This is a genomic window from Hamadaea sp. NPDC050747, from assembly GCF_040654195.1.
Lineage (GTDB): Bacteria > Actinomycetota > Actinomycetes > Mycobacteriales > Micromonosporaceae > Hamadaea.
Map to the genome: position 1 here is coordinate 383,668 of NZ_JBFAHM010000008.1, position 56,577 is coordinate 440,244.

At 70.2% G+C, this 56,577-nt stretch carries 57 protein-coding genes and 1 pseudogene (1 of these 58 only partly in view); 46 read left to right on the forward strand and 12 right to left on the reverse strand.

Annotated elements, in window-relative coordinates; all coding sequences use genetic code 11:
- The 5 genes in view from AB0H43_RS21525 to mltG are tightly spaced (at most 2 nt apart) and all read left to right on the forward strand, a layout consistent with a single transcriptional unit that may run on beyond the window.
- On the forward strand, window positions 1-43 hold the final stretch of the coding sequence (locus tag AB0H43_RS21525; RefSeq protein WP_253762196.1) for a DUF948 domain-containing protein. Its footprint begins 413 nt before the window's first position; 43 of the gene's 456 nt are visible here — the last part of the coding sequence; its start codon lies off the left edge, out of view; its stop codon occupies window positions 41-43.
- Between the two features lie 2 nt (window positions 44-45).
- Window positions 46-372, forward strand: coding sequence for a hypothetical protein (locus AB0H43_RS21530; protein WP_360001700.1), 327 nt, complete (start codon window positions 46-48; stop codon window positions 370-372).
- Window positions 369-3,053: an alanine--tRNA ligase gene (gene alaS / locus AB0H43_RS21535; protein WP_360001557.1), complete on the forward strand. Its 2,685-nt coding sequence runs from the start codon at window positions 369-371 to the stop codon at window positions 3,051-3,053. Before AB0H43_RS21530 ends, alaS begins: the two co-directional genes overlap by 4 nt.
- Complete coding sequence (gene ruvX, locus AB0H43_RS21540; protein ID WP_360001559.1) at window positions 3,050-3,547, forward strand: Holliday junction resolvase RuvX; 498 nt, start codon at window positions 3,050-3,052, stop codon at window positions 3,545-3,547. Before alaS ends, ruvX begins: the two co-directional genes overlap by 4 nt.
- Window positions 3,544-5,322: an endolytic transglycosylase MltG gene (mltG, locus tag AB0H43_RS21545; RefSeq protein ID WP_360001561.1), complete on the forward strand. Its 1,779-nt coding sequence runs from the start codon at window positions 3,544-3,546 to the stop codon at window positions 5,320-5,322. The genes ruvX and mltG overlap by 4 nt, the downstream gene beginning before the upstream one ends.
- A 56-nt stretch (window positions 5,323-5,378) precedes the next feature.
- Here mltG and AB0H43_RS21550 read toward each other — a convergent pair whose 3' ends face one another.
- Window positions 5,379-5,939, reverse strand: a complete 561-nt coding sequence (locus AB0H43_RS21550; protein ID WP_360001563.1) for a peptidoglycan-binding protein — start codon at window positions 5,937-5,939, stop codon at window positions 5,379-5,381.
- Window positions 5,940-6,027: 88 nt separating this feature from the next.
- On the opposite strand from AB0H43_RS21550, the gene AB0H43_RS21555 reads away from it, so the two are divergent.
- Window positions 6,028-6,843, forward strand: coding sequence for a shikimate dehydrogenase (locus AB0H43_RS21555; RefSeq protein ID WP_360001565.1), 816 nt, complete (start codon window positions 6,028-6,030; stop codon window positions 6,841-6,843).
- A 155-nt stretch (window positions 6,844-6,998) separates the two neighbouring features.
- Here AB0H43_RS21555 and AB0H43_RS21560 read toward each other — a convergent pair whose 3' ends face one another.
- From AB0H43_RS21560 to AB0H43_RS21580, 5 genes are all read right to left on the reverse strand, one after another.
- Window positions 6,999-9,347, reverse strand: a complete 2,349-nt coding sequence (locus AB0H43_RS21560; RefSeq protein WP_360001567.1) for an excinuclease ABC subunit UvrA — start codon at window positions 9,345-9,347, stop codon at window positions 6,999-7,001.
- A gap of 101 nt (window positions 9,348-9,448) precedes the next feature.
- Entirely contained in the window at window positions 9,449-9,805 is a 357-nt protein-coding gene (locus AB0H43_RS21565) for a VOC family protein (RefSeq protein ID WP_360001568.1), read from the reverse strand.
- A 169-nt stretch (window positions 9,806-9,974) separates the two neighbouring features.
- The gene (locus AB0H43_RS21570; RefSeq protein ID WP_360001570.1) at window positions 9,975-11,165 is read right to left on the reverse strand and encodes a Bcr/CflA family multidrug efflux MFS transporter; all 1,191 of its coding nucleotides are present in this window, start codon (window positions 11,163-11,165) and stop codon (window positions 9,975-9,977) included.
- 66 nt (window positions 11,166-11,231) lie between these two features.
- Window positions 11,232-12,470 carry an MFS transporter gene (locus AB0H43_RS21575; RefSeq protein WP_360001572.1) on the reverse strand — a complete coding sequence of 413 codons (1,239 nt, stop codon included), beginning with the start codon at window positions 12,468-12,470 and terminating at the stop codon, window positions 11,232-11,234.
- 31 nt (window positions 12,471-12,501) lie between these two features.
- Window positions 12,502-13,104 (reverse strand): class I SAM-dependent methyltransferase, encoded by a 603-nt coding sequence (locus tag AB0H43_RS21580; RefSeq protein WP_360001573.1) that lies wholly within the window; start codon window positions 13,102-13,104, stop codon window positions 12,502-12,504.
- A gap of 80 nt (window positions 13,105-13,184) precedes the next feature.
- Here AB0H43_RS21580 and AB0H43_RS21585 point away from each other — a divergent pair, with 80 nt between their 5' ends.
- From AB0H43_RS21585 to nusB, 7 genes are all read left to right on the forward strand, one after another.
- A complete protein-coding gene (locus tag AB0H43_RS21585; RefSeq protein ID WP_360001575.1) occupies window positions 13,185-13,448 on the forward strand; it encodes a hypothetical protein in 264 nt (87 codons plus the stop codon).
- 100 nt (window positions 13,449-13,548) lie between these two features.
- A complete protein-coding gene (aroC, locus tag AB0H43_RS21590) occupies window positions 13,549-14,727 on the forward strand; it encodes a chorismate synthase (protein WP_360001577.1) in 1,179 nt (392 codons plus the stop codon).
- The gene (locus AB0H43_RS21595; protein ID WP_360001578.1) at window positions 14,724-15,227 is read left to right on the forward strand and encodes a shikimate kinase; all 504 of its coding nucleotides are present in this window, start codon (window positions 14,724-14,726) and stop codon (window positions 15,225-15,227) included. Before aroC ends, AB0H43_RS21595 begins: the two co-directional genes overlap by 4 nt.
- A gap of 79 nt (window positions 15,228-15,306) precedes the next feature.
- Window positions 15,307-16,371: a 3-dehydroquinate synthase gene (gene aroB, locus AB0H43_RS21600; RefSeq protein ID WP_360001580.1), complete on the forward strand. Its 1,065-nt coding sequence runs from the start codon at window positions 15,307-15,309 to the stop codon at window positions 16,369-16,371.
- Complete coding sequence (gene aroQ, locus AB0H43_RS21605) at window positions 16,368-16,823, forward strand: type II 3-dehydroquinate dehydratase (RefSeq protein WP_360001582.1); 456 nt, start codon at window positions 16,368-16,370, stop codon at window positions 16,821-16,823. The genes aroB and aroQ overlap by 4 nt, the downstream gene beginning before the upstream one ends.
- Before the next feature lie 64 nt (window positions 16,824-16,887).
- Window positions 16,888-17,445, forward strand: a complete 558-nt coding sequence (efp, locus tag AB0H43_RS21610) for an elongation factor P (protein WP_360001584.1) — start codon at window positions 16,888-16,890, stop codon at window positions 17,443-17,445.
- Window positions 17,446-17,496: 51 nt separating this feature from the next.
- Window positions 17,497-17,904, forward strand: coding sequence for a transcription antitermination factor NusB (nusB, locus tag AB0H43_RS21615; protein ID WP_360001702.1), 408 nt, complete (start codon window positions 17,497-17,499; stop codon window positions 17,902-17,904).
- Window positions 17,905-17,959: 55 nt separating this feature from the next.
- On the opposite strand, the gene AB0H43_RS21620 is transcribed toward nusB, so the two are convergent.
- Entirely contained in the window at window positions 17,960-18,457 is a 498-nt protein-coding gene (locus AB0H43_RS21620; RefSeq protein WP_253762227.1) for a transcriptional regulator, read from the reverse strand.
- Between the two features lie 259 nt (window positions 18,458-18,716).
- On the opposite strand from AB0H43_RS21620, the gene pyrR reads away from it, so the two are divergent.
- The 14 genes from pyrR (at window position 18,717) to AB0H43_RS21690 (ending at window position 35,596) form a co-directional block, all read left to right on the forward strand.
- Window positions 18,717-19,319, forward strand: a complete 603-nt coding sequence (gene pyrR, locus AB0H43_RS21625; protein ID WP_360001586.1) for a bifunctional pyr operon transcriptional regulator/uracil phosphoribosyltransferase PyrR — start codon at window positions 18,717-18,719, stop codon at window positions 19,317-19,319.
- The gene (locus tag AB0H43_RS21630; protein ID WP_360001588.1) at window positions 19,316-20,236 is read left to right on the forward strand and encodes an aspartate carbamoyltransferase catalytic subunit; all 921 of its coding nucleotides are present in this window, start codon (window positions 19,316-19,318) and stop codon (window positions 20,234-20,236) included. Before pyrR ends, AB0H43_RS21630 begins: the two co-directional genes overlap by 4 nt.
- 58 nt (window positions 20,237-20,294) lie before the next feature.
- Complete coding sequence (locus AB0H43_RS21635) at window positions 20,295-21,584, forward strand: dihydroorotase (protein ID WP_360001590.1); 1,290 nt, start codon at window positions 20,295-20,297, stop codon at window positions 21,582-21,584.
- Entirely contained in the window at window positions 21,581-22,720 is a 1,140-nt protein-coding gene (gene carA, locus AB0H43_RS21640; RefSeq protein ID WP_360001592.1) for a glutamine-hydrolyzing carbamoyl-phosphate synthase small subunit, read from the forward strand. Before AB0H43_RS21635 ends, carA begins: the two co-directional genes overlap by 4 nt.
- Entirely contained in the window at window positions 22,720-26,070 is a 3,351-nt protein-coding gene (carB, locus tag AB0H43_RS21645; RefSeq protein WP_360001594.1) for a carbamoyl-phosphate synthase large subunit, read from the forward strand. The genes carA and carB overlap by 1 nt, the downstream gene beginning before the upstream one ends.
- The gene (locus AB0H43_RS21650; RefSeq protein WP_360001596.1) at window positions 26,067-27,188 is read left to right on the forward strand and encodes a quinone-dependent dihydroorotate dehydrogenase; all 1,122 of its coding nucleotides are present in this window, start codon (window positions 26,067-26,069) and stop codon (window positions 27,186-27,188) included. The genes carB and AB0H43_RS21650 overlap by 4 nt, the downstream gene beginning before the upstream one ends.
- Window positions 27,178-28,530 (forward strand): adenosylmethionine--8-amino-7-oxononanoate transaminase, encoded by a 1,353-nt coding sequence (locus AB0H43_RS21655; protein ID WP_360001598.1) that lies wholly within the window; start codon window positions 27,178-27,180, stop codon window positions 28,528-28,530. The genes AB0H43_RS21650 and AB0H43_RS21655 overlap by 11 nt, the downstream gene beginning before the upstream one ends.
- Window positions 28,531-28,566: 36 nt before the next feature.
- Window positions 28,567-29,400 (forward strand): orotidine-5'-phosphate decarboxylase, encoded by an 834-nt coding sequence (pyrF, locus tag AB0H43_RS21660; RefSeq protein WP_360001600.1) that lies wholly within the window; start codon window positions 28,567-28,569, stop codon window positions 29,398-29,400.
- A gap of 232 nt (window positions 29,401-29,632) precedes the next feature.
- Entirely contained in the window at window positions 29,633-29,950 is a 318-nt protein-coding gene (gene mihF, locus AB0H43_RS21665; RefSeq protein WP_253762238.1) for an integration host factor, actinobacterial type, read from the forward strand.
- 176 nt (window positions 29,951-30,126) lie between these two features.
- On the forward strand, window positions 30,127-30,723 hold the full coding sequence (gmk, locus tag AB0H43_RS21670; protein ID WP_253762239.1) for a guanylate kinase: 597 nt from the start codon (window positions 30,127-30,129) through the stop codon (window positions 30,721-30,723).
- Between the two features lie 34 nt (window positions 30,724-30,757).
- A complete protein-coding gene (gene rpoZ / locus AB0H43_RS21675; protein ID WP_360001602.1) occupies window positions 30,758-31,027 on the forward strand; it encodes a DNA-directed RNA polymerase subunit omega in 270 nt (89 codons plus the stop codon).
- Between the two features lie 39 nt (window positions 31,028-31,066).
- Entirely contained in the window at window positions 31,067-32,269 is a 1,203-nt protein-coding gene (gene coaBC, locus AB0H43_RS21680) for a bifunctional phosphopantothenoylcysteine decarboxylase/phosphopantothenate--cysteine ligase CoaBC (protein ID WP_360001604.1), read from the forward strand.
- A 126-nt stretch (window positions 32,270-32,395) separates the two neighbouring features.
- Complete coding sequence (gene metK / locus AB0H43_RS21685; RefSeq protein WP_360001606.1) at window positions 32,396-33,586, forward strand: methionine adenosyltransferase; 1,191 nt, start codon at window positions 32,396-32,398, stop codon at window positions 33,584-33,586.
- 81 nt (window positions 33,587-33,667) lie between these two features.
- Complete coding sequence (locus AB0H43_RS21690) at window positions 33,668-35,596, forward strand: primosomal protein N' (protein ID WP_360001704.1); 1,929 nt, start codon at window positions 33,668-33,670, stop codon at window positions 35,594-35,596.
- Between the two features lie 166 nt (window positions 35,597-35,762).
- Here the strand turns inward: AB0H43_RS21690 and AB0H43_RS21695 are convergent, their stop codons facing one another.
- Genes AB0H43_RS21695 through def form a run of 3 tightly spaced genes read right to left on the reverse strand, consistent with a single transcriptional unit; the run spans window position 35,763 to window position 38,672 of the window.
- Window positions 35,763-37,160, reverse strand: coding sequence for a transcription antitermination factor NusB (locus AB0H43_RS21695; protein ID WP_360001608.1), 1,398 nt, complete (start codon window positions 37,158-37,160; stop codon window positions 35,763-35,765).
- Window positions 37,160-38,086: a methionyl-tRNA formyltransferase gene (fmt, locus tag AB0H43_RS21700; RefSeq protein WP_360001610.1), complete on the reverse strand. Its 927-nt coding sequence runs from the start codon at window positions 38,084-38,086 to the stop codon at window positions 37,160-37,162. The genes AB0H43_RS21695 and fmt overlap by 1 nt, the downstream gene beginning before the upstream one ends.
- 13 nt (window positions 38,087-38,099) lie before the next feature.
- Window positions 38,100-38,672 (reverse strand): peptide deformylase, encoded by a 573-nt coding sequence (def, locus tag AB0H43_RS21705; RefSeq protein WP_360001612.1) that lies wholly within the window; start codon window positions 38,670-38,672, stop codon window positions 38,100-38,102.
- Between the two features lie 142 nt (window positions 38,673-38,814).
- Between def and AB0H43_RS21710 the strand changes: the two genes are divergently transcribed.
- The 8 genes and pseudogenes from AB0H43_RS21710 (at window position 38,815) to AB0H43_RS21745 (ending at window position 45,428) form a co-directional block, all read left to right on the forward strand.
- Window positions 38,815-39,114, forward strand: coding sequence for a hypothetical protein (locus AB0H43_RS21710; protein ID WP_360001614.1), 300 nt, complete (start codon window positions 38,815-38,817; stop codon window positions 39,112-39,114).
- Between the two features lie 43 nt (window positions 39,115-39,157).
- Window positions 39,158-39,811 (forward strand): ribulose-phosphate 3-epimerase, encoded by a 654-nt coding sequence (gene rpe / locus AB0H43_RS21715; RefSeq protein WP_360001616.1) that lies wholly within the window; start codon window positions 39,158-39,160, stop codon window positions 39,809-39,811.
- Window positions 39,812-40,020: 209 nt separating this feature from the next.
- Window positions 40,021-40,986, forward strand: a pseudogene (locus tag AB0H43_RS21720) (response regulator); the annotation flags it as partial.
- 163 nt (window positions 40,987-41,149) lie between these two features.
- Window positions 41,150-42,214, forward strand: coding sequence for a bifunctional diaminohydroxyphosphoribosylaminopyrimidine deaminase/5-amino-6-(5-phosphoribosylamino)uracil reductase RibD (ribD, locus tag AB0H43_RS21725; RefSeq protein WP_360001618.1), 1,065 nt, complete (start codon window positions 41,150-41,152; stop codon window positions 42,212-42,214).
- Between the two features lie 2 nt (window positions 42,215-42,216).
- Window positions 42,217-42,828 carry a riboflavin synthase gene (locus AB0H43_RS21730; protein ID WP_360001620.1) on the forward strand — a complete coding sequence of 204 codons (612 nt, stop codon included), beginning with the start codon at window positions 42,217-42,219 and terminating at the stop codon, window positions 42,826-42,828.
- Window positions 42,825-44,051: a bifunctional 3,4-dihydroxy-2-butanone-4-phosphate synthase/GTP cyclohydrolase II gene (locus AB0H43_RS21735; protein WP_360001622.1), complete on the forward strand. Its 1,227-nt coding sequence runs from the start codon at window positions 42,825-42,827 to the stop codon at window positions 44,049-44,051. Before AB0H43_RS21730 ends, AB0H43_RS21735 begins: the two co-directional genes overlap by 4 nt.
- A complete protein-coding gene (gene ribH / locus AB0H43_RS21740) occupies window positions 44,051-44,521 on the forward strand; it encodes a 6,7-dimethyl-8-ribityllumazine synthase (protein WP_360001624.1) in 471 nt (156 codons plus the stop codon). Before AB0H43_RS21735 ends, ribH begins: the two co-directional genes overlap by 1 nt.
- Before the next feature lie 76 nt (window positions 44,522-44,597).
- Window positions 44,598-45,428 (forward strand): GerMN domain-containing protein, encoded by an 831-nt coding sequence (locus AB0H43_RS21745; protein WP_360001626.1) that lies wholly within the window; start codon window positions 44,598-44,600, stop codon window positions 45,426-45,428.
- On the opposite strand, the gene AB0H43_RS21750 is transcribed toward AB0H43_RS21745, so the two are convergent.
- The gene (locus tag AB0H43_RS21750) at window positions 45,425-46,054 is read right to left on the reverse strand and encodes an MBL fold metallo-hydrolase (RefSeq protein WP_360001628.1); all 630 of its coding nucleotides are present in this window, start codon (window positions 46,052-46,054) and stop codon (window positions 45,425-45,427) included. The genes AB0H43_RS21745 and AB0H43_RS21750 overlap by 4 nt on opposite strands.
- A gap of 84 nt (window positions 46,055-46,138) precedes the next feature.
- Here AB0H43_RS21750 and AB0H43_RS21755 point away from each other — a divergent pair, with 84 nt between their 5' ends.
- The 11 genes from AB0H43_RS21755 to smpB all read left to right on the forward strand — a co-directional run bounded on the left by AB0H43_RS21755 (window position 46,139) and on the right by smpB (window position 55,012).
- Entirely contained in the window at window positions 46,139-46,402 is a 264-nt protein-coding gene (locus AB0H43_RS21755) for a phosphoribosyl-ATP diphosphatase (RefSeq protein WP_360001630.1), read from the forward strand.
- A 50-nt stretch (window positions 46,403-46,452) separates the two neighbouring features.
- Window positions 46,453-47,301, forward strand: a complete 849-nt coding sequence (gene hisG, locus AB0H43_RS21760) for an ATP phosphoribosyltransferase (RefSeq protein WP_360001632.1) — start codon at window positions 46,453-46,455, stop codon at window positions 47,299-47,301.
- A gap of 156 nt (window positions 47,302-47,457) precedes the next feature.
- Window positions 47,458-47,919, forward strand: coding sequence for a PH domain-containing protein (locus AB0H43_RS21765; RefSeq protein ID WP_360001706.1), 462 nt, complete (start codon window positions 47,458-47,460; stop codon window positions 47,917-47,919).
- Window positions 47,920-48,281: 362 nt separating this feature from the next.
- The gene (gene infC / locus AB0H43_RS21770) at window positions 48,282-48,878 is read left to right on the forward strand and encodes a translation initiation factor IF-3 (protein WP_360001708.1); all 597 of its coding nucleotides are present in this window, start codon (window positions 48,282-48,284) and stop codon (window positions 48,876-48,878) included.
- A 61-nt stretch (window positions 48,879-48,939) separates the two neighbouring features.
- On the forward strand, window positions 48,940-49,134 hold the full coding sequence (gene rpmI / locus AB0H43_RS21775; RefSeq protein ID WP_360001634.1) for a 50S ribosomal protein L35: 195 nt from the start codon (window positions 48,940-48,942) through the stop codon (window positions 49,132-49,134).
- 34 nt (window positions 49,135-49,168) lie between these two features.
- Window positions 49,169-49,540 carry a 50S ribosomal protein L20 gene (gene rplT / locus AB0H43_RS21780; protein WP_360001636.1) on the forward strand — a complete coding sequence of 124 codons (372 nt, stop codon included), beginning with the start codon at window positions 49,169-49,171 and terminating at the stop codon, window positions 49,538-49,540.
- On the forward strand, window positions 49,537-50,328 hold the full coding sequence (locus tag AB0H43_RS21785) for an RNA methyltransferase (protein ID WP_360001710.1): 792 nt from the start codon (window positions 49,537-49,539) through the stop codon (window positions 50,326-50,328). Before rplT ends, AB0H43_RS21785 begins: the two co-directional genes overlap by 4 nt.
- Before the next feature lie 7 nt (window positions 50,329-50,335).
- Complete coding sequence (locus AB0H43_RS21790) at window positions 50,336-50,584, forward strand: hypothetical protein (RefSeq protein ID WP_360001637.1); 249 nt, start codon at window positions 50,336-50,338, stop codon at window positions 50,582-50,584.
- Between the two features lie 238 nt (window positions 50,585-50,822).
- Window positions 50,823-51,905 (forward strand): phenylalanine--tRNA ligase subunit alpha, encoded by a 1,083-nt coding sequence (gene pheS / locus AB0H43_RS21795; protein ID WP_360001639.1) that lies wholly within the window; start codon window positions 50,823-50,825, stop codon window positions 51,903-51,905.
- Window position 51,906: 1 nt separating this feature from the next.
- Window positions 51,907-54,411 carry a phenylalanine--tRNA ligase subunit beta gene (pheT, locus tag AB0H43_RS21800; protein ID WP_360001641.1) on the forward strand — a complete coding sequence of 835 codons (2,505 nt, stop codon included), beginning with the start codon at window positions 51,907-51,909 and terminating at the stop codon, window positions 54,409-54,411.
- 109 nt (window positions 54,412-54,520) lie between these two features.
- On the forward strand, window positions 54,521-55,012 hold the full coding sequence (smpB, locus tag AB0H43_RS21805) for an SsrA-binding protein SmpB (RefSeq protein WP_360001643.1): 492 nt from the start codon (window positions 54,521-54,523) through the stop codon (window positions 55,010-55,012).
- A gap of 125 nt (window positions 55,013-55,137) precedes the next feature.
- Here the strand turns inward: smpB and AB0H43_RS21810 are convergent, their stop codons facing one another.
- On the reverse strand, window positions 55,138-56,526 hold the full coding sequence (locus AB0H43_RS21810) for a cellulose binding domain-containing protein (protein WP_360001645.1): 1,389 nt from the start codon (window positions 56,524-56,526) through the stop codon (window positions 55,138-55,140).
- Between the last annotated feature and the right edge of the window lie 51 nt (window positions 56,527-56,577).

Consider the following 56,577-nt stretch of genomic DNA (forward strand, 5'->3'; position numbering starts at 1 on the left):
CGCGACGCTCAAGGCGCAGCGCAAGGCCGCGAGGGGGCGGTAGTGGTGAAGCGGCTGCTCTGGCTGGGCGCGGGGCTGGCCATCGGGGCCTTGGTCGTACGCGCGGTGAGCAAGCGCATGCAGCGGCTGACGCCCGGTGGCATCGCCGAGAGCGTGTCCTCCTCGATCGGCGGGATCGGGGAGACCGTGCGCGAGTTCGTGGAGGACGTCCGCGACGGCATGGCCGAGCGGGAAGATGAGATACACCGGGCGTTCGCCGACGGCGTGGCGCTCGACGACGCCACGGCCCTGCCCTGGGCTCGCGGGGTCGGGGAGAAGTTCTATTCGAGCCAGTACTTCAGAGAACAGCAGGAAGGTGACACAAGCCGATGAGAACCGCCGAGGTCAAGCGCCGGTTCCTGGCCCACTTCGAGGCGAACGGTCACACGGTGGTGCCCAGCGCCCCGTTGCCCGCCATCGACGATCCGAACCTGTTGTTCATCAACGCCGGCATGGTGCAGTTCGTGCCGTACTTCCTCGGCCAGCAGCCCGCGCCGTTCAAGCGCGCCGTCAGCGTCCAGAAGTGCATCCGGACGCCGGACATCGACGAGGTCGGCAAGACCAGCCGGCACGGCACGTTCTTCCAGATGAACGGCAACTTCTCCTTCGGCGACTACTTCAAGGCCGAGGCGATCAAGCTGTCCTGGGAGCTGATCACCAACCCGATCGAGGCCGGCGGGTTCGGCCTCGACCCGGAGAAGATCTGGGCGACCGTCTACCTCGACGACGACGAGTCCATCGACTACTGGCGCGGCGTCGGGCTGCCGGCCGAGCGGATCGTCCGCCGGGGCAAGGCCGACAACTTCTGGTCGATGGGCATCCCTGGCCCGTGCGGCCCCTGCTCGGAGATCTACGTCGACCGCGGTCCGGCATACGGGCGGGAGGGCGGTCCGGCCGTCGACGAGGACCGCTACATGGAGATCTGGAACAACGTCTTCATGCAGTTCGAGCGCGGCCCGGGCACCGACAAGGAGAACTACCCGATCCTGGGCGAGCTGCCGGCGAAGAACATCGACACCGGCATGGGCCTGGAGCGGATGGCCTCGATCATGCAGGGTGTCGACAACCTCTACGAGATCGACGAGGTCCGCCCGCTGATCGACAAGGCGTGCGAGATGACCGGCAAGCGGTACAACGTCACGCACACCCACACCGCCAGCGAGTCGCACCCCGACGACGTCCGGCTGCGCGTCATCGCCGACCACGTACGCACGGCGCTGATGCTGATCGGCGACGGGGTCACCCCGTCCAACGAGGGCCGGGGCTACGTGCTGCGCCGCATCATGCGGCGATCCATCCGGGCCATGCGTCTGCTGGGCTGGCAGGAGCCGGCCCTGCCGCAGCTGCTGCCGGTGGCGCGCGACTGCATGTCCCCGTCCTACCCCGAGCTGGCCACCGACTTCGAGCGCATCTCGCAGTACGCGTACGCGGAGGAGGACGCGTTCCTGTCGACCCTGCGGGCCGGCACGACGATCCTCGACACCGCGATCGCGGAGACGAAGCAGGCCAGCGGCGGCACGCTGTCCGGCGACAAGGCGTTCCAGCTGCACGACACGTACGGCTTCCCGATCGACTTGACCCTGGAGATCGCGGCCGAGCAGGGCCTGTCGGTGGACACCGACGGCTTCCGGTCGCTGATGGCCGAGCAGCGTAAGCGGGCCAAGGCCGACGCCCAGGCGCGCAAGACGGGGCATGCCGACCTGTCGGCGTACCGGGGTTCGCTGGAGTCGGGCGGCGAGGTTCAGTTCACCGGGTACGCCGAGATCGCCCGCGAGTCGCGCGTACGCAGTCTGCTGACGCCGGCCGGTGAGGCGCTGACGGTGGCCGGCGAGGGCGACCTGATCGAGCTGGTGCTCGACACCACCCCGTTCTACGCCGAGGGCGGCGGTCAGCAGGCCGACACCGGATACATCACCGTCGGCTCGGGGCGGGTGCAGGTCCTCGACGTGCAGAAGCCGATCCCGGGTCTGATCGTGCACAAGGTCAAGGTGCTGTCCGGCGAGGTCCGGGCGGGCGAGGCCGGCTTCGCCGAGATCGACATCACCCGCCGCAAGGCGATCTCGCGGGCGCACACGGCGACCCACCTGGTGCACCAGACGATGCGGAACTTCCTCGGCGAGGCGGCGACCCAGGCCGGTTCGCTCAACGCCCCCGGCCGGCTGCGGTTCGACTTCAACACTCCGGGCGCGGTGCCCGGCAGCGTTCTGGTGGACGTCGAGCAGAAGATCAACGAGGTCCTGCTGGAGGACCTGGAGGTCCGGGCGTTCCTGACCTCGCAGGCCGAGGCGCGGGCGATGGGCGCGATGGCCCTGTTCGGCGAGAAGTACGGCGACGTCGTGCGAGTCGTCGAGGTCGGCGACTACGCCCGCGAGCTGTGCGGCGGTACGCACACCGAGCGCTCCGGCCAGCTGGGTCTGGTGAAGATCCTCTCCGAGTCGTCCATCGGCTCCGGCGTACGCCGGGTGGAGGCGCTCGTCGGCCTGGACGCGTTCAGCTATCTCGCCAAGGAGCACCTGCTGGTGTCGCGGCTGGCCGAGCTGTACCGGGTGCCGAACGACCAGGTCGCCGACCGGGTCGAGCAGACGGTGGCGCAGCTGCGCGACGCCGAGCGGGAACTCGAGAAGATGCGGGCGCAGATGGTGCTGGCCGGGGCGGCGTCGCTGGCCGGTTCGGCGACCGACCTCGGCGGCGTGGCCTTCGTCGGCACCGAGGCCCCCGAGGGCGCAGCTGCCAACGACGTACGCACGCTGGCCCAGGAGGTCCGCGGGAAGATCGCGGCCGACCGGCCGGGCGTGGTCGCCGTGGCGGCCCGCGCCAACGGCAAGGCGTCGCTGATCGTCGCGGTCAACGGGGCCGCCCGCGCCCGTGGCTTCGACGCCTCGGCGCTCGTCAAGGGCGCGCTGTCGGGACGGGGTGGTGGCAACGCCGACCTCGCCCAGGGCGGTGGCCTGCCGGCCGAGGAGGCGCCGAAGCTGCTCGCCGCCGTCGAGGACGCGGTCCGGCAGGCCGCGTGACGTCTCCGTGGGTCCGGGGCGTACGCCTCGGCATCGACGTGGGTTCGGTACGCGTCGGGGTCGCCAAGTGCGACCCCGACGGCATCCTCGCCACCCCTCTCCTCACCCTCGCCCGGGACAACTCGGTCGACGTCTCGGTCCTCGACACCGCCGGGATCCGGTCCGCCACTGTGGGCGTACCGGCTGATATCGCTGAGATCGCGCGCCTCGTGACTGAACATGACAGCGTAGAGGTGGTCGTGGGTTTACCAGTGAACCTTGCGGGAATGGAAGGTCCGGCCGCGAAAAAGGTTCGCGATTATGTCCGGGTTTTGGCCGAAGTCATCGCTCCCGTGCCAATTGTCATGGCGGACGAGAGGATGTCAACCGTTACGGCAGCCCGTAGGCTCTCCGATCGAGGCGTGAAGGGAAAACGCCAGCGAGCCGTCGTGGATCAGGCGGCCGCCGTAGAGATCCTGCAGCACTACCTGGAGAGTCGACGGAGGCAAGGATGATCGACGACCTGAACCTCGACTTCGAGGATCATGATCGCGGTCGTGGCCGGCGCCGACGGACCGAGCGCTGGGACAGTGGCGCCGAATCCCGCCGGCCGGACGCGCGTCAAGACCAGTGGCAGCAGCAGGGTGGTTGGGCTGGTTCCGGCGCGCAGTCGCGTGGTGGCTATGAGCCCCGGTACGACACTGACCCCCGCCACGACAGCGATCCTCGGTACGACACGGGCGCACAGCGTGGCTACGACCCCCGCTACGACCAGGACCCGCGCTACGCGCCGGATCCCCGGTACGCCCCGGATCCCCGCTACGACACCGGCGGGCAACGCGGCTACGACCCCCGTTACGGGCAAGAGCCCCGGTACGACGCCGACCCCCGGTACGACACCGGTTCGCAAGGTGGCTACGACCCGCGCTACGACGGTGAGCCCCGCTACGAGCCCGATCCCCGATACGACACCGGGTCGCGGGCGTACCGCAAGCTCGACGACCGCTACGACACCGGTTCCCGGCGCGGCGGCTTCCTCGAAGAGGGCTACGACGCCGACGGCCCCGGTCTCCTGCCCGGCGGCGGCGACTATCGCGACGACGACGACGGCGGCAAACGCCGCCCGCGCAAGACGAAGAAGAAGCGCCGGGGCCGCAGCTTCCTCGCCCTCTTCATGACGCTGCTCCTGCTCGGCGCGCTCGGCGGCGGCGCCTACCTGGCGTACGACAAGGTCGCGGGCTACTTCCTGACGCCCGACTACGACGGCGACGGCACCGCCGAGACGGTGATGATCGAGGTCAAGGACGGTCAGCTGCTCGGCGACATCGCCAACACGCTCGTGGCAGCGGATGTCGTGAAGAGCTACAAGGCGTTCGTCTCGGCCGCCGAAGCCGAACCGAAGGCCAAGAACATCCAGGCCGGGTTCTACAACATGCACAAGCAGATGAGCGGCAAGGCCGCCGTCGCCGCGATGCTCGACCCCAAGAACCGCAACGTCCATCAGGTGACCATCGCCGAGGGCATGATCAGCATCGACATCTACGCGTTGCTGTCCAAGGAACTGAAGATCCCGGTCGAGGACTTCAAGAAGGCGGCCGCGAACCCGAAGGCACTGGGCATCCCGGACTGGTGGTTCGTCCGCAAGGACGGCAAGAAGGCCGCCACCGGCGTCGGCGCGATCGAGGGCTTCCTGTTCCCGGAGACGTACGCGTTCCCGCCGAACGCGACAGCCGAGTCGGCGCTGAAGTTGATGGTGAGCCACTTCCTCACTGTCACCGGGGAGATGGGCTTCGCCGAGAACGTCCAGAAGAACCTCGCCATCTCGCCCTACGAGGCGCTCATCGCCGCCTCGATCGGACAGAAGGAGATCATGTTCGACAAGGATCTCCCGAAGGTGGCCCGGGTGCTCTACAACCGGGCGTACAAGGACTTCCCGTGCAACTGCCTGCAGGTCGACAGCGCGGTCAACTACTGGCTGCGGATCTCGGGCAAGAAGGCGAAGGACTCGAACGACATCACCACCGCCGAACAGATGGACACCAAGAGCCCCTATCGGACGCACGTCAACGGCAGCACGCCGCCGGCGAAGGGCATGCCGGCCGGGCCTATCTCCAACCCGGGCAAGGCCGCTCTGCAAGGGGCGATGGCGCCGGCCGCCGGAAACTGGACCTACTTCATGTCGATCGACAAGAAGGGCACCATGGGCTACGCGCACTCTCAGACGGAGTTCGACGCCCTCATCAGGACAGCCTGCAAGAACGGCGTGCTGTACGGCGACCTCTGTACGTGACGTGATACGCGAATGAGCCCGGACGCGACGCGTCCGGGCTCATTCGATTTCCGGGCTCAGCAGTAATCGGGCGCGGAGTTGTAGTAGGCCCGCCAGGAGCCTTGGCCCCCCGTCTGGTTCAGGATGACGTAGCCGTTCATGTACGACGGCGTGCTGAAGTCCCGCATCAGATACAGCACGTGGACCTTGCCGTGATACTGAGCGTTGCCCACCGAGTCGCCGAGCGGGGCTTCGAGCTGGTCGTCCGCGCGGCCGAAGGTCTCGGTCCCGACGACTCCGTCGACGCCGACGCCGTGGTCGCGTTGCCAGTTCCTGGTGGTGGCCGTCGTGTTGGGGCCGAAGTCGCAGTCGACGTCGGCCACGTCGAACGTGGTCCCGTCGCTCTCCTTGGTGCCGTCGGCCCAGAGGATCCACTGCCACAGCAACGTCGCTCCGCTGAAGCGATGCGAGCTGGACGACAGCACCCCTTCGTCACCGAAGTCGTTCCTGATGGCGCCGGCCCCGGCGATGAAGCCTTCCGAGGTGTTGGCCTGCGCGGGTGCTGCGATCGTCAGGCTGGCGGCGATGGCGGCGGCCGAGGTGAAGGCCAGCAGGACGCGTTTTGTACGATTCCCCATGTCGTTCCTCCCGTGAGTCACCGGCCCCGGAATCGGAACCAGTGATCCATGAGAATACGGAAATACACGGGTTCGTAGGGGGTGCCGAATGTCAGCCCAGCACAGGGCGGCCGTCCTCGGTCAGCCGATCGAGCACTCGCTGTCCCCGGTGATCCACAACGCCGGGTACGCCGCGGCAGGGCTCGGCGGGTGGGCGTACGAGCGGATCGAATGCTCGATCGACCGCTTGCCGGGGCTGATCGCGGAGCTGGGGCCGGAGTGGGCCGGTCTTTCCCTGACGATGCCGCTCAAGGAGGCTGGGCTGACCGTCGCCGACGAGGTAGCCCCGACCGCCGCCGCCCTCGGCGCCTGCAACACCCTCGTACGCCTGCCGTCCGGCGGCTGGCGTGCGGAGAACACCGACGCGCCTGGCATGGTGGACGCGTTGGGGTGGGCCGGAGTCACGAGCGCGCAGCGGGTGGCGATCCTCGGGGCTGGTGGCACCGCCCGTGCGGCGTTGGCAGCGGCCGGGGAGTTGAAGGCGGCTACCGTCGAGGTGCACGCGCGGCGGGCAGCGGCGGTGGACGAGCTGCGGCCGGTCGCGGAGCTGCTCGGCCTGCCGGAGCTGGTCCACGTGCCGTGGCCGTCGCCCGAGCAGGTCGCCGGAGCCGACGTCGTGGTGTCGACCTTGCCGTTCGGAGTCGCCGACGACCTCGTGGTGCCGTGGCGTGCCGAAACCGTTGTGTTCGACGCGGTCTACAAGCCTTGGCCGACCCCGTTGGCGGGATCGGCCGCGGCTGAGGGCTGCCGGATCGTGTCGGGCCTCGACCTGCTGCTGGCCCAGGCGGTGCACCAGTTCGAGATGTTCACGGGGGTCAGCGCGCCGGTCGAGGCCATGCGGACGGCCCTCTTCACCGCCGCCTGACAAACCGCTGCACGGGCCCGGCCCGCTTTCGCGCCGACTCGCTTTCGCGCCGGCTTTCGGCTGGATCAGGGATCCGGGTCGAATCTTGGCCCAAGATTCGACCGAGAACCCTGATCCAGCGCGGCCCGCGGCGGAGAGGGCGCCATCAGGGGACGTTAGGCGCCGATGTAGCGGGACAGGTGCTCGCCGGTCAGGGTCGAGCGCTTCTTCACGAGGTCGGCGGGGGTCCCTTCGTAGACGATCCGGCCACCGTCGTGACCCGCGCCCGGCCCGAGGTCGATGATCCAGTCGGCGTGGGCCATGACGGCCTGGTGGTGCTCGATGACGATCACCGACTTGCCGGCGTCGACCAGCCGGTCGAGCAACCCGAGTAGGTGCTCGACGTCGGCGAGGTGCAGGCCGTTGGTCGGCTCGTCGAGCACGTAGACGCCGCCCTTCTCGGCCATGTGCACGGCCAGCTTGAGGCGCTGCCGTTCGCCGCCGGACAGGGTGGTCAACGGCTGGCCGAGGCTCAGGTAGCCGAGGCCGACGTCGGCCAGCCGGTCGAGGATCGCGTGCGCGGCCGGCGTACGCGCTTCGCCGGAGCCGAAGAACTCCTCGGCCTCCGTCACCGGCATCGCCAGCACTTCGGCGATGTTCCGGCCGCCGAGGCGGTAATCGAGGACGGACGCCTGGAAGCGCTTGCCCTCGCATTCCTCGCAGACCGTCGCGACCTGCGCCATGATGCCGAGGTCGGTGTAGATGACCCCGGCGCCGTTGCAGGCCGGGCAGGCGCCCTCGGAGTTGGCGCTGAACAGGGCCGGCTTCACGCCGTTGGCCTTCGCGAAGGCCTTGCGGATCGGGTCGAGCAGACCCGTGTAGGTGGCCGGATTGCTGCGCCGGGAACCCCGGATGCCCGTCTGGTCGACGCTCACCACGCCGTCGAGTTTGGATACCGAGCCGTGGATCAGCGAACTCTTGCCGGAGCCCGCCACCCCGGTCACCACCACCAGTACGCCCAACGGAATGTCGACGTCCACGTTCTGGAGGTTGTGCGTACCGGCTTTGCGGATCTCCAGCTTGCCGGTCGGCTTGCGTACCTTGGCCTTGAGCGCGGCCCGGTCGTCGAGGTGCCGGCCGGTCAGCGTCCCGCTGGCACGCAGACCCTCGACGGTGCCCTCGAACATCACCTCGCCACCGGCCGACCCCGCACCGGGACCGAGGTCGACGACGTGGTCGGCGATCGCGATCGCCTCCGGCTTGTGCTCGACCACCAGGACCGTGTTGCCCTTGTCGCGCAACCGCTGGAGGAGGTTGTTCATCCGCTGGATGTCGTGCGGGTGCAGGCCGATCGTGGGCTCGTCGAACACGTAGGTCACGTCGGTCAGCGAGGAGCCGAGGTGCCGGATCATCTTCGTCCGCTGCGCCTCACCGCCCGACAGCGTGCCCGACGGCCGATCGAGGGACAGGTAGCCGAGGCCGATCTCGACGAACGAGTCCAGCGTCTGCTGCAACGCGGTCAGCAGGGGAGCGACCGACGGCTCGCCGAGACCGCGTACCCACTCGGAGAGGTCGCTGATCTGCATCGCGCAGGCGTCGGCGATGGTGATGCCCTTGATCTTCGACGACCGGGCGGGCGCGGCGAGCCGGGTCCCCTCGCACTCCGGGCAGGTCGTGAACGTGACGGCCCGCTCGACGAAGGCCCGGATGTGCGGCTGCAGGGCGTCGACGTCCTTGGACAGGAACGACTTCTGAATCTTCGGGATCAGGCCCTCGTAGGTGAGGTTGATGCCCTCGACCTTGATCTTGGTCGGCTCCTTGCGGAGCAGGTCGTCCAGTTCCTTCTTGGTGAACTTCTTGATCGGCTTGTCCGGGTCGAAGAACCCGCAACCGCGATAGATCCGGCCGTACCAGCCGTCCATGCTGTATCCGGGGATGGTCAAGGCGCCCTCGTTGAGCGACTTCGTCTCGTCGAAGAGCGCCGTGAGGTCGAAGTCGCTGACCGAGCCCATGCCCTCACACCGCGGGCACATGCCGCCGGTGCTGGTGCGGGTGAACGTCTCGGTCTTGCCCTCGCCGCGCTCGACGGTGATCGCACCGGTGCCGCTGACCGAGGGGACGTTGAAGGAGAACGCGTTGGGCGAGCCGATGTGCGGCTGCCCCAGCCGGCTGAACAGGATGCGCAGCATGGCGTTGGCGTCGGTGGCGGTGCCGACGGTCGAGCGGACGTTGGCGCCCATCCGCTCCTGGTCCACGATGATCGCGGTGGTCAGCCCGTCGAGGACGTCGACCTCGGGGCGCGACAGCGTCGGCATGAAACCCTGGACGAAGGCGCTGTAGGTCTCGTTGATCATCCGCTGCGACTCGGCGGCGATCGTGTCGAACACCAGCGAACTCTTGCCCGATCCGGACACCCCGGTGAACACGGTCAGCCGGCGCTTGGGGATCTCGATGCTGACGTCCTTGAGATTGTTCTCGCGTGCTCCGTGCACCCGGATCAAGTCATGGCTGTCGGCAGCGTGCATCGTCACTCCGTCCCTCGTGTCTGACTCGGTCGGACCAAAGTAGCCGGGACCGCCGACAATCGGCGGACCCGGCTCACTGCGACCGGTTACTTGTCCCAGAGTCACTTGTCCTCGAGGAGGCCCAGCACGTTGCCGTCGGCGTCGGTGAACGTGGCCACCGTGCGGCCGGGGCCGACCTCGCGCGGCTCGTCCTTCACCTTCCCGCCCGCGGCGGTGATCTCCGCCAGCTTCGCGGCGATGTCCGAGACGTGCCAGTACGCCACCGGCGACGACATGCTCTGCGGCCCGCCCTGCGGCACGAGTCCGATGTGCTGGCCCGCGAGGTCGTAGCCGACGTAGTACTCCGAGTCGGCCTGCGGCTCGATGCCGAGCAGCGCGGTGTAGACCGCCTTCGCGGCCGCCAGATCGGACACCGGGTGCAGAACGGTCTTGATGCCCTCGTTGGAGACGTCAGTCATGGTTACTCCTAGTCGACGATTTGCCCTCTGAGCTCACGCTACGTGCTGGGAGTGGGCCGTGCTTCTCCATTCCTGATGGATCCTCAACCGACTGCTTGGTGATCATTGCGCCAGCCATGCTGTGAGAACGGACATTTCGCAGCGCGAAACAGCATGGCTGGCGCAATGATCAGGCGAAGGAGAGCGGGCGCTGAGCCCGCGTCAGCAGGGAGACCACGACCAGCGAGGCGAACGCGAAGCCGAGCATCACGGCCGCCATGGGCACGCCGCTCGCGGCGCCCAGTGCGGCGACGAGCGGGCCGGCGACGGCGCTGATGGCGGACTGGGTCGCGCCCATGAAGGCGGCGGCCGTCCCGGCCATCTCGGGGTGCTGGTCGAGCGCGAGGGCGGTGCTGTTCGGGAAGACCACGCCCAGGCTGCCGATGAACAGGAACAGCGGGATCATCACCAGTGGCAGGCTGCCCGCCTCCGCCCCGGCCACCAGCACGGCGGTCGCTCCCAGCCCGATGAACAGCGCGGTGAAGAGCAGGGTGCGGGGCGTACGGCGGCCGACGATGCGGGCCGAGATCTGCCCGGCGGTGACCAGGGCGATCGCGTTGAGCCCGAAGATCAGGCCGTAGGTCTGCGGCGACACTCCGAAGACGTCCTGGAGGACGAACGAACTGCCGGACAGGTAGGCGAAGAGTCCGGCGAAGCTGAGTCCACCGGCCAGCGAGTAGCCCAGGTAACGGCGGTCGGTGGCCAGCTGGCCGAAGCCGCGCAGCACCGTCGTCAGCCCACCCGGCCGCCGAGCCGAGGAGGGCAGGGTCTCCGGCAGGAATCGAAGGATCGCGACGCCCAACAGCACCCCGTAGATCGCCAGCAGCACGAAGATGCCGCGCCAGCTGGTGTACCGCAGGACCGCCGCGCCGACGGTCGGGGCCACCACCGGCGCGACGCCGAAGACGAGCAGGATGCGCGACAGATAGCGGGAGGCCTCGGCCCCCGAGTAGAGGTCACGGACGACCGCGCGGGAGATCGCCGTGCCGAACCCGCCGCCGATGCCCTGAAGCAGCCGCAACGCCACCAGGATCGGAATGCTGGGGGCGAACGCGATGAGCACCGAGGTGACCGCGAACAGGGCCGTTCCGGCCAGCACCGGGCCGCGCCGGCCGAACCGGTCCGAGATCGGCCCGCCCAGCAACTGCCCGATGCCGAGGCCCACCAGCGCCGCGGTCAGCGTGAGCTGCACCTCGGCCGGGGCCACGGTCAGGTCGTCGGCGATCGCGGGGAAGGCCGGCAGGTACATGTCGAAGGAGAACGCGCCGACCGCGCTCAATCCACCTAGGACGGTCAAGAGCAGGCCAGGTCGCACACGCACGGTCACATGCTCCGCCAACGCGTCGCTCATTCTTTCCATTTCTTGATACGCCGAGAGTAGTGATCGTCACACGACAGGTCGGGGCGACCGCAACTCCGTGACGCCTCGTACCAGGAAGACGCCGTACGTCGAGGCGACCATCACGAAGACGGCGATCGCCACGAAGGCGCCCATGCCGATGGTGGAGGCGAGCAGCGGCGCGACCGCGATCGCGATGGGCTGGAGGGCGAAGTTGCCGATGGACTCCAGCGAGAAGACCCGGCCGTGCACCTCGGCGGGGAACTCGGTCTGCAGCGCGGTGAACCAGAGCACGAAGAAGATGCCGATCCCGCCCCAGGCCAGAATCTCGACCAGGCACCACAGCGGCAGCGACACCGGCAGGGCCAGGCAGAGCGGGAGGATGGCGCAGGGCACCAGGGCGTTCATCGCCCACAGCCCCGGGCGGTTCGTCCGGATCTTCCCGGCGACGGCCGAGCCCAGCATCATCCCGATGGACGCGGAGGCCGACAGCCACCCGTACGCCTCCGGCCCCCAGCGCTGCTGGCTGACGATCGGGACGAGCGCGTAATTGGGGGCGAACAGGAAGAACACCTGCAACGTCCCCTGAATCATGATCACCAGCGCCCAGGGGCGGCGGCGTACCTCCTGCACGCCGTCGCGGGCCTCGGCGAGCACGGCGCGTACGCCCGGCTGCACATCCCCCGTCCGCAGGGCGGGCAGCCGCAGCCAGAGCAGCGTCACCAGGCTGACGGCGTAGGTGGCGAGGTCGACGACGAACGCGCCCCGGGCGCCGACCGTCGCGATCAGTACGCCGCCGAGCAGCGCGCCGCCGGCCGCACCCAGCCGTTTCGTCGCCGATTCGAGCGCGTTCGCCTTCTGCAGCAGCTCCGCCGGGACGACCTGCGGCATGGCGGCCCGGTGCGCGGGCTGATAGATCGCGCCACCCACGCCGACCAGACAGGCGGCCGCCATGAGCAGCGCCAGCGGCCCGGACTGGGCGAAGGCGAGGAATCCGGCGACCCCGACGACGCAGACGGCGTCCGAGATCGCCATGACCACGCTGCGGGAGTAGCGGTCGGCGATCACCCCGCCGAACAGCAACAGCAGCACGCCGGCCAGCGCCTGAGCCGCGATCACCAGGCCGAACGCGGCCGGTCCCCGGGCCGGCAGGACGAGCGCGGGCAGGGCGATCAGGGAGACCGAACTCCCGACGACGCTGGTCACCTGGCCGAGCCAGAAGGTCAGATAACGGGGGTACGCGAAGAGGTCGCGATAGCTCGGCGGGGCGGTGTCGGCGGTGGTCACGCCGCCATCCTGCTGTTTTCGGCGACGGTGATCAAACCGGTTTGGCCGCGCGTACGCCCAGCCACGCCCGGTGATGTGACCGGTGCGCCGCCTCGACGACGGTCAGCCCGGCCCCAGCCATCAGCGCGGAGAGCGATTCGAGCCGGTGGTACGCGAACCACCGCAACCCGTCGCCGCCATAACCATGGCGCTCCCAGCGCTCGCCGTCCCCTTCGGCGACCACGAGGTGCACCGCTCCGCCCGGCCGCACCACGCGGGCGAACTCGGCCAGGACACGGGGAACGTCGGCGTGGGGGATGTGGAGCAGCGCCGCCTGGCACCACAGCCCGTCGAGGCACCCGTCCCGCAGCGGCAGCGTACGCATGTCGGCCTGGGCCACCCCCGGTTGCCCACCGGCACGCAGCATCTCGGCCGACAGGTCCAGTCCGACCGCGCGGAAGCCGATCGCCCGCAGCAGAGCCAGATCCCGGCCGGGCCCACAGCCGACGTCGGCCACCCGAGAACCCGTGGAAACGCGGCCGGCCAGCCAGTTCAGGTCGTCCGTCAACTCCGGATAGCCCGCCGCCTGCGCCTCGGCGAACCGCGCGGCGATCACGTCGTACGTCGATCGGGTAACGGACACCGCGTCGGCCATGGCGTGGAGCGTACGCCCGGCGTTAATGTTGCCGCTCCCCGTGCGGGCGACAATCTGGTGGGACGCTGGTGGGAGGCCGGTTGGACGCCGTGGAGCTGCAGCGGCTGCATCGACTCGTCATCGAGTTCCTCGGTGACGTCGCGGTCGACGTGCTGGACTATCCGACCGGTGCGATCGCCGTGACGATCTACCGCCACAACCGGGTCGCCGTCCTCGACGGGATGGCCGACCGGTCGCAGTGGGGCGTCACGGTCATCACCGAGCCCGAGTACATCCACGCGGGCTACGACCAGGTCTTCGAAACCCTCGCCGAGGCCCTCGCATACCTCCGCGACCGCACCTGACCCGGCGACGCGTCGCAGGTACGCCGCTGGGCGTACCCCAATGTGAGACGCGGGGCACGGCGTGGCGAAGGCCGCCCGCGGCGCGTGACAGACTGATCAGGTGTTGCGTTGGTTGACCGCAGGGGAGTCGCACGGGCCGTCGCTGACGGCCGTGCTGGACGGCCTGCCCGCCGGTATCGAGATCACGAGCGCCGAGATCGGCCGTGACCTGGCCCGGCGGCGGCTGGGTTATGGCCGGGGCGCCCGCATGTCGTTCGAGCAGGACGTCGTCACCGTGACCGGCGGTGTACGCCACGGACTGACCCTCGGCAGCCCGGTGTCGATCATCGTCGGCAATTCGGAGTGGCCGAAGTGGGAGACGGTGATGGCGGCCGATCCGGTCGACCCGGAGCTGCTCGCCGCCCAGGCCCGCAACGCGCCGCTGACCCGGCCCCGGCCCGGCCATGCCGACCTGGCGGGGATGCAGAAGTACGGGCACACCGACGCCCGGCCGATCCTGGAACGGGCCAGCGCTCGCGAGACCGCGGCCCGGGTGGCCGTGGGCGCGGTCGCCAAGGCGCTGCTGAAGCAGGGCCTCGGCATCGAGATCGTCTCGCACGTCGTCGAGCTGGGCTCGGTCGCGGCCAAGCCGGGGCTCGTGCCGGTGCCCGCCGACGCCGAGCGGATCGACGCCGACCCGTTGCGCTGCCTCGACCCCGAGGCGAGCGTGGCGATGGTCGCCGAGGTCGACGCGGCGAAGAAGGACGCCGACACGCTGGGCGGCGTCGTCGAGGTGCTGGCCTACGGCGTGCCGCCGGGCCTGGGCAGCCACACGCAGTGGGATCGCAAGCTCGACTCGCGGCTGTCGGCCGCCCTGATGTCGATCCAGGCCATCAAGGGTGTGGAGATCGGCGACGCCTGGCTGCAGGCCCGGTCGCGGGGCTCGGTCGCGCACGACGAGATCTTCCCGAGCCCGGACGGCGTACTGCGCAACACCGACCACGCGGGCGGGCTGGAAGGCGGCATCACCAACGGCCAGCCTGTGCGCGTACGCGCGGCGATGAAGCCGATCTCGTCGCTCAACCGGGCACTGAACACGATCGATGTGACGACCGGCGAGTCGGCGACCGCGATCAACCAGCGATCCGACGTCTGCGCCGTCCCGGCCGCGGCCGTGGTCGCCGAGGCGATGGTGGCGCTGGTGCTCGCCGAGGCGGCGCTGGAGAAGTTCGGCGGGGACTCGGTCGCCGAGATCCGCCGGAACCTCGACGGCTACCTCGAGAACCTGGTGATCCGATGAGCCGGCCGACCGCGGTGCTGGTCGGCGCGCCCGGCAGCGGCAAGACCACCGTCGGCGAGCTGCTGGCCGAGGCGCTGGGCGTACCGTTCCGGGACGTCGACGCCGACATCGTCGCGAGCGCCGGGAAGCCGATCTCGGACATCTTCGTCGACGACGGCGAGGAGCATTTCCGGGCGCTCGAACGCGCGGCCGTCGCCGCCGCGCTGACCGACCACGAGGGTGTCGTGTCGCTCGGCGGCGGGGCGATCCTCGCCGAGCAGACCCGGGCGCTGCTCGCCGGGCATACCGTCGTCTATCTGAGCGTCGAGCTGCCCGACGCGGTGCAGCGCATCGGGCTCGGGCAAGGTCGGCCGCTGCTGGAGCTGAACCCCCGGGCCACCCTGAAGTACCTCCTGGACCAACGGCGTCCGCTGTACGAAGAGGTCGCGACCATCACGGTGAAGACGGACGGGCGCGAGCCCGCCGACATCGCCGCCGAGCTGACCGCCCTTCTGGCATGATCACCGCCTCGCGTGATCATTGCGCCAGCCACGTCGTTTCAAGAGGGAAAATGTCCATTTCAACAGCATGGCTGACGCAATGATCACGCGCATCGAGGTCGGCGGGGCGAAGCCGTACGAGGTGTTGGTGGGGAGGGGACTCCACGGAGAGCTGGGGCGGCTGACCGGCAAGGCCACTCGGGCGGCGGTGATTTTCACCCGGTCGGTCGAGCACTACGCGCAGCACGCGGCGCACGAGCTGATCGACGCCGGCGTCACCGTCCTGCCGATCGAGATCCCGGACGCCGAGGCGGGCAAGACGCTCGCGACCGCCCAGCTGTGCTGGGACGCGCTCGGGGCGGCCGGGTTCACCCGCTCCGACGTCGTGGTCGGCGTCGGCGGGGGAGCAGCGACCGACCTCGCCGGCTACGTGGCCGCCTGCTGGCTGCGCGGCGTCGCCTGGATTCCGGTCTCGACCAGCGTCAACGGCATGGTCGACGCCGCGATCGGGGGCAAGACCGGGATCAACGTCGCCGCCGGCAAGAACCTCGTCGGCGCGTTCCACCCGCCGGCCGGCGTCCTGTGCGAACTGTCCGCGCTCGACACCCTGCCCGGAGACCAGCTGCGCGCCGGGCTCGCGGAGGTGGTCAAGGGCGGGTTCATCGCCGACCCGGTCATCCTCGACCTGTTCGAGGCCGACCTGCGGGCCGCGACCGACCCCGCCGGGTCCGTCCTGCGCGAGCTGATCGAGCGGAAGGTACGCGTCAAGGCCGAGGTGGTCGCGGAGGACCTGACCGAACAGGGCCGCCGCGAGATCCTCAACTACGGGCACACCCTCGGGCACGCCATCGAACGGGTCGAGGGCTACGCCTGGCCGCACGGGCACGCCGTCGCGGTCGGGATGGTGTACGCCGCGCTGCTGTCCCGGCGTACCGGGCGGGTCGACGTGGTGGACCGGACTCGGCGGATCTTGGCCGACCTGGAGCTGCCGGTGACCTACCGTGCGGACGCGTGGGATCAGTTGCTGCCCGCGATGCGCGTGGACAAGAAGGCGCGCGGCGCCGCGCTGCGCTTCGTCCTGCTGGACGAGGTGGCCAAGCCGGTGACCGTGCCGATCGAGGACGAGGCGCTGCTGCGCGCCGCCTACGAGGAGCTAGTACGGTGACGAAGGTTTATGTCCTGAACGGGGTGAACCTGGGCCGGCTCGGCACCCGGCAGACCCTGATCTACGGCGCGACCAGCTACGAGGACCTGGTCAAGATGTGCGTCGCGGAGGGTGAGCGGCTCGGCCTCGACGTGGAGTGCCGCCAGACCGACGACGAGGCCGAACTGATCCACTGGCTGCACGCCGCCGCCGACGAGGCGGCCCCCGTGGTGCTCAACTCGGCGGCCTGGAGCCACTACTCGTACGCCCTCCGGGACGCCTGCGCGATGCTGAAGGCCCCGCTGGTCGAGGTGCACATCTCGAACATCCACGCGCGGGAGGAGTTCCGCCACCACTCGGTGATCTCCGCCGTGGCGACCGGGGTCATCGCCGGGCTGGGTGTCGACGGCTACCGGCTCGCCCTGTCCCACCTGTCCCGGGTGATCACCGACACCTCGGCTCCAGCGGCCTGATGACCGGCCGGTAAACTGGTCCGGCTTGTTCGTTATCAATTTCGCATACCCGGGAGCTTTTCCAGTGGCCAGCACGAACGACCTCAAGAACGGCATGGTGCTCAACCTCGACAACGAGCTGTGGAGTGTGGTCGAGTTCCAGCACGTCAAGCCCGGCAAGGGGCCCGCGTTCGTGCGGACCACCCTCAAGCACGTGCTCTCGGGCAAGGTCGTCGACAAGACCTTCAACGCCGGCACCAAGGTCGAGACCGCCAACGTCGACAAGCGTTCGATGCAGTACCTGTACGCCGACGGCGAGGACTTCGTCTTCATGGACCTGGACACCTACGACCAGATCCACGTCTCCGGGGCCACCGTGGGCGGAAACGCCAACTACCTGCTGCCCGAGGCCGAGGTCGTCGTGGCCACCCACGAGGGTGAGCCGCTCTACGTCGAGCTCCCGACCTCGGTCATGGTGGAGGTCACCTACACCGAGCCCGGTCTGCAGGGCGACCGCTCCACCGGCGGCACCAAGCCGGCGACCATCGAGACCGGCGCGACCGTGCAGGTGCCGCTGTTCATCACCACCGGCGAGAAGATCAAGGTCGACACCCGCGACGGGCGTTACCTGGGCCGTTCCTGATGGCTCCGCACACCGCAGGGGTGGCACATGGCTGAGGCACCGAAGTCGCAGATGCCCGCTCGCCGCAAGGCGCGCAAGCGGGCACTGGACGTCCTCTACGAGGCCGACCTGCGCGACCGCAACATCGCCAAGACCCTGTCGGAGTATGTCGAGCGCCTGGAGTATCCGCGCCCGGAGCACCTGCCGTACGCCGTGTCGCTGGTGGAGGGCGTCTCCGCCCACCTCGACCGGATCGACGAGCTCATCGCGAGCTACGCCGAGGGCTGGACGATCGACCGCATGCCGGTGGTCGACCGCAACCTGGCCCGGATCGCCGTCTACGAACTGCTCTACGTCGAGGACGTGGACGATCCGGTGGCGATCACCGAGGCGGTCGAACTCGCCAAGGAACTCTCGACCGACGACTCACCGCGCTTCCTGAACGGGATCCTCGGCCGCATAGCCGACTACGCCCACTGAGCGCTTGCCGCATACGAAAAGGCCGCCCCTCGGGGCGGCTTTTTCACGACGGCGGTCAGCTGCCCGCGAAGAACGCCCGCGGATCGGGGACGAGGACGCCCAGCTCGGCGAGCCGGTCGGTGAACTCCGACGGCGACTTGTCGTACATGATGGCCAGCGCCCGCATGTCGTCCGCGCGGATCGACAGGATGCGGCCGTTGTAGTCGCCGCGCTGCTGCTGGATGGCTCGGGCGTACCGGGCGACGTAGCCCAGCTCCTCGTTCGAGGACTCGTAGAGCTTCTCGAGGTCCAGGACGATCTTGGTGGCGCGCTCCTCGCTCTGCTTCACCTCAGCACCGTCGGGGAGCAGCTCGGAGACCGGCACGCGGTAGAAATCGGCCAGCTCGGCCAGGCGCGAGACGGTCACCGCGCGGTCGCCGCGTTCGTAGGAGCCGACCACCACGGCCTTCCAGCGGCCGTTCGACTTCTCCTCCACGCCCTGCAGGGAGAGGCCCTGCTGAGTGCGGATCGAGCGCAGCCGGGCACCCAGTGACCTGGAGTATTCCGTCGACATTCAGACCCTCCCACAGTGCTGATCCACGAGTGATCGTTACGCAGCGTGACGGTACGTCGGTTACGCGCTGTGGTCAAGTGCTGCTAGCCCACTTGTTGGTACGCCGATGGGCCGAACGGCCTCCCCGAGCCTGCCTGAACCGGCGGGACGACCCTCACATTGGCTGCTCATAGCCGAGTTGATAGGGTCGTCCCAGGCCTTGACGATCTCCGTGAGCGGAGTCGGAGAGGCGAAACCAGACACTCTTTAATCCCGTCCCGTGAGGCGGGGAAGGGGGTCCCTGTTGGCCTACAAAGTCATACTCTCAGAAGCGGACATTCACCGCGTTCTCGACAGAATCGCTCATCAGATCCTGGAGAAGACCCAGGGTGCGAGCGATGTGGTCCTGCTCGGAGTGGCCACCCGCGGCGTACCGCTGGCGCACCGGCTCGCCGAGCGCATCAACGCCTTCGAGCAGGTGAAGCTGCCGGTCGGCACGCTCGACATCACGCTCTACCGCGACGACCTCGGGCGGCAGTCCACCCGGGCCGTCGGCCGCACCGAGCTGCCCAGCGGCGGCATCGACGGCAGCAAGGTGATCCTCGTCGACGACGTGCTCTACTCCGGGCGTACGGTGCGGGCGGCGCTCGACGCGATCAGTGATCTCGGCCGCCCGGCGGCGGTGCAATTGGCCGTCCTGGTCGACCGCGGCCACCGCCAGCTGCCGATCCGGGCCGACTACGTCGGCAAGAACATCCCGACCTCCCTCGCCGAGCAGGTCAAGGTGCTGCTCAGCGAGGTCGACGGCGTCGACGAGGTACGACTTGCCGGGGAAGCCTCGGCTGAGCCGCCAGAAGTGCAGTCAGTCGGGAGCCTGTCATGATCAAGCATCTGCTCTCCGCGGCCGATCTGGACGCCGCGACGGCCACCCAGATCCACGACGTCGCCGCCGAGATGGCGACGGTCGCGGGTCGCGAGGTGAAGAAGCTGCCGACGCTGCGCGGGCGGACGGTGGTGAACCTCTTCTACGAGGACAGCACCCGGACCCGGACCTCCTTCGAGGTGGCCGCCAAGCGGCTGTCGGCCGACGTCGTGAACTTCTCGGCCAAGGGCTCCAGCGTCGAGAAGGGCGAGTCGCTCAAGGACACCGCCTGGACGCTGCAGGCCATGGGCGCCGACGCGGTGGTCATCCGGCATCCCGCCTCGGGTGCTCCGCACCGGCTCACGCATTGGGTGCACGGCAGCGTCCTCAACGCCGGCGACGGCACGCACGAGCACCCGACGCAGGCGCTGCTCGACACGTACACGATGCGCTCGCGCATGGGCAAGGTCGAAGGGCTCAACGTCGCGATCGTCGGAGACGTCCTGCACAGCCGGGTCGCCCGGTCGAACGCGCTGCTGCTGCACACGCTCGGCGCGAAGGTGACCCTGGTCGGCCCGCCGACCCTCGTGCCGCCCGCGTTCGGCAGTCTCACTCCGAGCCTGGGCGTCAGCTACGACTTCGACTCGGTGCTGCCCCACGCCGATGTGGTGATGATGCTGCGGGTCCAGAAGGAGCGGATGAACGCGGCCTTCTTCCCGTCGTCGCAGGAGTACTACAAGCGCTACGGGCTCGACAGCGCGCGGCTGCGGCGGATGCCGGACCACGCGATCGTCATGCACCCCGGTCCGATGAACCGCGGCGTCGAGATCGCCCCCGAGGTGGCCGATTCGCCCCGCTCCACCATCGTCGAACAGGTCGCCAACGGCGTCTCCGTCCGGATGGCATGTCTCTACCTGCTTCTAGGAGCAGGTCGATGACTCAGTCTGCTCCTTGGAGCGCGTCGATGAAACTCAGTCTGCTCCTTGGAGGTCGTTCGTGAGCTACCTGATCCGCAACGTCAGCGTGCTGGGCGGGGCTCCCGTCGACCTGGTCGTCCGCGACGGCGTGATCGTCGACAGCGCGGACGGCACCGAAGAGGTCATGGATGGCACCGGGCTGATCGCCCTGCCCGGCCTGGTCGACCTGCACACTCACCTGCGCGAGCCGGGCCGGGAGGACGCCGAGACCGTGCTGACCGGCTCCCGGGCCGCCGCGCTCGGCGGATTCACCGCGGTCTGCGCCATGGCCAACACCAACCCGGTCGCCGACACGGCCGGTGTCGTCGAGCAGGTCTGGCGGCTCGGCCGCGAGGCCGGGCTGGTCGACGTCCAGCCGATCGGCGCGGTCACCGTCGGCCTCGGCGGGGAGAAGCTCGCCGAACTCGGCGCGATGGCCGACTCCGCCGCCGCCGTCCGGATCTTCTCCGACGACGGCATGTGCGTGCACGACCCCCGCCTGATGCGCCGTGCGCTGGAATACGTCAAGGCGTTCGACGGGGTCATCGCGCAGCACGCCGAGGAGCCGCGGCTCACCCAGGGCGCGCAGATGCACGAGGGCGACGTCTCGACCCGCCTCGGGCTGACCGGCTGGCCGTCGGTCGCGGAGGAGGCGATCATCGCCCGCGACGTGCTGCTCGCTGCGCACACGGGTGCCCGCCTGCACGTCTGCCACGTCTCGACGGCAGGCAGCGTCGAGGTCATCCGCCAGGCCAAGGCGCGGGGCGTACGCGTCACCGCCGAGGTCACGCCGCATCACCTGCTGCTCACCGACGAGGCGGTCGGCGGGTCGATCGAGGGCACCGCCCCCTACGACCCCGTGTTCAAGGTGAACCCGCCGTTGCGTACCGCCGACGACGTCGAGGCGCTGCGGCGCGGGCTCGTCGACGGCACCATCGACGTCGTCGCCACCGACCACGCCCCGCACGCCGCGCAGGACAAGGAATGCGAGTGGGCGTACGCGCGGCCGGGCATGCTCGGCCTGGAGACGGCGCTGCCGATCGTCCTGCACACGGTCGGCGACGCGCTGGGCTGGGACGGCATCGCCGACCGCATGTCGCGTACGCCGGCCCGCATCGCCGGGCTCGACGAGCACGGCCACGCTCCGGTCCCGGGTGCCCCGGCGACCTTCACCCTCATCGATCCGCAGGCCCGGTTCACCGTCGATCCGGCCGCGCTCGCCAGCCTCAGCGCCAACACCCCGTACGCGGGGATGGAGTTGCCGGGCAAGGTGGTCGCGACCTTCCTGCGGGGTAAGCGCACCGCTCTCGACGGGAAGGCAGCGGCATGAGTGAAGCCATTCTGGTACTAGAGGACGGCCGGACCTTCCGTGGCGAGGCGTTCGGCGCCGTCGGGGAGACCTTCGGCGAGGCCGTCTTCAGCACGGCGATGACCGGCTATCAGGAGACGCTGACCGACCCGTCGTACCACCGTCAGGTCGTCGTGCAGACCGCGCCGCACATCGGCAACACCGGGGTCAACGGCGAGGACGACGAGTCCGACCGCATCTGGGTCGCCGGATACGTGGTCCGCGACCCGTCGCGGGAGGCGTCGAACTGGCGCGCCACCGGCGAACTCGAGGATCGGCTGAAGGCCGAGGGGGTGGTCGGCATTGCCGGGATCGACACCCGGGCGCTGACGCGGCACCTGCGCGACCGCGGCGCGATGCGGGTCGGCGTGTCCAGTGTGGACCTCGACGCCGACTCGCTGCTGACGAAGGTCCGGAACAGCCCGCAGATGGTCGGGGCGGATCTCTCCAGCGAAGTGACCACCCGACAGGCGTACACGGTGGACGCCGAAGGCGAGAAGCTCTTCACCGTCGCGGCCCTGGACCTGGGGATCAAGCGCAACGTGGCGCGGCGGCTGGCCGCGCGTGGAGTGACCACCCACATCCTGCCGGCGACCTCGTCGCTGGAGGACCTGCTGGCCGTGGCGCCGGACGCGGTGTTCTTCTCGCCGGGCCCCGGCGACCCGGCGACCGCCGACCATCCGGTGGCCCTGGCCCAGGAGGTCATGCGCCGCCGGATTCCGCTGTTCGGGATCTGCTTCGGCAGCCAGATCCTCGGCCGCGCGCTCGGCTTCGGCACCTACAAGCTGGGCTACGGCCACCGGGGCGTCAACCAGCCGGTGATGGACCGCACCACCGGCAAGGTCGAGGTCACGAGCCACAATCACGGCTTCGCTGTGGACGCGCCGCTGGACAGGGTGGTGGACACCGAGTTCGGCCGGGTCGAGGTCTCCCATGTCTGCCTGAACGACAACGTGGTCGAGGGGCTGCGGGCGCTGGACGTGCCCGCCTTCACCGTCCAGTACCACCCCGAAGCGGCGGCCGGCACCCATGACGCCGACTACCTCTTCGACCGCTTCGCCGAACTTGTTCGGGGAACCGACAAGCTCAGCAAGCAGCTCATCGAGGGGACTCACTGATGCCGAAGCGCGAAGACCTGAAGCACATCCTGGTCATCGGCTCCGGTCCGATCGTCATCGGCCAGGCCTGCGAGTTCGACTACTCCGGTACGCAGGCCTGCCGGGTGCTGCGGGCGGAGGGCATCCGCGTCTCGCTGGTGAACTCCAACCCCGCGACGATCATGACCGACCCCGAGTTCGCCGACGCGACCTACGTCGAGCCGATCACGCCGGACTTCGTCACGAAGGTGATCGAGCGGGAGCGGCCCGACGCGATCCTGCCGACGCTCGGCGGGCAGACCGCGCTGAACACCGCGGTGGCCCTGCACGAGGCGGGCGTGCTCGACAAGTACAAGGTCGAGCTGATCGGGGCGAACATCGACGCCATCCGGCGCGGTGAGGACCGTCAGCTCTTCAAGGAGATCGTGGCGCGCGCGGGTGCCCGGGTCGGCATGGCCGACGAGGCGCTGGTGCCGCGCTCGCGCGTGTGCCACTCGATGGACGAGGTCCGCGAGACCGCGGCCGACCTGGGTCTGCCGGTCGTCATCCGGCCGAGCTTCACCATGGGCGGCCTCGGCTCCGGCATGGCGCACACCGACGAGGACCTGGAGCGCATCGCCGGGTCCGGGCTGGCCGCCTCCCCGGTGCACGAGGTGCTCATCGAGGAGAGCGTGCTCGGCTGGAAAGAGTTCGAGCTGGAGCTGATGCGCGACAAGCACGACAACGTCGTGGTCGTCTGCTCCATCGAGAACCTCGACCCGATGGGCGTCCACACCGGAGACTCGGTGACCGTCGCGCCCGCGATGACCCTGACCGACCGTGAGTACCAGGTCATGCGGGATCTCGGCATCGCCGTGCTGCGGGAGGTCGGCGTGGACACCGGCGGCTGCAACATCCAGTTCGCGATCAACCCGGAGAACGGCCGGATCGTCGTCATCGAGATGAACCCGCGGGTGTCGCGGTCGTCGGCGCTGGCGTCGAAGGCGACCGGCTTCCCGATCGCGAAGATCGCGGCGAAGCTCGCCATCGGCTACACCCTCGACGAGATCCCCAACGACATCACGCTCCAGACCCCGGCCGCGTTCGAGCCGTCGCTGGACTACGTCGTCGTCAAGATCCCGCGGTTCGCCTTCGAGAAGTTCCCCGGGGCCGACCCCGAGCTGACCACCACGATGAAGTCGGTCGGCGAGGCGATGAGCCTCGGCCGCAACTTCACCGAGGCGCTCGGCAAGGCGATGCGCTCGATGGAGACCAAGCAGGCCGGGTTCTGGACGGTCAAGGATCAGTTCGGCACCGCCGAGGAGGCGCTGACGGCGCTGCGGATTCCGCACGACGGGCGGCTCTACACGATCGAGGCGGCGCTGCGCCTGGGCGCGACCGTCGAGCAGGTGCACGAGGCCAGCGGGGGAGTGGACCCCTGGTTCCTCACCCAGATCGCCTCGCTCATCGCGCTGCGGGAAGAGGTGGAGCAGGCGGCGGTGCTCGACGAGCCGTTGCTGCGCCGGGCCAAGCGCGCCGGGTTCTCCGACCGGCAGCTCGCCGCTCTGCGACCCGAGTTCGCCGGTGAGGAAGGCGTACGCACGCTGCGGCACCGCCTCGGACTGCGTCCGGTCTACAAGACGGTGGACACCTGTGCGGCCGAGTTCGCGGCGAAGACGCCGTACCACTACTCCAGCTACGACGAGGAGACGGAGGTCGCCCCGAGCGACCGCCCGAAGGTTCTCATCCTGGGGTCCGGGCCGAACCGGATCGGGCAGGGCATCGAGTTCGACTACTCGTGTGTGCACGCCGTCATGGCGCTGCGCGAGGCCGGGTTCGAGACGGTCATGGTCAACTGCAACCCGGAGACGGTCTCGACCGACTACGACACCGCCGACCGGCTCTACTTCGAGCCGCTGACCTTCGAGGACGTCCTCGAAGTGGTCCACGCCGAGCACAGTTCGGGCACGGCCGCCGGCGGCCCCGGCGTCGTGGGCGTGATCGTGCAGCTCGGCGGGCAGACGCCGCTGGGCCTGGCGCAGCGCCTCAAGGCCGCCGGGGTGCCCATCGTCGGCACCAGCCCGGAGTCGATCCACCTCGCCGAGGAGCGGGGCGCGTTCGGCGCGGTGCTGGCCCGGGCGGGCCTGCGCGCGCCCGCGCACGGCACCGCGACGTCCTACGAGGACGCCAAGAAGATCGCCGACGAGGTGGGCTACCCCGTCCTGGTGCGACCGTCGTACGTGCTCGGCGGGCGCGGCATGGAGATCGTCTACGACGACGACACGCTGCGGGACTACATCGGCCGGGCGACCGACATCTCGCCGGAACACCCGGTGCTGGTCGACCGGTTCCTCGACGACGCCATCGAGATCGACGTGGACGCGCTCTGCGACGCCGACGGCGAGGTCTACATCGGCGGCGTCATGGAGCACATCGAGGAGGCGGGCATCCACAGTGGTGACTCCTCGTGCGCGCTGCCGCCGATCACGCTCGGCGCCTCGCACCTGAAGGTCGTCCGCGACTACACCGAGAAGATCGCCCGCGGGGTCGGCGTACAGGGGCTGCTCAACGTGCAGTACGCCCTCAAGGACGACGCCCTCTACGTGCTGGAGGCCAACCCCCGCGCGTCGCGTACGGTGCCGTTCGTCTCCAAGGCGACCGCGGTTCCGCTCGCCAAGGCGGCGGCCCGGATCATGCTCGGCGCGACCATCGCCGACCTGCGGGCCGAGGGCATGCTCCAGGCCACCGGCGACGGCGGTCAGCTGCCCGAGCACGCCCCGATCGCGGTCAAGGAGGCGGTGCTGCCGTTCAAGCGGTTCCGCACCCCGGCCGGCAAGGGCGTCGACTCGCTGCTCGGCCCGGAGATGAAGTCCACCGGCGAGGTCATGGGCATCGACACCGCCTTCGGGCAGTCGTTCGCCAAGTCGCAGGCGGCCGCGTACGGGTCGCTGCCGACCAGCGGCAAGATCTTCGTGAGCGTCGCCAACCGGGACAAGCGCGCCATGATCTTCCCGGTCAAGCGGCTGGCCGACCTCGGGTTCGAGATCATCGCGACCGAGGGCACCGGCGAGGTGCTGCGGCGGCACGGCATCGGCTGCGAGGTGGTCGGCAAGCACTACGCCGGCGACCAGCGCGACGCCATCTCGCTCATCGGCGCGGGCGAGGTCAAGCTCGTGATCAACACCCCGCAGGGCTCGGGGGCCAGTGCCCGGTCCGACGGCTACGAGATCCGCTCGGCCGCGGTCGCGGCCGACATCCCGTGCATCACGACGGTCCCGGGCGCCGCGGCGGCGGTGATGGGCATCGAGGCGCTCATCGCCGGAGATCTGCGGGTACGCCCACTGCAGGAACTGCACAAGGCACTTCGCCCGGAGCTGGGAGCGGAGCGGTGAGCTTCTTCGAGTCCTTCGTACGCCCGGCGCTGTTCCGGATCGGGGGAGGCGACGCCGAGGCGGCCCACGAGGCGACCCTGCACCGGCTGGCGGGGATGTCCGGGCGGCACCGGGTCCTGGAGTCCCTGCGCCGCCGGTACGCGGTGGCCGCCCCGACCAGAGTGTTCGGGGTGGACTTCCCCAACCCGGTCGGTCTGGCCGCCGGGATGGACAAGAACGGGATCGCCCTGGCCGCGTGGCCGGCACTGGGCTTCGGCTTCGTCGAGGTCGGCACGGTCACGGCGAAGGCGCAGCCGGGCAACGACAAGCCTCGGCTGTTCCGGGGTCAGGCCAGCGAGGCCGTGGTCAACCGGATGGGGTTCAACAACGAGGGCGCGATGGCGCTGGCCGGGCGGCTGACGGCATTGCTGGGCGAGCCCGCCCGGCGGCCGAACGTCCCGGACACCCCGGCGACCCTCATCCGGACCCGTACGCCGGGCGACCTGCCCGCGATGGCCGGGCCGCTGGGGCTGCGCGCACCGCTGGGCATCAGCCTCGGCAAGTCGAAGATCACGCCGCTGGCGGAGGCGGTCGACGACTACGTCTACAGCCTGCAGCTGCTCCGTCCGTACGCCGACTATCTGGCCGTCAACGTGTCCTCCCCGAACACCCCGGGCCTGCGGGACCTGCAGGACAAGGGGCACCTGGACGAGTTGCTGGCCGCGCTGGTCCGGGAGGCGAAGGGCACCCCCGTGCTGGTGAAGATCGCGCCCGACCTGAGTGACACCGCGATCGGCGAGGTCCTGCAGGTCTGCGCGGATCGGGGAGTGGCCGGCCTGATCGCGACCAACACGACGCTGGGTCGGGACGGGCTCGCCGCGGCCGACGCCCAGCTGGCCGCGGAGGCGGGCGGGCTGTCCGGCCGCCCGCTGACCGAGCGCGCTCGCAAGGTCGTCTCCTTCGTGCACGCCGAGACCGGCGGCCGCCTGCCGATCATCGGGGTCGGGGGGATCATGTCGGCCGACGACGCGACCCGGCTCTTCGACGCCGGGGCCAGCCTCGTCCAGCTCTACACCGGATTCATCTTCCACGGCCCGGCCCTGGTCCGGGCGGTCGCAGCGGCGGCCCATGGACGCTGAGGCCCTGCTCCGGCTGGACCGGCAACACGTCTGGCATCCCTATGGGCCCCCGCCGGGCCAGCTCGCAGCGGCGGCAGCCGCTAGGACTGAGCCCGGCGGCATGACGCGGCCTGGGCGGATGGAGCCGCTCGTCGTGCGGTCGGCGTCGGGCGTACGCCTGACCCTGGACGACGGTCGCGAACTGGTCGACGGGATGTCGAGCTGGTGGGCCGCGATCCACGGCTACCGGCACCCGGTGCTGGACGCCGCCCTGGCCGAGCAGGCGGGCCGGATGAGCCACGTGATGTTCGGCGGGCTCACCCACGAACCCGCCGTACGCCTGGCGCAGACCCTTGTCGAGATCACCCCGGCCGGGCTGGAGCACGTGTTCCTGGCCGACTCGGGTTCGGTCAGCGTCGAGGTCGGCATCAAGATGGCGCTGCAGTACTGGCGGTCGCTGGGCCGCCCAGCGAAGCGGCGCCTGCTGACCTGGCGCGGCGGCTACCACGGCGACACGTTCCACCCGATGAGCGTCTGCGACCCCGACGGCGGTATGCACAGCCTCTGGGGTGACGTCCTGCCCCGCCAGGTCTTCGCCGGCGTTCCGCCGCTGTCGTACGAGCAGTCCTACGTGGACGAGCTGACGGCGGCGCTCAAGGAGAACGCGGACGAGGTCGCCGCGATCATCGTCGAGCCCCTCGTCCAGGGGGCCGGGGGGATGCGGTGGCACCATCCGGCGTACCTGCGGGTGCTGCGGGAGCTGGCCGACGAGTTCGGCGTCCTGCTCATCTTCGACGAGATCGCCACCGGCTTCGGGCGTACCGGCCGGATGTTCGCCGCCGACCACGCCGGCGTGTCACCCGACATCATGTGCGTGGGCAAGGCGCTGACCGGCGGTTATCTGACGCTGGCCGCGGCGTTGTGCACCCCGGCGGTGGCCGAGGGGATCTCACGGGGCGACGTGCCGGTGCTGGCGCACGGGCCGACCTTCATGGGCAATCCGCTCGCCTGCGCCGTCGCCAACGCTTCGCTCGACCTGCTGCTCGCGTCGGACTGGCCGGGGCGGGTGGCGCACATCGAGGAGCGGCTCGGGGCGGGGCTGGCCGATGCCGCGGACCTGCCCGGGGTGCGTGACGTGCGGGTTCTCGGGGCCATCGGGGTGATCCAGCTGGATCACGAGGTTGCCCTGGGCCCGGCGACCGCGGCCGCCGTGAACCACGGGGTCTGGCTGCGCCCGTTCCGGGATCTGATCTACACCATGCCGCCCTACGTGACCTCCGACGCGGATCTCGCGCTGGTCACCGGGGCTATGCGGGCCGCCGCCACGGCGTCGCGCTCAGCATCCTCACAGCATTCGTCCTGATTTCGCCGCTACTTCTTCGTGATTCGGAGCGTGCCCATGGAACCGTTCGGCAGTCGCCTGCACCAAGCCCTGGCCAAGCGCGGCCCGCTGTGTGTCGGCATCGATCCTCATGCTTCGCTGCTGGCGGCGTGGGGTTTGAGCGATGACGTCCACGGTGTCGAGCGGTTCAGCCGAACGGTGGTAGAGGCATTGGCTGAACGGGTGGCCGTCTTTAAACCTCAGGCTGCTTTCTTCGAGCGATTCGGCTCGCGTGGCATGGCCATTCTTGAGTCAACTATCCGACAGTTGCGGGATGCCGGAGCCCTTGTCTTGCTGGACGTAAAACGCGGTGATATCGGCTCGACGATGGCCGCGTACGCCGACGCGTACCTCAACCCATCGAGTCCAATCTATGTAGACGCGATCACGGTGAGCCCGTTCCTCGGCTTCGGATCGCTCCGTCCGGCGTTCGACTCGGCCGCCTTGCACGGTGGTGGGGTATTCGTCCTGGCCCTTACATCGAACCCCGAAGGATCGCAGGTCCAGCATGCCCGGACAGCCGATGGGCGGACGGTCGCGCAACTGCTACTGGATGAAATTGCCCAGCTCAACGCGGGTGCCGAACCGCTGGGCAGCATCGGTGCGGTGGTCGGGGCGACGGTCGGGCGGACCGGGGAGGACCTGTCCCGGACCAACGGGCCGTTCCTCGTTCCGGGGCTCGGCGCGCAGGGCGGAGACCCCGCCGGACTCCGTGAGATCTTCGGCGACTCCATCGACGCCGTCCTTCCCTCCTACTCACGTGAGGTGCTCGCGGGCGGACCGACGGTGAGAGGGCTGATCGACGCTACTGAGCGGTCGCTCGATGCGTGCCGCCGCGCCCTGGGCGGGTGACCGAGGACGCCACTCACGGCGTAACCATTTTGTGATCATGCGTGGTGACGTTGCCGAAAGCGGCTCTGACCGCTAGTTTTCCCCGCGACTGGAAACCACAGGCGTCACCCTAGGTGACACGTGGCCCAGGCACAGGCAAAACGTCGTCCGTCCCACCCGGGGCGGACGTGCAGACCAACGAACGAGCGGTGGGTCGACCCCTCGACCGCCGCGTGGGACCTGAGGAGAACTGGTGCCGCTCCCCACATTGAGCCCCGAGCAGCGCGCTGCCGCGCTCGAGAAGGCCGCTGAGATTCGCAAGGCCCGGGCCGAGCTGAAGGAACAGCTCAAGAAGGGCCAGACCACGCTGGACGCGGTGCTGAGCCGCGCCGAGGCCGACGACGTCGTCGGCAAGCTGAAGGTGTCGGCGGTGCTGCAGTCGCTGCCCGGCATCGGCAAGATCCGCGCCACGCAGATCATGGAGAAGCTGAAGATCGCCGACTCCCGGCGTCTGCGCGGTCTCGGTGAGCAGCAGCGCAAGGCTCTGCTCGCCGAGTTCTCCGGCAACTGAGCCAAGTGAGACCCAAGGCCGCCGCCCGTTTCGGGCGGCGGCCTTGTGCATGCCCGGCCGGGTCCGATCCGACGTGTGATCTGTGACGTGATCTGTGCCGGGGTAACGCGACAAGATCCAGCCGCGTTGGGTAGAAAGGGACTCAACGAGCGCTGCCCATTTGGCGAGGAGAAGAAGTGACCGACGTATCCCGACCGCCGGCCCGCCTCACCGTGCTGTCCGGCCCGTCCGGGGTCGGCAAGGACAGCGTGATCGAGTGGATCAAACCGCGCGCCCCCTGGGTGTGGTTCTCCGTCTCGGCGACCACGCGGAAGATGCGCGACGGCGAAGTCGACGGCATCCACTACCACTTCGTGAACCGTGCCCAGTTCCGCCACCTGGAGGCCTCCGGGCAGCTGCTGGAGTGGGCCGAGTTCGCGGGCAACCTCTACGGGACGCCCCGCGCGGGCGTCGAGGCGCGGCTCGATCAGGGCATCCCGGTCCTGCTGAAGATCGACATTCAGGGCGCCCGGCAGGTCCGTGCGGTCATGCCCGAGGCTCAGCTCGTCTTCCTCGCCCCGCCGAGCGTCGAGGAACTGCACCGGCGCCTGCGCGGCCGGGGGACCGAGGACGAGGAGACGATCCGCCGCCGTCTGCTGCACGCCGACGAGGAGCTGGCCTCGCAGAAGGAGTTCGATGTCACCGTCGTCAACGACTCGGTCGAACGTGCTGCTGACGAGTTGCTAGGATTACTCGGTTCACGACAGCTCGCGCCGATCCGGGCGCACGGCTGACAAAACAGACACAAGTTTTTCTAGGGACGTGAAAGTGGCCGCAACCGTCGCCAACCCAGAGGGCATCACCAACCCGCCCATCGACGAGCTGCTGGAGAAGACCACCTCGAAGTACGCGCTGGTCATCTTCGCGGCGAAGCGCGCCCGCCAGATCAACGCCTACTACTCGCAGCTCGGCGAGGGCCTGCTGGAGTATGTCGGCCCGCTGGTGGAGACCACTCCGCAGGAGAAGGCGCTGTCCATCGCGATGCGCGAGATCAACGGTGGCCTCCTCGTCGCCGAGCCGACCGGCGAGACCGCCTGATCCGGCACTGAGAACTCGGCAGAGAACAGAAATCCGACGGTGAGCAGGGTCGTCCTCGGCGTCAGCGGCGGCATCGCCGCGTACAAGGCGTGCGAGCTGCTGCGCCTGCTCACCGAGTCGGGTCACCAGGTCCGCGTCGTGCCGACCGAGGCCGCGCTGCGGTTCGTCGGCGCACCGACCTGGGAGGCCCTGTCCGGTCAGCCGGTCGCGACCGGAGTCTTCACCGACGTCCCCGAGGTCCCGCACGTACGCCTCGGGCAGACCGCCGATCTGGTGCTGGTCGCCCCGGCGACGGCCGATCTGCTGGCCAAGGCGGCCCACGGGCTCGCCGACGACCTGCTCACCTCGACATTGCTCACCGCTCGCTGTCCGGTCGTCTTCGCGCCCGCCATGCATACGGAGATGTGGGAGCACCCGGCCACCGCCGACAACGTGGCGACGCTGCGCCGCCGGGGCGCCGTCGTGATCGAGCCCGCCGTCGGCCGCCTCACCGGCGCCGACTCCGGCAAGGGCCGCCTGCCCGACCCCGCCGAGATCTTCGCGGTCGCTCGCCGGGTGCTCGCCGGGCGTACCACTGCCGATCTGGCCGGCCGTCACGTCGTGGTGACCGCCGGCGGCACGCGGGAACCGCTCGATCCGGTGCGCTTCCTCGGCAACCGTTCGTCCGGCAAGCAGGGATACGCGTTCGCCACGGCCGCCGTCGCCCGGGGCGCGAAGGTCACGCTGATCGCGGCCAACGTGGCCCTGCCGACGCCGGCCGGGGTCGACCTCGTCCGGGTGGGCAGCACCGCCGAGCTGCGCGACGCCGTGCTCACCGCGGCCGGCACCGCGGACGCGATGGTGTTCGCCGCCGCGCCCGCCGACTTCCGCCCCGCGCAGTACGCGGAGCAGAAGATCAAGAAGGCGGCCGACGGTTCGGCGCCTACGCTGGAACTGGTCACCAATCCCGACATCGCCGCCGAGGCCGGCGCCGCGAAACGGGCGGGCCAGGTGCTGGTGGCGTTCGCCGCGGAGACGCACGACGCGCTGGACAACGGAGCGGCCAAGCTCGTCAAGAAACGGGCTGACCTGATCGTGGTCAACGAGGTCGGCGCCGACAAGGTCTTCGGGGCCGACGACAACGACGTCGTCGTGCTCGGGGCGGACGGATCCACGACGACGCTCGGGCGGCGGTCCAAGGAGGATGTCGCCGACGCCGTGTGGGACCTCGTGCTTGACCGCTGGTCGCCGAAGACCGACTGAAGAGCCCGAATTGTGAACACACGGCCGGTCGCCGGATCGGCGTACGTGCAGGTTGACTAGACTGCCGCGATAACTTGCAATCGTTGAGCATCTTGCCGTTGGCAAGCGGACCGTTGAGGGAGCACTGTGGCACGCCGTCTCTTCACCTCCGAATCGGTCACGGAGGGACACCCCGACAAGATCGCCGACCAGATCAGCGATGGCATCCTCGACGCGCTGCTCACGCAGGACCCGCGCAGCCGGGTAGCCGTGGAGACCCTGATCACGACGGGCCAGGTGCACGTCGCGGGTGAGGTCACCACCAAGGCCTACGCGGACATCCCGACGATCGTCCGGGAGACGATCCTGGGCATCGGCTACGACTCCTCGAAGAAGGGCTTCGACGGCGCTTCCTGCGGCGTGAGCGTTTCGATCGGGTCGCAGTCGCCCGACATCGCCCAGGGCGTCGACTCCGCGCTGGAGCAGCGCGAGGGCGGCCACGACCTGCTGGACTCGCAGGGCGCCGGTGACCAGGGCATGATGTTCGGCTTCGCCTGCTCGGAGACGCCCGAGCTGATGCCGCTGCCGATCGCGCTCGCGCACCGGCTGGCCCGCCGGCTCGCCGCGGTCCGCAAGGACGGCGTGATCCCGTACCTGCGCCCGGACGGCAAGACCCAGGTCACCATCGAGTACGACGGGCTCAAGCCGGTCCGGCTGCACACCGTCGTGGTCTCCTCGCAGCACGCCCCGGACATCTCGCTCGAGTCGCTGCTGACCCCGGACGTCCGCGAGCATGTCATCGCGCCGGAACTGGAGAGCCTCGGCCTCGACACCGAGGGCTACCGGTTGCTGGTGAACCCGACCGGCCGCTTCGAGATCGGCGGCCCGATGGGCGACGCCGGCCTCACCGGCCGGAAGATCATCGTCGACACCTACGGCGGCTACGCCCGCCACGGCGGCGGCGCGTTCTCCGGCAAGGACCCGTCCAAGGTGGACCGTTCGGCGGCGTACGCGATGCGCTGGGTCGCCAAGAACGTCGTGGCGGCCGGGCTGGCCGAGCGGTGCGAGGCGCAGGTGGCGTACGCCATCGGCAAGGCGCACCCGGTGAGCCTGTTCGTCGAGACCTTCGGCACCGAGGTCGTCCCGGTCGACCGGATCGAGAAGGCCATCAGCGAGGTCTTCGACCTTCGTCCGGCCGCGATCATCCGCGACCTGGAGCTGCTGCGCCCGATCTACCAGCAGACCGCCGCCTACGGTCACTTCGGCCGGGAGCTGCCCGAGCTGGCCTGGGAGCGGACCGACCGGGTCGCCGACCTGAAGTCCGCGGCGGGGGCGTGACCTCCTCCGTCACAGGTAGCTGGTAAACCAGGTGATGTGACGAGCAAGACCAAACGCAGCGACCGGCAGCCCGCATCGGGCTTGCCGGTCGCTCGCGTCTGCGTCGACGTGCCGCTGCCGCACCTCGACCGGCCGTTCGACTACCTGGTCCCGGCCGACCTCGACGCGGCGGCGCAACCGGGGACCCGGGTTCGCGTCCGGTTCTCCGGTCAGCTCGTCGACGGCTGGCTGCTCGAGCGGGCCGAGCACACCGAGCTGGAAAGGAAGCTGGCCTTCCTGGAGAAGGTCGTGTCGCCGGAGCCGGTGCTGCGTCCGGAGATCATCCAGCTCGCCCGGGACATCGCCGGCCGCTACGCCGGCAGCCTCATCGACGTCCTGCGGCTGGCGGTGCCGCCTCGGCACGCCGCGGCCGAGAAGGCGGCTCCGCGGGAACCGAAGCCGCCGGCCCGACCGGTCGAGACCTCAGGCTGGGGGCATTACACCGCCGGGCAGGCGTTCCTGCGCGCGCTCGCCGACGGCAAGTCGCCCCGGGCGGTGTGGTCGGCGCTGCCGGGCGAGCGCTGGCCGGACCGGGTCGCCGCCGCCGTCGCCGACACGCTGTCCAGCGGCCGGGGCGCGGTGGTCATCGTGGCCGACTACCGCGACCTGGATCGCCTCGACGCCGCGTTGACGGCCGTGCTGGGCGGCGACGATCGGCACGTGGCCCTGTCGGCGGCGCTGGGACCGGCCGAACGCTACAAGCGCTTCCTGCGGGCCAGCCGGGGCGAGGTGCAGGTGGTCATCGGCACGCGGGCGGCCGCCTTCGCCCCCGTCCGCGATCTCGGCCTGGTCGTCATCTGGGACGACGGCGACGACCTGCACGCCGAACCACGGTCGCCTTATCCGCACGCGCGCCAGGTTTTGCTCAGCCGGGCGCAGCTGACCGGCTGTGCCGCGCTCGTCGGCGGCTACGCGCGTACGGCGGAGGGGCAGTTGCTGGTGGAGACCGGCTGGGCGAAGGAGATCACGCCGTCCCGGGAGACGCTGCGTGTCCTGTCGCCGCGCATCGTCACCGCTGACGACCGCCAGCTCGCCCGCGACCCGGGGGCGGTCGCCGCCCGGCTGCCGAGCGTGGCGTGGGAGGCGGCTCGCGAAGCGATGCGCGCCGGCGCGCCGGTGCTGATCCAGGTGCCCCGCCGGGGTTACGTGCCCTCCGTGGCCTGCCAGGAGTGCCGCGAACGGGCCCGCTGCTCCCGCTGCTCCGGCCCGCTGGCGCTGCCCGGCAACGCCGGTCCGCCGGTCTGCCGCTGGTGCGCCCGTCCAGCCGCCGACTACACCTGTCCGCGCTGCGGTGGCCGCCGGCTGCGCGCCTCGGTGACCGGCGTCCGGCGTACGGCGGAGGAGCTGGGCCGGGCGTTCCCGGGAGTGCCGGTGCGGACCTCGGGCGGTGAATCGGTCCTTGCGTCCGTCCCGGCGGAGGCGTCCCTGGTGCTCGCCACGCCCGGCGCGGAGCCCATTGTGGACGGACCGGGCTACGGCGCGGTGCTGCTGCTCGACACCTGGGCCATGCTGACCCGGGCCGACCTCCGGGCCGCCGAGGAGGCGTTGCGGCGCTGGATGGCGGCGGCCGCGCTCGCCGTCCCGGCGACCAAGGGCGGCAAAGTGGTCGTGGTGGCCGACGGCTCACTGGTCCCGGTGCAGGCGTTGCTTCGCTGGGACGCCGCCTGGCTGGCCGAACGTGAGCTGGCCGACCGGCGGGCGCTCGGCTTCCCGCCGGCCGCCCGGATGGCGTCGCTCACCGGACCGCCCGCCGCCGTCGCCGAACTCACCGAGACCGCCGACCTGCCGCCCGGAACCGAGCAGCTCGGGCCGCTGGAGATCGGCGAAGGCTCGGAGCGCCTGCTGTTGCGAGTGCGGCGATCGGAGGCGGCGGCGTTGGCGCACGCCCTCCACACGGCCGCCGGGACGCGCAGCGCCCGCAAGTCGGCCGACGCCGTCCGGGTCCAACTCGACCCGCTGGAGCTGCTCTAGACCCAGCCGCCCAGTTCGCGTCGCTACCCGTGCGTCCAGCGCGCTGGATCAGGGATCTCGGTCGAATCATGGTCCAAGATTCGACCCGGATCCCTGATCCAGCGCCATGGCGACAAGGCGGAGGTGGCAGCGAGCCGCAGGGAAGCGGTGAAGCCGTCCGGAGGGGTCAAGCGGCGCGGCGCAGGACCGCCAGGAACATGGCGTCGGTGCCGTGCCGGTGCGGCCACAGTTGGACGGTCGGCCCGCCGCCGAGTCCGGGCATCGAGGGCAGCAGCGGACGGGCGTCCACGAAGTCCATCGTGGACGGAGAGCGGCGGGCCGCCTCCACGACGCTGACCTGAGTCTCGACCACGTGCGGCGAACACGTCACGTAGGCCACCAGCCCGCCGGGCCGGACGGCTTGGAAGGCCGCCCCGAGCAATTCCCGTTGCAGCCGGGTCAACGGCGGCAGGTCCGACGGTTGCCGACGCCAGCGCGATTCGGGCCGTCGCCGCAGCGACCCGAGCCCGGTGCAGGGCGCATCGACGAGGACCCGGTCGAAACCGTCGGCCGGCAGCGCGGGATCGCGTCCGACCTCCCGGCCGTCGGTGCAGATCACGTCGACGGGCAGGCCGCGTACGGCGAGCTCGACGAGGCGAGCCCGATGCGGCTGCACCTCGACGGCGGTCAGCCGGGCGCCGCGTTCGGCCGCCAGCGCGGCGAGCAGTCCGGCCTTGCCGCCCGGCCCCGCGCACAGGTCGAGCCAGCGTTCGTCTTGCCCGTCCAGCTCCGCGTTGACCAGCGCCGCCGCGACGAGCTGCGAGCCCTCGTCCTGCACGTGGGCGCGCCCGTCGCGGATGGCGGCGAGGTCGCCCGGCGCGCCGCCGGACAGGTAGACCGCGTACGGCGAGAACGCTCCGGGTGCGCCGTCGACCTCGTCGGCCAGCTCCACCGCGTCGGCCAGGCCCGGTCGCGCGCACAGGTGCACGGGCGGCCGTTCGTTGTCCTCCGCCAGCAGTTGCGCCGTCTCGGCCAGATCGCCGCCGAGCGCCTCGCTGAAAGCCCGGACGATCCACTCCGGATGGCTCCAGGCCGCGGCCAGGTGCGCGATCGGGTCGTCGCCCGCGGGCGGCGCGACCACGCCGACCCACTCGTCGAAGGTCCGCTCGCTCACCCGGCGCAGCACCGCGTTCGCGAAGCCGATCGCGCCCGGTGCGACCTCCCGCACCAGCTCCACCGTCTCGCCGACGGCCGCGTGCGGGGGCACTCTCGTCTGGAGGATTTGGTACGCGCCCAGCCGCAACGCGTCGCGGGCGGGCGGATCGATGCGGTCGACGTCGCGGCCGGCCGCCTCGGCGAGAATGAGGTCGATGGTGCCCTGACCGCGCAGCGTCCCGTAGGTGATCTCGGTGGCGAAGGCGGCGTCGCGGCCCATCAGTCCGCGGTCGCGCAGGATCTGCGGCAGCACGATGTTCGCGTACGCCCCGTCGCGGTGCACGGCGAGCAGCGCCTCGTAGGCGGCGACCCGAGCGGGATCGATGGTGCTGCGCCGGCCGCCGCCGCGGCGGGCGGGTGCGGCCCGCATCAGCCGAGCCGTTCTTGCGTCGTGAGGTGCAGACCCCGAGCCCAGTCGGCGGCTCGCATGGCCTTCTTACCCGCCGCGCGCACCTCGCCGAGGACGACCGGATCGGTGGCCGTGCCGGCGAGCACCCGGTTCTTCTCCACGAGTAGGTCGCCTGGCTCCAACCGGGGTCCACCGGGCAACGGTGTGACCGGGCCGAGCTTGAGCCGTTCCTCGCGGTGCACGGTCCACGCGCCCGGATTCGGGGTGGCCGCCCGGATCCGCCGGTCGACGGCGAACGCCGGTTCGGTCCAGTGCACCTGAGCGTCCTCCACAGTGATCTTCGGGGCGAGGGTGATGCCGTCCATCGGCTGCGGCACCGGGGTGACCGCGCCCGCCTCGATCGCGTCCAGGACGCTGACGAGCAGGCCGGCGCCGTCCACGGCGAGCCGCCCGAGCAGGGCGCCCGCGGTGTCGGTCGGCCGGATCTTCTCCGCCATGGTGCCGAAGACGGGACCGGTGTCGAGACCCGCCTCCAGCTGGAAGACCGAGGCGCCGGTGATCTCGTCGCCGTGCCAGATCGCGTGCTGCACCGGAGCCGCGCCGCGCCAGGCGGGCAGCAGTGAGAAGTGCAGGTTGACCCAGCCGAAGCGAGGGATCGCCAGGGCGGCGGGCGGCACGAGCGCTCCGTACGCCACCACCGGTACGCAGTCCGGCGCGAGTTCGGTCAAGCGGGCCTGAAACTCGAGATCCTTGGGCCGTTCCGGGGTCAGCACCTCGATCCCGTGCTCGTCGGCCCAGGCTCCGGCGGGCGAGCGGACGAGGTGGCGGCCCCGCCCGGCCGGGGCGTCGGGGCGGGTCACCACGGCGATCAGCTCGTGGTTCGAGGCGGCGAGGGCGTCCAGGGACGGGAGCGCGACCTCCGGCGTACCGGCGAAGACGAGACGCATCAGCTCAGTCCCCTCAGCGCCCGAGCCCGAACGGGCTGGGCCCAGCCTGCGGATGGACGGTATGCGGGCTGACCTTGATCCGGGTGTTGGCCGGGTCGTACCAGTCGGCGCGCCGGATCTCCTTCAGCGCCTTCTTGCGCTCGTCGGTCGCCAGCCGGTCGATGAAGATCACCCCGTCGAGGTGGTCGGTCTCGTGCTGGACGCAGCGGGCCATCAGCCCGGTGCCGACGATCTGCATCGGGTCGCCCGCCTCGTTGAAGCCCTTGGCCACCACGTTCTGCCGGCGCTTGGTGTCGAAGTAGAGGCCGGGCAGCGACAGGCAGCCCTCCTGGCCGTCCTGCTCCTCGTCGTCGGGGAACTCCAGCACCGGGTTGATCAGGTGCCCGACGACGTCGTCGACGTCGAAGGTGAACACTCGCAGGCCGACGCCGATCTGCGGGGCGGCCAGGCCGGCCCCGCCGTTCTTGCGCATCGTCTCCACGAGGTCCCCGACGAGCCGCCGCAGCTCCTTGTCGAAGTCGACCACGGGGTCTGCCGGCGTACGCAGAACCGGGTCGCCGAAGTAGCGGATGGGCTGGACGGTCACCTTGGACGGCTCCTTTGTCAACGCGGGTGCAAGCGCTCCCCAGTCTACGGACTGACCGGATGTCTCCAGGACGACTGCGGGGGCAGCCCTCGCCAGCCTAGTCTTTGTCGGAGATGTCCGAATCCGTTGACTGGGGGTCGTCATGAACTTTGTCCAGATCGTGGAGTACGAGACCGAGCGCGCCGACGAGATCGCCGAGCTGATGGGCAAGCGCCGGGACGAGGCGATGGCGAGCGGGGAGCGGCCGCCGTTCACCCAGCTCCTCGTCACGCGGGACCGGGACAACCCGAACCGCTATCTCACGATCATCGAGTTCTCGTCGTACGACGAGGCCATGGCCAACAGCGACCGGCCCGAGACCGACGCGATGGCCAAGGAACTGGCCCAGCTCTGCACACGCGGCCCGGTCTACCACAACCTCGACGTCCTCGACCGCGCGTGAGTACTCCGGCGGCCGAGCCGGTGAGATGACCTAGGCTGGGCGCGTGACGCCGATCATCGCGCCCAGCCTGCTCGCCGCCGACTTCGCCCGGCTCGCCGAGGCCGCCCAGGCCGTCCACACCGACGCCGACTGGCTGCACGTGGACGTCATGGACTACCACTTCGTCCCGAACCTGACGATCGGGCTGCCGGTCGTCCAGAGCCTGCGGGCGGCGACGGATCATCCGCTGGACTGCCACCTCATGATCGAGGCGCCGGAGCGGTGGGCCGTCGGGTACGCCGAGGCCGGCGCGTACAACGTGAGCTTCCACGTGGAGGCGGCGGCCGATCCGATCGCGCTCGCCAAGGACCTGCGGGCGGCCGGGTCGAAGGCCGGGCTGGCGGTCGACCGGGACACCCCGATCGAGCCCTATCTGGAGCTGCTGCCGCACTTCGACACGCTCCTGATCATGACGATCAAGGCCGGTTTCGGCGGCCAGAAGTTCCTGCCCGAGATGCTCGACAAGGTACGCACGGCGCGCCGTTACGCCGACGCCGAGGGTCTGGAGATCCGGGTCGAGGTCGACGGCGGCATCGCCGCGGACACCATCGAGCAGGCGGCCGGGGCCGGAGCGGACGCGTTCGTGGCCGGGACCGCCGTGTTCGGCGCGGCCGATCCGGCGGAGGCCTGCCGCCGCCTGCGTGCCCTGGTCGGCTAGCCGGCCTCGCGGCAGCAGTCGGCTGGCCGGCCTTGCGGCAGCAGCCAGGCAGCCTCGTAGAAATAGTCAGCTGAGTCGTCTGACCTGATCCGCCGGTCCGCTACAGCCGGACAGCCCAAGATTCGACGCGGATCACTGATCCGTCCGGGCGTCGTCCGCGTAGACTTCGACAACGCCAGTCTGGTGCGCGCGGGATAGCATGCACCACAATGGACAGTGGGGTCGGCTTGGGTTTCCCGGGACACGGCGGCGACGCCGAGGTCATCCTGGTCGTCGACGACGACCGCGACATCGTGCGGTTCGTCGAGGTGAACCTGCGGCTGCACGGCTTCGAGGTGATGACCGCCCACGACGGGGAAGAGGCGCTGACCGTCATCGAGCAGCGGCGCCCCGATCTGGTCATCGTGGACCTGATGATGCCCACTTTGGACGGCATCGGGCTGACGCGGCGGCTGCGCGCCGACCCGCTGATGGCGGCGTTGCCGATCATCATGCTGACGGCCCGGGCGATGACCGCCGACAAGGTGCTCGGCCTGTCCGCCGGAGCCGACGACTACCTCGTCAAGCCGTTCGACACCCTGGAACTGGTCGCCCGCGTCCGCTCGACGCTGCGGCGCAACCAGGAGTACCGCGAGGTGTCGCCGCTGACCGGGCTGCCCGGCAACACCCGCATCCTGCGGGAGATCTCCGACCGGGTGCAGAGCGGCTGCGACTACGCGGTCTGCTACATCGACGTCGACCGGTTCAAGACGGTCAACGACGCGTACGGGTTCGGCCGGGGGGACGAGTTCATCACCGCGCTGGCCCGGTCGCTGCATCGGGCGGTCGCCGAGGCCGGCCTGCCGCCGGTGTTCCTCGGGCACGTCGGCGGCGACGACTTCGTCCTCGTGCTCACCCCCGACCAGGTACGCCCCGTGACCACCCGGTCGGTGGAGCTGTTCGAGTCGGCCGCCGACGACCTCTACGACCCCGAGGCGGCCGCGCGCGGTTACCTGGAGCTGACCGATCGCCGGGGCAACGTGCAGCGGGCCAACCTGGTCACCCTTTCGATCGGGGTCGCCTTGTCGACGGCTCGGCAGTTCGACGACCCGCGCGAGGTGATCGCGGCGGCGTCGGAGATGAAATCGGTCGCCAAGAGCCAGCCGGGCTCGTTCGTGGCGATCGACCGCCGCCGGATGGACGACGAGCCGGAGAGCGGGGGATTCGGCGACTACAGCACTCCGCCGCACGGCATCCCGCTGCCGCGGACGCCCTCCGAGCACGGCGCTGAGCTGTGATCAAGGTATCCCGGGCAGCCCGGGGCTGACCCGTGTGCCGGCCCTGCGGGAAGATGTGCCCATGACGGAGGCCACACCCGCCGAGCACGCCGCGATGGCCCGGGCGATCGAACTCGCCGCTCGCGGTCTCGGCACGACCAGCCCGAACCCCGTGGTGGGCTGTGTGATCCTGGACAGCTCGGGGGAGGTCGCCGGCGAGGGCTTCCACGCGTACGCCGGTGGGCCGCACGCCGAGATCGTGGCGCTCGCCCAGGCGGGGGAGCGGGCCAAGGGCGGCACCGCGGTGGTGACCCTGGAGCCGTGCAATCACACCGGCCGGACCGGCCCGTGCAGTCAGGCCCTGATCCGGGCCGGCGTGGCGCGCGTGGTGATCGCCGTCCTCGATCCGACCGACGCCGCCAAGGGTGGCGCGGAGACCCTCCGGGAATCCGGCGTGCAGGTCGTCGCCGGCGTACGCGAGGCCGAGGCGACCCGGGGCAACGTCATGTGGCTGTCTTCGGTCCGCCGCAAGCGGCCGTACCTCATCTGGAAGTTCGCCTCCACAGTGGATGGAAGGTCGGCGGCGGAGGACGGGACCAGCATGTGGATCACGTCCGAGGCCTCCCGGATGGACGTGCACGCGCTCCGGGGCACGGTGGACGCGATCATCGTCGGCGTCGGCACCGTCATCGCCGACGACTCCCGGTTGACCGCTCGGAATCTCCGGGACGGCAGCCTGGCCATCCGGCAACCACTGCGCGTCGTCGTGGACTCCATTGGGCGTACCCCTGAGAACGCGAAGGTCAGGGACGGCGCGGCCGCGACCTGGATCGCGACCTCGGCCGAGGTGGGCGCGGACGCCGACGGGCGCGTGGACCTGGTGGCGCTGATGAGCCGGATGTATGAGCGGGGCGTGCGCAGCGCCCTGCTGGAGGGCGGCCCCACGCTGGCCGGAGCGTTCCTCGCGGCCGGGCTGGTCGACAAGATCGTCGGATACGTGGCGCCGAAGCTGCTCGGCGGCGGCCCGGCGGCGCTCATGGGCGCCGGTGTGAAGACCATCACCGAGGCGATCGAACTCGATGTCACCGACGTTGACCGGGTTGGACCGGATCTCCGGATCACCGCCGTGCCGAAGAGGGAGAATTAGGCGTGTTCACCGGCATTGTCGAGGAGCTGGGCGAGGTAGTCGAGCTCACCTGGAAGGGCGAGGGCGCGCGGCTGGCGATCAAAGGGCCGGTGGTGACCTCCGACGCCGGCCACGGCGACTCCATCGCGGTCAACGGCGTCTGCCTGACCGTCGTCGAGAACCTGGGCGACACCTTCACCACCGAGGTCATGAAGGAGTCCTTCGACCGCAGCTCGCTCGGCGCGCTCCAGGTCGGCGACCGGGTCAACCTGGAACGGGCGGTCAAGGTGTCCGACCGGCTCGGCGGGCACATCGTGCAGGGGCACGTCGACGGGGTCGCCACGATCACCGAGCGCGTCCCGGGCGACCTGTGGGAGACCGTACGGTTCACTCTTCCGGAGGATCTTTCCCGCTACATCGTGGAGAAGGGCTCCATCACGGTCGACGGCATCTCGCTGACTGTGACCGAGATCTCCGAAGTTGCGTTCGCCGTGAGCCTGATCCCCACCACACTGGAGGTGACCACGCTCGGCCGTAAGGGCGTCGGCGACCAGGTGAACCTGGAGGTCGACGTGATCGCCAAGTACGTCGAGAAGCTGGTGAGCACGGGCCGCACCGGAGGGAACCAGGCATGACGTTGTCCTCGATCGAAACCGCGATCGCCGAGATCAAGGCCGGCAGGGCCGTCGTCGTCGTGGACGACGAGGACCGCGAGAACGAAGGCGACCTGATCTTCGCGGCCGAGCTGGCCACGCCGGAGCTGCTCGCCTTCACCGTCCGCTACACCTCCGGCTACATCTGCGCGCCGGTGCTGGAGGCCGACGCCGACCGGCTGGACCTGCCGCCGCAGTGGCACACCAACCAGGACCGGCGGGGGACGGCGTACACGGTCACCGTCGACGCGCGCGAAGGCGTCAGCACGGGCATCTCCGCCGCCGACCGGGCGCACACGATCCGGCTGCTGGCCGACCCCACGACCAGGCCCAGCGACCTGTCCCGCCCGGGGCACGTGGTGCCGCTGCGAGCCAAGTCGGGCGGTGTGCTGCGCCGGCCGGGGCACACCGAGGCCGCCGTCGACCTCGCCACCCTCGCCGGGCTGCGCCCGGCCGGGGTGCTCTGCGAGCTGATCAACGACGACGGCACGATGATGCGGCTGCCCGAGCTGACCGCGTTCGCGCAGGAGCACGGACTCGCCATCATCTCCATCGCCGATCTCATCGAATACCGGCGCCGGACCGAGCGGCTCGTCGAGCGGATCGCCGGCGCCCGCCTGCCCACCGAGTACGGCGAGTTCACCGCGGTCGGTTACCGGGCCACCAACGACAACGCCGAGCACATCGCCCTCGTCTTCGGCGAGATCGGCGACGGCGAGGACGTCCTCGTCCGGGTGCACTCCGAATGCCTGACCGGCGACGTCTTCGCCTCACTGCGCTGCGACTGCGGTCCGCAGCTGCACGCGGCGCTGGAGCGGGTGGCCGAGGAGGGCCGCGGCGTCGTGCTCTACATGCGCGGGCACGAGGGCCGGGGCATCGGGCTGCTGCACAAGCTGCAGGCGTACCAGTTGCAGGACGGCGGCCGGGACACGGTGGACGCCAATCTCGACCTCGGGCTGCCGGCCGACGCCCGCGACTACGGCACCGGCGCGCAGATCCTCTACGACCTCGGCGTACGCACGATGCGGCTGCTCACCAACAACCCGGCCAAGCGGGCCGGGCTGGACGGCTACGGGCTGTCCATCGTGGGCCGGGAGCCGCTGCCGGTCCGCCCGCACCCCGAGAACCTGCGCTATCTCCAGACCAAGCGGGACCGCATGGGTCACCTGATCGATCTCGAACCGCCGACTGAAGGAGTCGCCTGATGGCCGGATTCGGCGCGCCCGAGGACAACGCGGTCGACGCGCACGGGCTGACCCTGGGCGTCGTCGCCACCCGCTGGAACGGCGAGCTGGTCGACCAGATGCTCGAGCGGGCGCTCGCGGCCGCGAAGGCCAGCGGGGTCAGCGACGTCGAGGTCCACCGGGTCGCCGGTTCGGTGGAGATCCCGGTCGTCGCGCAGGCGCTGGCGCGCCGCAAGGACGCCGTCGTCGCCCTCGGCGTCGTCGTGCGCGGCGACACCCCGCACTTCGACTACGTCTGCCGGTCGGTCACCGACGGGCTGACCCGCGTCGCGCTCGACGAGCGGACGCCGGTGGGCCAGGGAGTCCTGACCGTCAACACGATCGAGCAGGCGCGCGACCGGGCCGGACTGCCAGGCTCGGCCGAGGACAAGGGCTGGGCGGCCACGATCGCGGCGCTCGACGTCGCGGTCACCCTGCGATCACTGACCTAGGCGATCACTGACTTAGGCGATCACTGTCTTAGATACGTCACTGGCGTCGGCTTCGCCGGGGGCGTTCACTGGACGCATGCGGGTTCTCGCGGCTTCACTCGGGCTCGTCCTGCTGGCGGGCTGCACGACTCCGGCGCCGGCACCGTCCGGGTCACCGTCTCCTTCCGGCGCGGCGTCCGCGTCGGCCTCGGCCGGCGGCAGCGCCTTGCTCGCCGTCTACTACACGCTCGCCGACAGGGGTACGCCGAAACTAGTGCGCGAATTCCACCGGTTGGCCGTCGCAGCGGACACGCCGGCCGGGAAGACCACGGCGGCGGTGGCGGAGATGCTGCGCCCCAGTGCCTCGGACCGGGACTACAGGACGTTGTGGCCGTCGAGCGTACGCGTCACCGGCAGCTCGGTCGAGGGCGATGTGGTCACGGTGGACCTCACGGGTCTCACCAGCGGCGTCGGAGCCGAGGCGGAGGGGCAGGCCATCCAGCAGCTCGTGTGGACGGCCACCGCGAACTCCGGGGCGTCCCGCGTACGCGTCCGGGTGGACGGCGCGGCGGTGGAGAGCGTCTTCGGCCATGTCTCGGTCAAGGATCCGGTGAGCCGGGCGCCGGCGATCGACACCCTGCATCTGGTCTGGGTGATCGGCCCGCAGGAGGGCGAGACCGTCGGCCGCGACGTGACCCTGCACTTGGCCGGGATCGTCTTCGAGAACACGCTGAACTACGAGATCCTGCAGAACGGCAAGGTCGTCCGGCATGAGGTCGTCACCCTCGAACCCGGACATCCGGCGATGGGGGAGAAGAAGGTGACGGTGCGGTTGTCGCCGGGCACCTACGTCGTGCAGGCCTACGAGATCTCGATGGCCGACAGCAGCCGGCAGCACGTCGACAACCACACCTTCACCGTGAGCTAGAGGTCGACTCCGCCGCCGATCGGAATGCGCGAGTAGGCCGTCTGCCCCTTCAGGTCCATCCAGCGGTCGAACCCGGCGAAGCCGATGTCCTCCGACAGCATCCGGTCGTGGATCGGGTGCGCCCGTTTCGGGGCGACCGCCCGGACGAAGTCCAGCGCCTCCCGCAGCTTGAGCCACGGCGCGGAGGCGGGCACGAGCAGTACGCCGACCTCCGCCTCCGGCACGAACAGCGCGTCACCGGGGTGGTAGAGCGCCCCGGACGAGGTCCCGACGAGGTAACCGACGTTGGCGCAGCCGGGCAGGCCCTCGTAGATCTCGGCGTGCCGGCCGCCGACCACGGTGACGTCGAACCCGGCGGCGGTGAACGTGTCACCGGTCGCGACGGTGGTCACCGCTTCGCCCATCTTCTCCCGCAGCTCGCCGGCGATGAGCTCCGGCGCGAAGACGCGTACGTCCTGCTGAGTCAGGCGCTCGGCGTCCACGTGGTCGAAGTGCTCGTGGGTGATCAGGACGTCGGTGACACCCTCGAAGACCTCCGGCTCGGACCACACACCAGGGTCGATCAGCAGCGTCCGGTCGCCGTCGTGCAGGCGTACGCAGGCGTGCGTGAACTTGATCAACTGCATGCGTCCGAGCGTACGCCGTTCTCGCTTCGTGGAACCGGTCACGTCCAAGGTCGCGCCGGCGACCACGTCGGGCAGAATTGCGGCGTGAAGACGTTCGAGGAGCTCTTCGAGGAGCTGCGGGCGAAGGTCGCCGCCGGGGATCCCGAGTCGGGCACGGTCAAGGCCGTCCGTGGCGGGGTGCACTCGGTCGGCAAGAAGGTGGTCGAGGAGGCCGCCGAGTCGTGGATGGCGGCCGAGCACGAAGGCCCCGACCGCGCCGCCGAGGAGATCTCGCAGCTGCTCTACCAGGCTCAGGTGCTGATGCTCGCGACCGGGATCGAGCTGAAGGACGTCTACCGACATCTCTAGATCGGGTTCAGTCCGTCCCCGTCAGACACCGATCTTGAGGAAACCAGAGCATGCTGCGCATCGCCGTGCCCAACAAGGGCACCCTGTCCAAGCCCGCCATCGAGATGCTGCGTGAGGCGGGCTACCGCCAGCGCAGCGACGACCGCGACCTCGCCTGCCTCGACACCGACAACGACGTCGAGTTCTTCTATCTCCGCCCACGCGACATCGCGACCTACGTCGGTTCGGGCGACCTCGACCTGGGCATCACCGGTCAGGATCTGCTCGTCGACGGGGGCACTCCGGTCGAGCAGCTGCTGGAGCTGGGCTTCGCCGGTGCCACCTTCCGATTCGCCGCGCCACAGGGCGCCATCGCCGACCTCGGCTCGCTCGACGGCAAGCGGATCGCCACGGCGTACCCGGGGCTGGTCGAGCGCTACCTCGACGAGCGGGACATCAAGGCCCGGGTCGTGGAATTGGACGGCGCGGTGGAGAACGCCGTCCGCCTCGGCGTCGCCGACCTGATCGCCGACGTGGTCGCGACCGGCGCCACGCTCCGGCAGGCCGGCCTGGTGCCGCTCGGTGACCCGATCATGGTCTCCGAGGCGGCGCTGATCCACCGCACTGGCGACGACCCGGCCCTTCCGCAGGTCGCCCAGCTGCTGCGGCGGCTGCAGGGCGTGCTGGTCGCCCGCCGGTACGTGATGCTCGCCTACGACTGCCGGGCCGACCGGCTCGACGAGGCGGTCGCACTGACGCCCGGCATCGAGTCGCCCACGGTGTCCCCGTTGCACCGCGAAGGCTGGGTCGCCGTCCAGGCGATGGTCCAGCGCGCCGAGATGCACCGGATCATGGACGAGCTGTACGACATCGGCGCCCGGGCCATCCTGGTCACCGACATCCACGCCTGCCGCCTCTGACGCCCCCTTTCGAGCATGATCATTGCGTCAGCCATGCGGTTAACTCGGGCATTTCGCGGCGCGAACCAGCATGGCTGGCGCGATGATCACCACTAGGCGGCGGGCGCGATGGTTGGTGGTGGCAGGATGGACGCCGTGGCAGCAGCGGAGACGGTGATGATCGACGTCCGGCCCAAGCGCGTACGCGTGGTGGCGTGGGTCGCGGCGGTCGCGATCCTGGCGGTGTTCGCCGCGGTGGCGACCGCGCTGACCGGGTCGACCGGGGAGGGCACCGCGGTGTTCCGGCCGGGTGACCAGGCCGCCATGATCGGCCTCGGGTTCTGCGGCGCGCTGGCCGCGCTCGCCTTCGCCCGGCCCCGGGTCTGGGGCACCGAGCAGGGCATCCGCGTCCGCAACGTGTTCGCGACCTACGAACTGCCGTGGAACGTCGTCCGGGCGGTCCGGTTCGACCACGGCCACCCGTGGGCGCAGCTGGAGCTGCAGGACGACGACACCGTGTCGGTCCTGGCCATCCAGGCGGTCGACAAGGAGCACGCGCTCGCCGCCGTCCGCGGTCTGCGCAGTCTCCATGCGGCACACCTCACCGCAGTGGCGAGTACGCCCGATTCGCGGTCCTGAACGCCGCCTGGTAAAGTTGTCGAGTCGACCTTGCCGATACTGACCTCACCGTGTGGTGAACGACGTGTCGGCCACAAAGCGGAGCGCCTGCTCCCACCCGGTCACCTTGAGTGCATCGGGTCCGGTCACCGGCCTCGCGCCACCGCCTTCGGGCGGTGAGCCGCCGAAGGCCCGGGTCGTGCGCCTGACAGCGTGCGTGGACCGGTCGAGCGGGCCCTGGCATGCGCCGGGGCCTTCTGCTTTGGGCCACCGGGACACGGCGCGAGCCCGGCCGGTGGCACACAAAGACACGGTCCACGCCTTCGCACCCGCGAGGGAGCGGACGCCGAAGGTCGGCACGGACACTAGTTGGAGGAGGCCACATCAGCGTCGAGCCACGCGTCAACGATCAGATCAGGGCACGTGAGGTCCGTCTGGTCGGCCCTGAGGGTGAGCAGGTCGGCATCGTTCCGATCGAGCGCGCCCTGCAGTTGGCCGCCGACGTCGATCTGGATCTGGTCGAGGTCGCGCCGATGGCCCGCCCGCCCGTCTGCAAGCTCATGGACTTCGGCAAGTTCAAGTACGAGAGCGCGCTCAAGGCGAGGGAAGCCCGGCGTAACCAGCAGCAGACCATCATCAAGGAGATGAAGCTGCGTCCGAAGATCGACCAGCACGACTACGAGACCAAGAAGGGTCACGTCGTGCGCTTCCTCAAGGCCGGGGACAAGGTCAAGGTGACCATCATGTTCCGCGGCCGGGAGCAGAGCCGCCCGGAGCTGGGCTACCGGCTCCTGCGCCGGCTTGAGGAGGAGGTCTCGGAACTGGGCTTCGTCGAGGCCGCACCGAAGCAGGACGGCCGGAACATGATCATGGTGCTCGCACCGAACCGCGCGACCAAGGCCGTCGGTCGCGGCGCTAAGTCCGACGACGACGCGCCCGTCGAGGCCGAGGAAGCCGCACAGCCGGTCGCCGAGAGCTGACCAGCTCGACGGCGGGCCGATCGAGCACCGTAAGCAGATATTTCAGGGGAGATACTTCGCAATGCCGAAGATGAAGAGCCACACCGGCATGGGCAAGCGGGTCAAGGTGACCGGCACCGGCAAGATCCTGCGTCAGCAGACCGGCCTGCGCCACCGCCTCGAGGTGAAGGCGTCCAAGGAGACGCGCAGCCTCAGCGGCACCGTCGAGGTCGCCAAGAACGACCTCGCCCGCGTCAAGAAGATGCTCGGCCGCTGACGCGCGCCACGACGAACTGAAGGAGTAGATCGACATGGCACGCGTCAAGCGGGCGGTCAACGCCCAGAAGAAGCGCCGTACCCTGCTGGAGGCCGCGAGCGGTTACCGCGGCCAGCGCTCCCGGCTCTACCGCAAGGCCAAGGAGCAGGTGCTGCACTCGATGCAGTACGCCTACCGCGACCGTCGTGACCGCAAGGGCGACTTCCGCCAGCTGTGGATCACGCGGATCAACGCGGCCGCCCGTGCCAACGGGATGACCTACAACCGCCTCATCCAGGGCCTCAAGCTCGCCGAGGTGGAGGTCGACCGCAAGATCCTGGCCGACCTGGCCGTCCACGACGAGGCTGCGTTCGCCGCCATCGTCGAGGTCGCGCGCAAGGCCGTCGCGGCGCAGGCTCAGGCCTGAGCGACACCGTGACGTCGGGGGGTGCGCCGTTCACGCGGCGTACCCCCCGAGTCGTGTCCGCGGTCAAGCTTCAGCGGCGCAAGGACCGCGAGGTCCAGGGCGCCTTCCTCGCCGAGGGGCCGCAAGCGGTCGCCTCGGCTCTCGCCTCCGGAGTGGTACGCGAGATCTTCGCGACCGCCGATCGCCTGGCGGAGTATCCGGGCGCCTCCCTCGTCGCCGACGATGCCATGGCCGCCCTGTCGGAGACCGTTCAGCCGCAGGGAGTCGTCGCGGTCTGCGACACCGTCGACGTCCCGCTGGCCGACGCGCTCGCCAAGGAGCCCCGGCTCGTCGCGGTCGTGCTGGAGATCCGGGATCCCGGCAACGCCGGGACGATTCTGCGTACGGCGGACGCGGCGGGCGCGCAGGCCGTGATCTTCGCCGGCGACGCCGTCGACCCGTACAACGGCAAATGCGTACGCGCCAGCGCGGGCAGTCTGTTCCATGTGGACGTCGTCCGGGAACGGGACTGGTCGTCGCTGTTCGGCCGGCTGCGCGACGCCGGCCTGCAGACGCTGGCCACGAGCGGGTACGCCGCCCGCGACCTCGACGACCTCGCGGACGCCGGTCGCCTCGCCGGGCGTACCGCCTGGATCTTCGGATCGGAGGCGCACGGCCTGCCGGACGCCGCGTTGAGTGAGGCCGACGAAGCTGTCCGGGTCCCGATCTACGGCGGCGCGGAAAGCCTGAACCTCGCCGCCGCCGCAGCGGTGTGCCTGTACGCCTCCGCGCGCGCTCAGCGCTCATGATGGTGGGATGGCACCCCTCGCCGGTTTCGGTACCGCGATCGTCCTGTTGATCATCGGTCTCGGCCTGTTGTCGGTCCGGCGCGTGTTGCGCGCCCGCACCGGGCTGGCCGTGGTCGTCATCGCCCTCGTCGCGGGCGCGCTCGCCGGGGTCTCCGCCCAGCAGACGGTGATCGCCGCCGCGCTGCTCGTCGGGGCCGTCCTGATCGTCGGGGTCGGCGCGGTCGCCTCGGTCGCCCTCCTCGCCCCACGATCCTGACCACGCCCCCTTTCCGCGCGCCGCCCAGACCCGCGCCGCCCAGACCCGCGCCGGCCGCCCGCGCGGCGCAGAGCTGGCGCGCCGGGTACGATCTGAGCGTGCGCATGACGATCTCGTTTAGCCGGCCCGCTGGTAGCGGGCGGCTGGGCTGAGCGCACTTTCTCTCCAGCGAGCACCGGCGGGCTGCGACCAAGTCGCGAGTCCCTAAACTATCCGGGTTGCCGCATCTGGAGATCTGATGACTTACCGCTCTGACCCGTACGACCCGAAGCAGGTCGCGTTGCTGGATCAGGAGGCGCTGGACGCCGCCGTGGCCGAGGCGGCCCAGGCGTTCGCGGACGCCGCCGACCTCGACGCGCTCGCGGCGTTGAAGCCGGCGCATCTGGGCGACCGCGCCCCCATCTCGTTGGCTCGCCGGGAGATCGGCGCGCTGCCCCCGGCCGCGAAGGCGACGGCCGGCCAGCGGGTGAACGCCGCCCGCACCGCCGTCCAGGCCGCTTTCGACGCGCGCCAGGAAGTGCTCACCGCCGAGCAGGCCGAGCGTGTGCTGCGCGAGGAACGCGTCGACGTGACGTTGCCGGCCGACCGGCGTCCCCGGGGCGCCCGGCATCCGCTGACCACCCTGATGGAGCGGGTCGGCGACCTGTTCGTCGGGATGGGCTACGAGATCGCCGAAGGCCCCGAGGTCGAGCTGGAGTGGGCCAACTTCGACGCCCTCAACATCCCGGCCGACCACCCCGCGCGTGGTCTCATGGACACCTTCTGGGTGCAGGGCGCGGGCGAGGCCACCGAGTCCGGGCTCGTGTTGCGTACGCACACCTCGCCGGTGCAGGCCCGCACGATGTTGTCCCGCAAGCCGCCGATCTACGTCGTCGTGCCCGGCCGGGTCTACCGGACCGACGAACTCGACGCGACGCATTCGCCGGTGTTCCACCAGGTCGAGGGCCTGGTCGTGGACAAGGGCATCACCATGGCGCACCTGAAGGGGACGCTCGACCACTTCGCGCGGGCGATGTTCGGCCCCGACGCCCGGACGCGCTGGCGGCCGCACTACTTCCCGTTCACCGAGCCGTCGGCCGAGTTCGACGTGTGGTTCGCCGAGCACCGCGACGGCCCGCAGTGGGTCGAGTGGGGCGGCTGCGGCATGGTCAACCCGAACGTGCTGCGGGCCTGCGGGATCGACCCGGACGTCTACTCCGGTTTCGCGTTCGGCATGGGGATCGACCGAACGCTGATGTTCCGCAACGGCGTGTCCGACATGCGGGAGATGTTCGAGGGCGACGTGCGGTTCACCCGCGCGTTCGGCATGGAGGTGCACTGAGATGCGGGTGGGTCTGTCCTGGCTGCGGGAGTTCGTAGCGCTGCCCGAGTCGGTGACCGCCGCCGAGCTGGACACCGCGCTCAACAACCTCGGCATCGAGGTCGAGGAGATCGTCGACCAGCGGGAGACGGTGAAGGGGTCGCTGGTCGTCGGCCGGGTTCTGACGATCGAGGAGCTGACCGGCTTCAAGAAGCCGATCCGGTTCTGCACCGTGGACGTCGGCGCAGCCAACGGGACGGGGGAGCCGCAGGAGATCGTCTGCGGCGCGACCAACTTCGCGGTCGGCGACCTCGTCGTGGTGATCCTGCCCGGCGGTGAGCTGCCGGGCGGCTTCCAGATCGGCGCGCGTAAGACGTACGGGCACATGTCGGCCGGCATGATCTGCTCGGCTCGGGAGCTGGGCATCAGCGACGAGCACGACGGCATCATCGTCCTCGCGCCCGCTTCGGAGGCCGGCGCGGCGGTGGCCCGCGGCGTGCAGCCCGGTGCGGACGCGCGGCCGATCGTCGGCTTGGACGACATGCTGATCGACGTCACGCCGACGCCCGACCGCGGCTATCAGATGTCCGTACGCGGGCTGGCGCGGGAGCTGGCGCACTCATTCGGCGTACCGTTCACCGATCCGGGCCTGGCCGCCGCACCCGGTGCGACCAGCGGCGACGCCTGGGATCTCGTGATCGACGATCCGGCCGGCTGCGACCGGTTCGCCGCCCGCCTCGTCCGGGGCGTCGACCCCGCCGCCGCCACGCCGGACTTCATGGCCCGCCGGCTGACCGCGGCCGGCGTACGCGTCCTGGGGCTGCCGATCGACATCACGAACTACGTGATGCTGGAACTCGGCCAGCCGATGCACGCCTTCGACGCCGACCGGATCCAGGGCACACTGGTCGTACGCCGGGCCGGCGAGGGCGAGAAGCTGACCACTTTGGACGGTGTGACTCGCGTACTCGCCGCCGAGGACATGGTCATCTGCGACGACAGCGGCCCGATCTCGCTGGCGGCGGTCATGGGCGGGCAGACCAGCGAGGTCGTGCCGGGCACCACGACGGTCCTGTTCGAGGCGGCCCACTGGGACCCGGTGATGGTCGGGCGGACCGCCCGGCGGCACAAGCTGTTCAGCGAGGCGGCCAAGCGCTGGGAGCGGGGCGTCGACCGGGAGCTGTGCCTGGTCGCGATCGACCGGGCGGTGAACCTGCTGATCGAGCACGGCGGCGGCAAGGCCGGTGACGAGGTCACCGACGCGAACTACCCACCCGAGCCGTTCTCGCTGAGCCTGGACCCGGCGCTGCCCACCCGTCTCATCGGGGTGACGTACGAAGCCGAGCGGGTGGCCGAGGTGCTGACCGAGGTCGGCTGCCGGGTCGCGGTGGGTGACGAGTTCCAGGTGACCCCGCCGAGCTGGCGGCCGGATCTGCTTCAGCCTGCCGACCTCGTCGAGGAGGTCGTGCGGCTGGATGGCCTGGACAAGGTGCCGAGCGTGCTCCCCGTCGCACCGCCCGGCAACGGCCTCACCCCGCAGCAGCGTCGCCGTCGCTCGATCGGCCGCGCGCTGGCCGAGCAGGGCTACGTCGAGGCGATCTGCAACCCGTTCGTGTCCGCCGCCGCGCTGGCCGAGCTCGGGCTGCCGGCCGACGCCGTCCGCCTGGCGAACCCGCTGTCGGACGAGGAGCCGCTGCTGCGTACCTCGCTGCTGCCGCCGCTGCTCACGACGCTCAAGCGCAACCTGGGCCGAGGTCAGCGCGACGTCGCCCTGTTCGAGCTGGGTCTGGTCTTCCGGGCCGCCACTCGCCAGGGCGTACCGCCGGTGATGACGATCGCCGGTCGTCCGTCCGAAGAGGAGTGGCAGGCGGCTCAGGAGTTCGTGCCGCACCAGCCGTACCACGTCGCGGTGGTCCTCGCCGGCTCGCCGCTGGAGCCGGCCGGCTGGTGGGGCGCCGGGCGCGCCGCCGACTGGTCCGACGCGATCCAGGCCGCGCGGGACACGCTCGCCGCGGCGGGCCTCGACGCCGCGCGGGTCGAGGTGGCCGCGGCGGAGCAGGCTCCGTGGCATCCGGGCCGGTGCGCGGCGATCAAGGTCGACGGTCAGACCATCGGGTACGCCGGTGAGCTGCACCCGGCGGTCTGCGCCGAGCAGGACCTCCCGAAGCGGACCTGTGCCATGGAGCTGGAGCTGGATCTCGTGCCGTTGCCGGGGGTCACCCCGCCGCCGGTGCTGTCCAACTTCCCGCCCGCGTTGATCGACGTGGCGCTCGTCCTGCCCCAGGAGGTTCCGGCGGCCGAGGTCGAGTCGGCGTTGCGGGAAGGCGCTGGTCCGCTGCTGGAGTCGGTCCGTCTGTTCGACGTGTACACCGGTCAGGGCATCGGCCCGGGGCAGAAGTCGCTGGCGTACAAGCTGGTCTTCCGGGCCTCGGATCGCACGCTCACCGTCGAGGAGGCGGTGGCCGCCCGCGACGCCGCGGTCGCGATCACCGCGTCCCGCTTCGGCGCCGCACTCCGCGGCGCCTGACGAGATCGCTGCGCTGGTGTGATCATTGCGCCGGTCATGCTGTTTCGGCGGACATTTCGCCGTCCGAAGCCGCATGGCCGGCGCAATGATCACGAAAGGGGGGAGTGCGGTGGCACGGGATGAGAAGCGCAAGGTCATCGCGGTCAATCGCAAGGCGCGGCACGATTACGAGATCCTCAAGACCTACGAGGCGGGTCTCGTGCTGCGGGGGACCGAGGTGAAGTCGCTCCGCGACGGCCGCGTCTCGCTGGTCGACGCGTTCGCGCAGGAGACCGACGGCGAACTCTTCCTGCACGGGCTCCACATCGCCGAGTACGCGCTGGGCACCTGGACGAATCACACGCCGCGCAGGATTCGCAAACTCCTGCTGCACCGGACGGAGATCGAGAAGATCCTCCTGAAGCTGCGTGATCCCGGTATCGCGTTGATCCCGCTCTCCCTGTACTTCGCCGACGGCTGGGCGAAGGTGGAACTGGGGCTCGCGCACGGGCGGAAGGCGTACGACAAGCGGCAGGTGCTGGCGAAACGGGACGCCGAGCGGGAGATCGCCCGGGAGTTCGGCCGTCACCTCAAGGGGCGCGCCCCCGCCCGCAGCCGGTAGCGCCGGAACGGCGTCTCGCCGACCAGTAGCCGCACGAGGCGTACGGGCATCGGGGAATGTAGCGGAGCCCGGCGCCGGCTCGCGAAGGGATGTGCGCAGCGCCGGGCTCCTGGAGGGGATGGGAATCAGCCGAGGGTGCAGGCGGCGCCGTTCAGGGTGAACGACGACGGCGAGGTGTTGGTGCCGGAGTAGGTGCCCTGGAAGCCGAAGGCGGTGCTCGCCCCGGCGGCGAGGGTGCCGTTGTAGCCCAGGTCGCGAGCGCTCACCGACTGCCCGCTCTGGGTGACGGTGGCGTTCCAGGAGCTGGTGATCTTCTGGTTGCCGGAGTAGGTCCAGGCGACCGTCCAGCCGTTGATCGTGGTGGAGCCGGTGTTGGTCACGGTGACGTCGGCGGTGAACCCGGTGTTCCAGGTGTTGGGGACGTACTTCACCCGGCACGACCCGCCTCCGCCGCCGCCACTGGACGTGGTCGCGGTGACGGTCGCCGAGTTGCCGGAGGTGTTGCCGGCGGCGTCCCGGGCGCGGACGTAGAACTGGTACTGCGTCGACGCGGCGAGCCCGGTCGCCGTGTACGAGGTTCCGGACGCGGTGGCGATCTGGCTGAACGATCCGCCGCTGGTCGCCCGGTAGACGTCGTAGCCGGTGACACCGACGTTGTCGGAGGACGCGTTCCAGGTCAGGTTGACGCTGTTCGCCGTGGCGCCCGACGCGGTCAGCCCGGTCGGCGTGGTCGGCGCGGAGGTGTCGCCACCGCCGCCTCCGCTGCCGACGGAGAAGGAGTTCACCGCGAGCCCGGTCTGCCCGACCCACGGCTCGAACCCGGCCTGAATGCTGGTGAGGTACCAGCTGCGCTGGGCGTACCCACGGTTGACGGCGTCGCTGTAGAAGTCGTTGACCGTGAAGTTCATCGAGCCGGTGGCCGACTGCCGCACGTAGGACACGACGTTCCAGCCGATGTTGCCTTCCCAGACGTTCCAGGTCGCGCCGTTGATCGTCGCCGTGCCGACCTGGGAGCCGACCGGCTGGATGGAGCCCATCTTGTTCAGCCAGATCATGATCTCGGCCCCGGTGTTCTGGCCGTCGGTCCGCGGTGTCGGGTCGAACCAGATGTCGTACGCCGCGTCCCACACGCCGCTCGACGGGTAGGTCATCGAGACCGAGGTGGTGATCCCGGCGAACGTGCTGGTGCTGGCCTGCAGCGGGAGTCCGCTGCCCGAGCTGCAGTTGGCGTAGTGGCAGCCGTAGAAGACCGACGGGTACGCCCCGGGCGCGCCGTTGGTGGCCTTGTTGTGGCTGGCGGTGGTCACGGCGAAACCGGTGCCCGTGACGTTGATGCACTGCGTCGTGTCGTCGCCCCAGTTGTTGTTCTGGACGATGTAGCGCCCGCTCTGAATCGTGGTGGAGCCGTACTTCTCGCAGATCGTGACGTCGGCGTGGGCGGCGCCGGACGCGGTGAGCGTCCCGGTCACGATCAGCGCACCCGCCGCGAGCGCGGCGAGGATGCGGTGTCTCATCTGCTTCCTCCATGGGCGTGGAGTCGCGGCACGTCCGTGTGCCGCAGAAGG

Excerpts from the sequence above, each read along its gene's own strand:
- alaS (WP_360001557.1), top strand. The coding sequence starts at position 369 with ATGAGAACCGCCGAGGTCAAGCGCCGGTTCCTGGCCCACTTCGAGGCG.
- mltG (WP_360001561.1), top strand. The coding sequence starts at position 3,544 with ATGATCGACGACCTGAACCTCGACTTCGAGGATCATGATCGCGGTCGT.
- AB0H43_RS21550 (WP_360001563.1), bottom strand. The coding sequence starts at position 5,939 with ATGGGGAATCGTACAAAACGCGTCCTGCTGGCCTTCACCTCGGCCGCC.
- AB0H43_RS21555 (WP_360001565.1), top strand. The coding sequence starts at position 6,028 with ATGTCAGCCCAGCACAGGGCGGCCGTCCTCGGTCAGCCGATCGAGCAC.
- AB0H43_RS21560 (WP_360001567.1), bottom strand. The coding sequence starts at position 9,347 with ATGCACGCTGCCGACAGCCATGACTTGATCCGGGTGCACGGAGCACGC.
- AB0H43_RS21565 (WP_360001568.1), bottom strand. The coding sequence starts at position 9,805 with ATGACTGACGTCTCCAACGAGGGCATCAAGACCGTTCTGCACCCGGTG.
- AB0H43_RS21580 (WP_360001573.1), bottom strand. The coding sequence starts at position 13,104 with ATGGCCGACGCGGTGTCCGTTACCCGATCGACGTACGACGTGATCGCC.
- AB0H43_RS21595 (WP_360001578.1), top strand. The coding sequence starts at position 14,724 with ATGAGCCGGCCGACCGCGGTGCTGGTCGGCGCGCCCGGCAGCGGCAAG.
- aroB (WP_360001580.1), top strand. The coding sequence starts at position 15,307 with ATGATCACGCGCATCGAGGTCGGCGGGGCGAAGCCGTACGAGGTGTTG.
- nusB (WP_360001702.1), top strand. The coding sequence starts at position 17,497 with ATGCCCGCTCGCCGCAAGGCGCGCAAGCGGGCACTGGACGTCCTCTAC.
- AB0H43_RS21620 (WP_253762227.1), bottom strand. The coding sequence starts at position 18,457 with ATGTCGACGGAATACTCCAGGTCACTGGGTGCCCGGCTGCGCTCGATC.
- AB0H43_RS21630 (WP_360001588.1), top strand. The coding sequence starts at position 19,316 with ATGATCAAGCATCTGCTCTCCGCGGCCGATCTGGACGCCGCGACGGCC.
- carA (WP_360001592.1), top strand. The coding sequence starts at position 21,581 with ATGAGTGAAGCCATTCTGGTACTAGAGGACGGCCGGACCTTCCGTGGC.
- carB (WP_360001594.1), top strand. The coding sequence starts at position 22,720 with ATGCCGAAGCGCGAAGACCTGAAGCACATCCTGGTCATCGGCTCCGGT.
- AB0H43_RS21655 (WP_360001598.1), top strand. The coding sequence starts at position 27,178 with ATGGACGCTGAGGCCCTGCTCCGGCTGGACCGGCAACACGTCTGGCAT.
- pyrF (WP_360001600.1), top strand. The coding sequence starts at position 28,567 with ATGGAACCGTTCGGCAGTCGCCTGCACCAAGCCCTGGCCAAGCGCGGC.
- AB0H43_RS21695 (WP_360001608.1), bottom strand. The coding sequence starts at position 37,160 with ATGCGGGCCGCACCCGCCCGCCGCGGCGGCGGCCGGCGCAGCACCATC.
- fmt (WP_360001610.1), bottom strand. The coding sequence starts at position 38,086 with ATGCGTCTCGTCTTCGCCGGTACGCCGGAGGTCGCGCTCCCGTCCCTG.
- AB0H43_RS21710 (WP_360001614.1), top strand. The coding sequence starts at position 38,815 with ATGAACTTTGTCCAGATCGTGGAGTACGAGACCGAGCGCGCCGACGAG.
- ribD (WP_360001618.1), top strand. The coding sequence starts at position 41,150 with ATGACGGAGGCCACACCCGCCGAGCACGCCGCGATGGCCCGGGCGATC.
- AB0H43_RS21735 (WP_360001622.1), top strand. The coding sequence starts at position 42,825 with ATGACGTTGTCCTCGATCGAAACCGCGATCGCCGAGATCAAGGCCGGC.
- ribH (WP_360001624.1), top strand. The coding sequence starts at position 44,051 with ATGGCCGGATTCGGCGCGCCCGAGGACAACGCGGTCGACGCGCACGGG.
- AB0H43_RS21745 (WP_360001626.1), top strand. The coding sequence starts at position 44,598 with ATGCGGGTTCTCGCGGCTTCACTCGGGCTCGTCCTGCTGGCGGGCTGC.
- AB0H43_RS21750 (WP_360001628.1), bottom strand. The coding sequence starts at position 46,054 with ATGCAGTTGATCAAGTTCACGCACGCCTGCGTACGCCTGCACGACGGC.
- hisG (WP_360001632.1), top strand. The coding sequence starts at position 46,453 with ATGCTGCGCATCGCCGTGCCCAACAAGGGCACCCTGTCCAAGCCCGCC.
- AB0H43_RS21765 (WP_360001706.1), top strand. The coding sequence starts at position 47,458 with ATGATCGACGTCCGGCCCAAGCGCGTACGCGTGGTGGCGTGGGTCGCG.
- rpmI (WP_360001634.1), top strand. The coding sequence starts at position 48,940 with ATGCCGAAGATGAAGAGCCACACCGGCATGGGCAAGCGGGTCAAGGTG.
- rplT (WP_360001636.1), top strand. The coding sequence starts at position 49,169 with ATGGCACGCGTCAAGCGGGCGGTCAACGCCCAGAAGAAGCGCCGTACC.
- AB0H43_RS21790 (WP_360001637.1), top strand. The coding sequence starts at position 50,336 with ATGGCACCCCTCGCCGGTTTCGGTACCGCGATCGTCCTGTTGATCATC.
- pheS (WP_360001639.1), top strand. The coding sequence starts at position 50,823 with ATGACTTACCGCTCTGACCCGTACGACCCGAAGCAGGTCGCGTTGCTG.
- pheT (WP_360001641.1), top strand. The coding sequence starts at position 51,907 with ATGCGGGTGGGTCTGTCCTGGCTGCGGGAGTTCGTAGCGCTGCCCGAG.
- AB0H43_RS21810 (WP_360001645.1), bottom strand. The coding sequence starts at position 56,526 with ATGAGACACCGCATCCTCGCCGCGCTCGCGGCGGGTGCGCTGATCGTG.